Origin of the sequence: Micromonospora sp. CPCC 205546, from assembly GCF_036902715.1 — a bacterium.
Classification (GTDB): domain Bacteria; phylum Actinomycetota; class Actinomycetes; order Mycobacteriales; family Micromonosporaceae; genus Micromonospora.
Genome location: NZ_JBAKHL010000048.1, coordinates 1 through 49055, shown reverse-complemented (window position 1 = coordinate 49055; position 49055 = coordinate 1). Strand labels below are relative to the sequence as shown.

Below are 49055 nucleotides of genomic sequence, written 5' to 3'. Positions count from 1 at the left end.
GGGAGCGGCGGTCGCCGCGGCCGCCGGCGCCGGGCTGGAGGCGCTGGCCGCCGGCCGGCGCGCCGCCGGCCGGCCGGCCACCGTCGTCGCCTGGGTGCCCTGGGCGGACGAGGTGACCGACCCGGCGCAGCTGCGCCGCCGGGGGGTCCGTCCGATCCCGGCCGAACTGGCCGTGGCCGCGCTGCAGCAGGCCGTGGGGCGCGGCGACGACCAGCTCGCGGTCGCCGACCTCGACTGGTCCGCGTTCGTGCCGGCCTTCACCGCCGTACGGCCCAGCCCGCTGCTGCGCGGCGTGCCCGAGGCGGCGCTCGCCGACCGGGACACCGGCTCCGGCGGCGAGGCGAGCGACCCGGCCCGGGCGCTGCGGGACCGGCTGGCCGGCGCGCCGGCCGGCGACCGGCACCGGATCCTGCTGGATCTGGTCCGGGCGCGCGTGGCCACGGTGCTCGGGCACGCCTCTCCCGGCGCGGTCGAGGCCGACCGGGACTTCCTGGAACTCGGCTTCGACTCGCTGACCGCGCTCGAGCTGCGGGACGCGCTGTGCCAGGAGACCGGGGCGGAGCTGTCGGCGACGCTGCTCTTCGACCACCCCACCCCGGCGGCGCTGGCCCGGCACCTGCTCGGTCAGCTCGTCGGCGCGGACGAAGCCGCGAGCGCGGCGGACGCCGCCGGGGACCCCGCCCCGCAGAGCGCCGGCGGTGGACTGCTCGGCGGGCTGTTCAACCAGCCGAAGGCGCGCGAGGATCCCGCCGGATACGCCGAACTCCTGGTCAAGCTCGCCCAGTTCCGGCCCAGCTTCAGCGAACCGGCGCAGCTCACCCGCCCGGCCGGCATCCTGCGGCTGGCCCAGGGCAGCGCCGGGGCCCAGCTCGTGTGCTGCTGCACCATGTCCCTGCTCTCCGGGGCCCACGAGTACGCGCGGCTCGCCTCCGGATTCCGGGGCGTACGCAACGTGTGGGCCCTGCCCAACCCCGGGTTCGGCGTGGGCGAGGAGCTTCCCGCCGACCTCGACGCGCTGCTGCGGGTGCACGCCGACACGGTGCTGCGCGCCGTCGGCGCCGGCCCGTTCGTGCTGGCCGGGCACTCGGGCGGCGCGATGGTGGCCAACCTGCTCGCCGGCGAGCTGGAGCGCCAGGGGCGCACGCCGGACGCGGTGGTGCTGATGGACACCTACCCGGCGAACAGCGAGGTGCTCGGCGGATGGGTGCCGCAGCTGCTCGACGGGATGATCGACCGGGACAGCGCCTACACGCCGATGGACGACTGGCGCACGACCGCGTGGGCCGGCTACCTGCCGCTGTTCCTGGACTGGCAGCCGGTCGAGATGGCGGCGCCGACCCTGCTGGTGCGCGCCAGCGAACCGCTGGGGGAGTGGGACGGCGAACCGGACGGCTGGCGGTCCCGCTGGCCGTACCCGCACGAGGCGGTGGACGCGGCCGGCGACCACTTCAGCATGGTCGCCGACCGGGGGCCGGAACTCGCCGGCACGGTGCAGCGGTGGCTGACCGCGCGGGGCCTGTGACCGTCGCCGCCCCTGGCGTGCCCCTAGCGCCCCCTATCGGCACACGTACATCTATCGGACCGACGTTCCAGGACGGAGCATGACGACGTGGACGAGGCAGTGGTGGTCACGGAGCTGGTCAAGCGGTACCAGCCCAACATGCCACCGGCGGTGGACGGACTGAGTTTCTCCGTCGGCGCCGGTGAGGTCTTCGGCCTGCTGGGGCCGAACGGCGCCGGCAAGACGACGACGATCGGGGTGCTGACCACACGGGTGCGGGCCACCTCGGGGCGGGCCCGGGTGTGCGGCGCCGACGTGATCGGCGCGCCCGCCGTCGCCCGGCAGCTGCTGGCGGTCGTGCCGCAGCGGGTGAACCTGGACCGGGCGCTGACCGTCCGGCAGAACCTGCTGTTCCACGCGGCGTACCACCGCGTGCCCCGGGCGGAGCGCATCCGTCGGGCGGACGAGCTGCTCGATCAGATGGGGCTCAAGGACTTCGCGAACCACCGTACCGACTTCCTGTCCGGCGGCCTCGCCCAGCGCACGATGATCGCCCGCGCGTTGATGCACTCGCCCCGGGTGCTCTTCCTCGACGAGCCGTCCGCGGGCCTCGATCCGCAGTCCCGGCTCTTCGTGCACGACCGCATCGCCGAGCTGAAGCGGGCCGGGGTGACCGTGGTGGTCACCACGCACGACATGGACGAGGCGGAGAAGCTCTGCGACCGCGTCGGCATCGTCGACCACGGCAAGCTGCTCACCCTGGACACTCCGGCCGCGCTGACCCGTACGCTGCCGGGCAGCAGCACCCTGACCCTGGTGGTGACCCCCGGCGCTCCCGCCGAGGAGGTGCGGGCCGCGCTCGACGCGATCCCGGAGGTGGAGCAGGTGGAGCACTTCAAGGTGGCCGCCCCGGCGCCCGTCGCCGCGCCGGCGTTCCCCGGCATGCCGGCGATGCCGATGCCCGCGCCGGCCGCCGACGCGCCCGTCGACCCGGACGCCCCGCTCTCCTTCCGGGTCTACACCAGTGGCCAGCCGGCCAACGCCATCCCGATGGCGATGAAGATCCTCGCCGACCTGGGCTGCGAGGTCCGTGACCTGAACATCGGCCAGCCCAGCCTGGAAGATGTCTTCATCCACCTGACCGGAAGGGAACTTCGGTGAGCGTCGCCGCCCCCGCCCCCCCGTCCGCGCCGCCGTCGGCCTCGCCGCCGCCGGTGCGCGCGCTGGACCAGTTCGCCACGTTCCGGGCGGTGCTCTCGCGGGACCTGTTCGTCACCGGCCGGGAGCTGGTCGGCTTCCTGCTCCAGGTCTTCATCCAGCCGCTGTTCATGTTGCTGATCTTCGGCAAGGTGCTCAGCGACCTGGGCTACGCCAGCGACGACTTCAGCAACGTGCTGCTCCCCGGCGTCATCGCGCTGAACGCCTTCCTGATCGGCCTGGAGAACACCGCGCTGCCGATGATGATGGACTTCTCCTTCACCCGGGAGATCGAGGACCGCCTCCTGTCGCCCATGGCGATCCCGCTGGTGGCCCTGGAGAAGATCGTCTTCGGCGGCATCCGCGGCCTGATCGCCGGCGTGGTGCTGATCCCGGTCGGCATGCTCATGCTCGGTGTCACCTGGCCCTGGGCGGTGGTGCTCAAGGTGATCGGGGTGCTGGCCATCGGCGCGCTGGTCGGCGCGGCGGTCGGCCTCGCCTTCGGCACGCTGGTGCCGACGCAGCACATCCAGATCATGTTCACCGTGGTGATGACCCCGATCATGTTCACCGGCGCGACCCAGTTCCCGCTGCTCGGCCTGGACTCGCTGCGCTGGTACCAGGTGATCTGCTCGCTGAACCCGCTCACCTACATCAGCGAGGCGACCCGGTCGCTCGTCGGCCCGCCGGGGGTCGAGTCGCTGCCGCTCTGGCTGTGCATGTGCGTGCTCACCGGGGTCTTCGTGGTGTTCTCGATGATCGGCATGCGTGGCTTCATGCGCCGTGCCATGGACTGACCGAACCGGATCCTCTCCGCCGATGGCCCGAGCCGCTCCCGCGGCCCGGGCCATCGGCGTCGGTGCAGGCGTCGCTGGATTCCACCATTCACCAGCGCAAATGCAGATCGGTTCACTCCATCCGGGGGACGATCGAGAAAACAATTCACCTCACCGGTGGGCGTTGTCATGCCGGCCGTGGCAGGCTGTACGGACGGCGGTGGCTCACCCTTCCGGCTGCCTCGGAGTGGCAACCGTCCCATCGGGGCTCCGCCGAACGTCGCCGTACCGACGAACGTCGGTGCCGGCCCGGCCGCAGACCGAACAGCTCCACGACAGCCCGTCGGTGCGGCCTACTCCAGGGCCGGACGGCGCGGGTCGCCGCACAGGCGGAGAGGAGTGGCGCATGGTGGACATGGCCGGGAACGACCGGGAACCGGCGGTGCTGGTCTGCACCTACAACAGCGCGGGGATGTTCAACCCCTTGCTCAGCATCGTGGGCGAGCTGAAGGCCCGGGGTGTCGGGAACGTGTGGTTCGCCTCCACGGAGGACCGCCGGGCGGACGTCGAGGGGCTGCGCGGGCCGGGCCAGGTCACCTTCGTCTCGCTCGGCCCGGCCCGGCCGCAGTCGTCACCACAGAACTGGGACGACGCCACCTACCGCGCCCTGACCACCGGCGACCGGGCGACCAGCTTCGCCCGGTACCTCGACGCCAGCACCGACCACGACCACGTGCGGCAGCTCTACCGGCGCTGCCTGCGGGCCATCGACGACATCGGGCCGGCGGTGGCCGTGGTGGACAGTCTCGCCAGCTGGGCGATGGACGCGGCACAGACCCGGGACCTGCCCTTCGTGGTCAGCATCTCGCTGCCGCCCTCCAACTTCCTGCAGGAACAGTTGCCGTCGCGCTATCCCGCCCCGTTCTCCGGGCTACCGGAGCGGATGACGCCCCGGCAGCAGGCGGCCAACGTCGGCTTCCGCAACCGGCTCGTACGGGCCCTGATGGAGCCGGAGCGGTTGCGCCGGAGCCTCGCCGCCGTCGCCAGTCGCAGGGCCGCCGGGATCCGCAACCCGGAGATGCGCCCGGCGGGCTATGTCGAGGCCGCCGAGGCGCTCATGGCGTACACGGTCTTCGGCTTCGAGTACCCGTTCGCGACCGCCCCGGAGAAGCTGCGGATGCTCGGTTCCGTGGTGCCCCGGGAGCTGCCGCCGGTCGACGGGGAGGAGGACCTGACCCGGTGGCTCGACGAGCACCCCCGCGTGGTCTACGTCGGGTTCGGCACCATCATGCGGCTGTCGCGGGGGCAGGTGGACGCGATCGTGAAGGTCGCCGAGCGGCTCGGCCCCGAGCACGCCGTGCTGTGGAAGGTTCCCGCCGGTCAGCAGCACCTCCTGCCGCCGGCGCGACGCCTGCCGGGAAACCTCCGGGTCGAGTCGTGGCTGCCGTCGCAGCACCGGGTGCTGGCCCACCCGCACGTGAAGGTCTTCTTCAACCACGGCGCCGCCAACGCCATCCACGAGGCCGTCCACTTCGCCGTACCGCAGCTGGTGATGCCGTTCTGGCTGGACTGCCCCGACGGCGCGGTGCGCGCGGTCGACAGCGGGGTGGCGCTGTCCGTCGAGCGTGCCGACACCCTGGACGTCGAGGACGTCCTCGCCAAGCTCCGGCGCCTGCTGGACGAGGAGACGTTCCGCGCCCGGGCACGACTGTGGAGCCGGCGGATGCGGCAGGCCGGCGGGGTCGCCGCCGCCGCCGACCTCGTGCTGCGGCATCGCGACGAGGCCTCGGCCCGCCGTGGCGTCGGGCTGGCCGTCGGCTGAGGCACCGTCCGTCGTACGCGCCGAAGGGGCGCGGGGCCCGCGCCACCGCGCCCCTTCGGCCGCCGGTCAGGACGCGGCGCCCTGCGTCTCGTCGGCCAGTGCCTCCGCGTAGGCGACGAGCCGGGACGGCAGGTCGGTGCGGCGCTTGACGTCGAGTTTGCGGTAGACCCGGGTCAGGTGCTGTTCGACGGTGCTCACGGTGATGAAGAGCTTGCTGGAGATCTGTCGGTTGGTGTGCCCCTGGGCGGCCAGCGCGGCGACCCGGCGTTCGGCGTCGCTCAGCCCGTCGTCCGGCTCCTGCAACTCGGTGGTGGCCGGGTACGCGGGCAGCCCGCTGCCCGGTTCGCGACGGATCAGCCGCTGGGCCAGCACCGACGCCCCGCAGTCCTGGGCGAGCTGGTAGGCGCGGCGGACGAGCAGCCGGGCGCGGGCGGAGTCCCCGGCACGTTGCAGCGTCTGGCCGGTGTCGCCGAGGGCCCGGACGAGCTCCAGCCGGTCGCCGCTGGACTGCAGCAGGTTGACCGCCTCGGAGAGCAGCTTGCGCCGGTGGTCCTGGGCGGCGGTGGTGGCGAGCAGTCGCAGCGTCCGACCCCGGGTCCGGTCGTCGACCCCGTGCGGGACCCGCAGCTGCTCCTGGAGGAGCTGCGTGGCCTGCGTCTTGTTGCCGACGCTGAGCTGCACCCGGGCCAGCTCCAGCCGCCAGGGCACCAGCCCGGCCGCGTCGATGCCCCACGTGCGCATCAGCTCGCCGCACCGCCGCAGGTCGCTGGTGGCGGCGTGGGGCCGGCGCACGGCCAGGTGGTGCCGGGCGCGGGCGGCCAGGTAGTGCAGGCCCAGCGGGGTGCGGAACATGCCGGGCGGGACGGGGTGGGCGAGCCACCGGTCGGCCTCGGAGAACCGTCCCGACTCGGTCGCGGCGGCGACCAGGGTGGCCAGCGGGCCGGCGATCGCCACCCCCCAGGCGGGGGCGGGCATGTCGTCCAGGGCCGCCCGGGCGTGGTGCTCGGCGCCGGGCAGGTCGCCGACGCGCAACGCCGCCTCCGCACGGATCGCCCGGATGACGGCCCGCCATCCCGGGGCGTGCTGGGCCACCGGCCGGCCGAGCAGGACGTCGCCCCAGACCGCGGCCCGGTCGGACCGACCCGCCCAGAGCAGGGCCAGCAGGGGTGCGGTCAGCAGGCCCAGCGCGCCGTCGTCGGTGTGGTGGCGCTGCAGGAGCTGCTCGGCGCTCGCCACGGTGTCGTTGTCGGCGGTCGGCGTCAGCGCGGTGCCGAGCACCGTCACCGCCTGCAGCAGCGGGCTGATGGTGGTCGGCGCGTTGGCCGCGCGGCTCCACGTGGTCGGGGTCTGCCGCACGGTGGCCAGGTGGTCCGGATGGGAGAGCGAGACCAGCAACTGCATCAGACGCAGGCGACCGGTCACGCCGGCGGAGCCCTGCTCCTCGTCCGGGGAGATCGCGCCCACCGCCTCGGTGGCCTCGTCCACGCGACCCTGCCAGAGCAGGTAGGGCACGGCGGACAGTCCCGCGTCGGTGGACCACCCCGCGGCGCGTGCCGTCCGGACCAACTCGGTGAGCTGCCCGTTCACGGTCAACGGGTTGATCTGCCAGCGGGCGTTCACCAGCATCTCGGTGGTGGCGGCCCGCTGCTGCTCGTCCGCCGGCGCGCGGGAGACCAGCCGCAGACACGCCGCCGCCACGTCGGGCCGGCCCGACGCCAGCGCGTGTGCGGCGGCGTCCTGGAGCACCGGCACCATCCAGGACGCGCTCGCCGCGCCGGCGGCAACCAGGTGCTCGGCGACCACGCTCGGCTCGGCGCCGCGGTCGTGCAGCACCTCGGCGGCCCGCTGGTGCAGGTTCCGCCGCTCGTCGGCCGACATGTCACCGAGGATCGAGCGCAGGATGCGCGGGTGGCGCAGCTCGTCGGACTTCATCAGGCCCGAGGTGCGCAGCACCCGTACCGCCGGGACCGTGGACTCGGGCACCACGTCGAGGAGATGACCGAGCAGTTCGGTGGTCGCGGGTCGGTTGAGCACCGCCAGTGCCTGGGCGACGCGGCGCACCCCCGGCTCGTGCCGGTAGAGGCAACCGAGCACGGCCTGGTCGAAGGCGTCACCGACGGCGGGACCGTAGTCGTCGCCCGCTTCGCCGTGGGCCCGTTCCTCGAGCAGCGCCCGGGTCAGCAGCGGATTGCCACCGGTCATCCGCATGCAACGTTCCGCGATCTGGCGGGCGTCGTCGGCCTCGCCGCCGACCAGCCGGGCGACGGCGTCGACGCTCAGCGGCGGCAGGCCGATGCGGGAGAAGTGCGGCTGGCTGAGCAGCTCGGCCCGGAACAGCGGGTGCGGCGGCCGCAGCGTCGACGCCTCGGCGAGCACGACCATGATGCGGGCGTGGCGCAGCCGCCGGGTCACGTAGAGCAGGCAGTGCAGCGAGGCCGGGTCGGCGTGGTGCACGTCGTCGACGACGAGGACCAGGGGCCCGGTGCCGGTCAGGTCGAGCAGGGTGGCGAAGAGGCCGTGCAGCAGGGGTGCCCAGGCCCGGTCACCGTCGGCCGCCTCGCCGCCGGGCTCGGGCAGCGGCACGGCGAAGGCGGCGTCCCGCATCAGCTTCTCGACCCGGGCCGCCGCCTCGGGGGCCAGCCGTGCACTGTGGAACAGTTGCCCGACGACTCCCAGGTGCAGTCCGCGCTCCGCCCGTGAACCGGCGGCGCTCATCACCTGCCCGCCGGCGCCCGCCGCCCACTCGCCGAACGACTCCAGCAGGCTCGTCTTACCGCTCCCCACGGCACCGGTGACGAGCGCGACGTGCCCGCGCTGTTGGTCCTCACACGCGCGGAACGCGCGCCGCAGGCGGGTCGTCTGTTCCTCTTGCTGCACCAACACCAGCGGGTCAGCCCTTCTCGTACGCGGTGCGGGACCGGGAACCCCGGTGTGGCCGCCACCGCCACCCCTGCCGGACAGCCGCCCCTCCACCCGCGCGTACCGGGTAGGGGTGGAGCGCACCGGGCCGCCGTGCCGGGTGGACCTGGAAATCTTGCGTCGGACCGGCGTTTTCGCCGTACGGTCCGTGTGTCCAGGCGAGTCTGGCACCGGCAGGGGTGTGCGACAACGGGCGTGGGACCCCATCGTTTCGCGCGCAAACCTGCGGCCCTGAACCGGATATAGGGGTTGCGCAAGCCGCGATGAGGGGTTCCGGGTCGGCCCGGTCGGGGGAGATGACACCCAGGTGGGCGGCCGGTGTCGGGTAGACAGCCTGATGGTGTCACATCGAGCGGCCCGGCGCACCCCCGTCGGTACGGACAGTGGTGGGCAGCGGACTCCTGGCGATGGTCACCAGGGGCGACGCTCCGGTGACGACGGATCCGGCGTGGGGTCGGCGGAGCGGCCGGTGGGAGACGACCGGGCGCCGAGGGGGAGACCGGCGGCGGTGGGCGGCCGGCGGCCCCGGCCGACGCCGGACGCGCGGCAGCGACGCTCAGCGCGGCCGGGGCCCGGCAGGCCGGCGGCCCGGGTCGTCCGAGCCCCGCGACGGCGGGTCCAGCACCGTCGCTCCGGGCCGGTCCAACCGCAGCCGGGCGGCCAGCTCACTGCGCGAGTTGACGTGCAGCTTCCGGTAGATCCGGGTCAGCCGTTGCTCGATCGCACTGACCGTCAGGAAGAGCGTCTCGGCGATCTCCCGGTTGGTGTGGCCCTGGGCGGCCAGCGTGGCCACCCTGGATTCCGCGTCGGTCAGCCCGACCACGATCGCCGCACCGGAACGGACGTCGGCGGTGCCGTTGCCGGCGGTGGGGACGCTGGGCCGCAGCATCGGGATGCCGCACTCCTCGGCGAGCTCCCGGGCCGACCGCACCGCGACGCGGGCCTGGCTGCGGTCACCGGCCTGCTGGTAGGCGTGACCGAGGTCGGCGAGGTTGTGTGCGAGCTCCATCCGGTCACCGCACTGCCGCAGCAGCCGCACGGCGCTGCGCAGGTGTGGGATCCGGTCCTGCCCGTCCTCCGTGGCGGCCAGGACCCGCAGGGCCGCGGCGCGGTACCGGACGTGCACGGGGCGCAGCCGGGCCAGTTCCTCGCGGACCAGCCTGCCGGCCTGCTGGCGGCGGCCCATCCGCAGCAACGCCCGGGCCGACTCGGTCCGCCAGGGAACGAGACCGGAGAAGTCCATCTGCCAGCGGTTCATCAGCTGTCCGCAGAGCTGGAAGTCGGCCAGTGCGGCCTCGGCGCTTCCGCTGGCGAGGGCGTGCGTCCCGCGGGCCTGCAGGTAGTGCAGCCCGATCGGGGTCTCGAACATCGCCGACGGCACGGGGACCTGGAGGCAGGTCGCCGCCGCGTCGAGCTGGTCCATGAAGGTGAGGGCCCGGATCCGGGCGGCGAGCGGTATCCCGATCACCACTCCCCAGCCCTTCGGCGAGAGCTGACCCAGCGCCTCGTCGGCCAGCTTGTCGGCGCGGGGAAGGTCACCGAGCCGTCCGGCGACGGCCGCCCGGAGGGCGGTGAGCGTCGCCGAGGGGGTGGGGTAGCGCGGGGTGACGGGGTTGCGGCCCAACCGGTCGCACCAGTCGTCGGCCAGGTCCAGCCGGTCGGCGTAGATCATGGCGATGAGCGCGCAGACGGCGGTCCACACGCGCGACTCGTCGTCCAGCCCGGTGGTCGCCAGGGTCCGGCCGGCCTGCTCGACCGCGCCGGCGTCACCCCGGTCGAGGACGGCCGACAGCAGGGTGATCCCCTCGATCCCGCGCTTGACCTGGGCCAGCGTGAGCGGGTCGCGCGCGGCCACGGCGGGCGCGGGGCGATCCACCATCACCCCGGGGTAGAGCGTCGACATCCAGCTCGTGATGACGAGCAGATCGGCCATGGACCTCGGATCGGCGCCGTCCGCCCGTTCGCTGAGATGGTTGACCAGCTCGACGGCCTTGTCGACCTCCCCGTGCCAGAGCAGGTACCGGATGGGGCCGGCGGCCTGCTGGCTTCCGAGGTGCCCGGCGCGGATGGCGGTGACGACACCGACCAGGTGGGGGATCGCGGCCTGCGGATCGAGCCGCCACTCGGCGCGCACCAGCGCGGAGCGGATCCGCGCCCGCAGGCACTCGCCGGCGCAGCCCCGGTGTGCCCGGCGCAGGTACCGCAGGGCGGTCTCCACCTCCCCGTCGAGCAGCGCCTGCTCGCCGGCGTCCAGCAGGGTCTGCGCCATCCAGGGTTCGGCCAGCTCGTCGATCCCCACCAGGTGCGGCGCGATCCGCACCGGCGACGCCCCGTCGTCGTGCAGCAGGCAGGCCGCCCCCAGGTGCAGCCGTGCGCGTTCCTCGGCGGTCATCCCGTCGATCACGGCCTGGGCCACGGCCGGATGGCGCAGCCCCTGCGCCGTGATCAGCCCCGCGCTGGTCGAGTCGTCGATCGCCTCCAACGCGGTGCGTGACCCGGCCTCGACGAGGTGGGGCAGCAGGGTGCCGTGCAGCGACCCGCCGGTCACGGCGAGCACCCGGGCGGCGTTGAGCACGAGGTGGTCGCAGCGGTACAGGCAGCTCAGCACGGCCTCCCGGAACGACTCCCCGACCACCGGGTGGTCGGCGGAGCGGGGTGCGGCGGCCTGGTCCTCGGCGAGCGCCTGCACCAGCAGCGGGTTGCCGCCGCTGATCCGGTGGCTCTCCTCGCCGATGGCGCGGGCGACCGGGACGCCGAGTCGCCGGGCGAGCAGTTGGAACGTGCCTTCGGCGGTGAGCAGCGGCAGCCGGATGCGGTGCAGCCGCGCGGGTTGCAGCAGTTCGGCGTGCACGTCCGGCCGCCAGGGCCTGGTACGCGGTGCGTCGGTCAGGACGAGCAGTACGGGCAGGCCGGAGATCCGTCGGGCCACATAGTCGAGGCAGCGCAGCGACGGCACGTCGGCGTGGTGGATGTCGTCGACCGCGATGACCAGCGGGCCCCGCGAGGTCATCTCGAGCAGGGCCCCTCCGATCGCGGCGGTGGCCAGGGCCGTGTCCTCGTTGTCCGTGTCGTCGGCGTCGGCCCAGGTGAGGGCACCCGCGTCCAGCAGCCGTCCGAGGCGGGCCAGGGCGTCCGGGCTGTCGGCGCCACTCAACGGCGCGGCCCGCACCAACTGTCGGACGACCTCCAGCGGGACGGTGCGTTCGGCGCGGGAGGCACTCGCGCCGAGGACGCGCGCGCCGGCGGCGCAGGCCCGCCTCGCGAAGGCCTGCAACAGCGTGGTCTTGCCGGAGCCGACCGGACCGGTCAGCACGGTCACCGTCCGGTCGGTCGGTGTGGCGTCACCCCGCAACAGCTCCGCGAGCCGGCGTTCCAGCAGGCTGAGCTGGCACGATCGCTCGGTCAGCTCCATCGACGTCGCCTCCGAGGGAGCGTGCGGGCCGCGATCACCGGAAGGGCCGCCCGCCCTGCGCGGCCCCGGAGCTCGACGAAATCGGAGACCGGCAATTCTTGACCCATTCCATTATTAGCAAATATCGACGGCCATCGAACATGACGGCGAACCGTCACCGAGTCGACCGGCTGGTCGCTCCGAGTTGCGTCCCGCCGGCGTCGGCGATAATTCTCCAGCCCCTCCGGGTCGGGGTCCCCCTATCGACCGCTGTGATGGTGGGAGTATGGCAGTTCGGCAATTGGGCGGCAAGCCGTGGTTTGTAAAGGATGGGCAAACATCCGTTCCGTGCCACAGCCGGCCGACCGGGCCTTCGGCCGCGGGCTGACAACGGAAAGTCGCCGGGCCGCGCCGTAACGTGACAGAGCGCTCTCGTGGGCCATTGGTCCCGCCATTTCGGCTCACTCGTCGATTGGCGGGTGCGGCTTTACGTGCTAGGCATCCGGTTCGCGCTCCCGGGCGATGTCGCGCCCGGGCCGGCATTGTCGACCGGCCGGGTCGGAAATCGCCTTCGCGGTGGCTCCCGGCGGTCGCGCCCGGCTGGGTCTCGTACATCCGAATCTCGTCGCTTCGCCGCTGCTCACGTCGGTGGGCGGCGTCGTGGGCGTCGGCCGCCGGGCAGGCGCTCCCCGGGCGTACGTCCGGGGCCGTGGCGCCGGGGTGCCGCGGCGATCGTCGACACCCGCCGGTGCGGGCGCGCGGGGCTGCGCCGATGTCGGACGGGCGGCCCGACAATTGCCGGAGCTGCCGATTGTTGCGGCGCGAGGCATCGCATGCGAAGTGCGATCGCGGGTGCCCCGGGGGTGACCCTGGCGGGTGGCACGCCGCGGGGCTCGGGTGCGCCCCCGATTCGGACCTTTGGGGGATTAAGCAATTATGTTGTTAAAAAGAATTATGCATCAGGTGCCGTCGTCGGTCGGGCGGCGATGCCTCCGGGCGGTGTGAACGTCGGAGAATAATACGCTGGACGTCAATGTCGTGTATTGCCTTTCGGTGTCCGACGCAATTCCGTGGCCGACCTCCAATTCGGCGTCCGACGGCGGGCGGGAACCGGGCCGGTTTCCATTGTGTACGGCCCCGGAATGCGCGCCCGAGCCGGTCGCCGCCCGAGCCGGAAGGACATCCCGTCCTAGCTGGCCGGTCGGCCCGGACAGGGGATCCGGGCGCGGCGGCTAGGGGTTGTGCCGAGCCATAGCCCGGCCTAATTTCGGGGCACGCGTTTTCACCGTCGGGATAGCCGGATTAGGGGCCGTGTGGGCCCATGACCTGAAGGGTTCTGTGGCCGTCGTGATGTCCGACCCGCTGCCGCGACTCGCTGACGACCTCCGCAGGGGATAGCGGAGATGACACTGCTGCCGGCGCTGCGCGGATTTGGCGCGGATCGGGCCGACGCGGTCGTGGTGGCCGGCGACACCCTCTCCAGCGAGGCCCTGCTCGGCTGTGTCACCGCGGTCGCCGACCGGATCAAGGGCGCGGTCGCGGTCGCGGTCGAGGCCACGCCGAGCCTCGAGACGGTGGTGGGGATGCTCGGCGCCCTGCACGCGGGCGTCCCACTCGTACCGCTGCCTCCCGGCGCCGACGAGTGCGAACGGGGCCGCATCCTGCGGCAGTCCCGGGCCACGGTGCTCCTCGGTCGGGGCCGCTGCGACGACCACCCGCTGCCCACGGTCCCGGTCGACCTGCGTCAACGCTCCTCGACGCACCACCCCGAGCCCGCGCCGGGCACCGACGCCGTCATCCTGTACACCGGAGGCGCCGGCGGCCCACCACGCGGCGTGCGCATCTCCCGCCGCGCCATCGCCGCGAACCTCGACCTGCTGGCCGACGCGTGGCGGTGGAGCCCGGAGGACGTCGTGGTCCAGCAGGCGCCGCTGTTCCGGGCGTACGGCCTGGTCATCGGTCTGCTCGGTGCACTGCGGGCCGGCAGCCGCTTCGTGCACCTCGACCGCGCCGCCGCCAGGCCGCTCGGCACCATGTACCTCGCGCTGCCCGAACAGTGGGCCCGGGTCGCGCTGGACGTCCGCCGGGCCCGGTCGCTGTCCGCGGCGCGGATCCTGATCTCCGCGGACGCCCCGCTGGCCTCCGCCGTGGCCGAACGCCTCCGGTTGCTCACCTCGCACACCCCGGTGCAGGCGTACGGCACCACCGAGACCCTCGTCGCCCTGACCGGCCGCGCCGACGGCCGTACGGTCGCGGGCGCCGTCGGCACCCCGCTGCCCGGGGTGCAGACCCGGGTGCTGGACCGCGAGGCCCGGCCGGTGCCGGCCGACGGCGAGTCGGTCGGCGAGTTGAGCGTGTGCGGGCCGACGCTGTTCAGCGGCTACGTCGGCGCCGGTCAGGGCATCGGCGCGGGCCACTGGCACGCCACCGGTGACCTGGTCAGCGTGGCCGCCGACGGCTCGTACCGGGTCATCGGGCGGTGCGGGCTCGACGTGGTGCACAGCCGGGGCCGGCGGGTGCACGCCGGGCAGATCGAGGAGGCGCTGCTGAGCCACCCCGGGGTGCGGGACGCCGCCGTCGTCGGCACGCCGCACGACGGGCTCGGCGAGCAGGTCACCGCGTACGTCGTCGCCGAGGGGCTGACCGCGCAGATGCTCATCGACCACGTCGGCCGGTACCTCTCGGCGGGTCAACGTCCCCGGCGGGTGCACTTCGTCGACGAGCTGCCGCGCAGCGCGCTCGGCCGGATCAGGAAGTCCCTGCTGATCGCCGCCGGCTGAGCCGACCGCACAGGGACCGGCCGTGCGGCGACACCTCCGCGGCGGGACTCGAGGCCGCCGACGCGAGGCGGAGCCGTCAGCCCTCGACCCAGCCGTGCCGTCGGGCCAGGTCCAGCATCCGGGCGCGTACCGCCACGATCTGCGCCCCGGTCAGGTCCGACACGGAGGTCACCAGCGCCTCGGTGGTCTCCGTGCAGAAGGCCCGCTCGGAGAGCACGTCGCACAGGCCCTCGTCGTCCTCGGCCCCACCCGTGGCGTGTCCGCTGTCCCTGCCGCGCCCGCCGGTGACGGCCACCCCGGCCCGGGCGGGCGCTGCCGCGCCGGTCGTCCCGTTCCGCTCCGCCCCCACGGCTGCGCCGACCACCCGCACCAGCACGGCCTTCGGGCCGCGGTCGGTCCCCACCGCCTCGTACTCCACCGGGACACCGGGCGTCAGCGCCCACTTGTCGCCGTCGAGCATGTTCGCGTGCACGAACACGTCGTCGCTGCCGTCGTCCGGGGCGATGAACCCGTAGCCCCGCACCTCGTCGAACCGCACCACCCTGCCAGTGAGCATCTGTTTCCCGCATCCATCCGACCAAGTCCGCGTGCCCCGCCCGTGGGATCGGGGCCCGACCCAGAGTGGCAGTCACCTGCGTGACCCGGCACCCGTACCCGACCCCTATGGTGCACCGTACCGCCGGTGACGGGGCGGCGAGGGTTGCCACAGCGCCTAGCATCGGCGGACGTGATCGAACAGATCCTGCCTCCCGCCGTGGCGGTGGCCGAGGCCTTCACGGACCCCGCCGGCCTGAGCCTGTTCCCCGAGGAAGAGGCGCTGGTGGCCCGGTCGGTGGAGAAGCGACGCCGGGAGTTCACCACCGTGCGGCACTGCGCCCGCACGGCCCTGGGCGAGCTGGGCCTCCCGCCGGCGCCGATCGTCTCCGGCGCCCGCGGTGCCCCGGTCTGGCCGGCCGGGGTGGTCGGCAGCATGACGCACTGCGAGGGCTACCGGGCGGCCGTCCTCGGCCGTACGACGGCGTTCGCCACCCTCGGCGTGGACGCCGAGCCGCACGCGCCGCTGCCCGAGGGGGTGCTCGACGCGATCGCGCTGCCGGCGGAGCTGGCGCGCACCGCCACGTTGGGCGCGGCCCGCCCCGCGGTCTGCTGGGACCGCCTGCTGTTCAGCGCGAAGGAGGCGGTGTACAAGGCGTGGTTCCCCCTCACCGGCCGCTGGCTGGACTTCTCCGAGGCGGACATCGTGTTCGACCCGGCCGGCACGTTCGAGGCGCGGTTGCTGGTGCCCGGCCCGGTGCTCGGCGGGACGCCGGTGACGGCCTTCACCGGCAGGTTCCTGGTCGGCCGGGGACTGGTGGCCACCGCGATCAGCATCCCGGCCGTCTCGCCCTAGTCCGCCGTCAGCCTGTTCTTCTGCACCTTGCCCAGGGCGTTGCGGGGCAGCGCGTCGACCAGGCGTACCTCGCGGGGCCGCTTGTGCGCCGACAGGTGCCGGGCCACGAAGTCGATCAGCTCGGTCCCGTCCACCCCGTCGCCCACCACGTACGCGGTCACCTGCTGGCCGAGGTCGGGGTGCGGGGTGCCCACCACGGCGGCCTCGCGGACCCCCGGGTGCGCCAGCAGGGCGTCCTCCACCTCGCCCGCGCCGATCCGGTAACCACCGCTCTTGATCAGGTCGGTGGACGCCCGGCCGACGATCCGGTGCCAGCCGTCCGGGTCGACGGTGGCCACGTCGCCGGTGCGGAACCAGCCGTCGGGGGTGCGGCTCGCCGCGTCGGCGTCCGGACGGTTGAGGTACCCGTCGAACAGGGTGGGGCCGTCGACCTGGAGCTCGCCCATCGCCGCCCCGTCGGCGGGGAGCACGGTGCCGTTCTCGTCGACCAGCCGCGTACGCACCCCGGGCAGCGGTGACCCGACGGTGCCCGGCCGGCGCGGGCCGTCAGCCCGGGCGCTCACGGTGATCAGGGTCTCGGTCATCCCGTAGCGCTCGACGGGCCGGTGGCCGGTGAGGGTGGCGAGGTCGGCGAAGACCGCCGCCGGCAACGCCGCGCTGCCCGAGACGAGCAGCCGCGCCGGACGCAGCGCCCGCGCCGCGTCCGGATCGGCGGCGATCCGCGACCACACGGTCGGGACCCCGAAGTACATCGACCCGCCGGCGGCGGCGTACCGCTCGGGGCGCGGCCGGCCCACGTGGTGCAGCCCGCTGCCCACGCGCAGGGGGCCCAGCACGCCGAGCACCAGCCCGTGCACGTGGAACAGCGGCAGGCCGTGCACCAGCAGGTCGTCCGGCGTCCACGCCCAGGCGTCGGCGAGCCCGTCCAGGCAGGCGGCGACCGCCCGGCGGGAGATCACGGCGCCCTTCGGGGCGCCGGTGGTGCCGCTGGTGTAGAGGATCAGCGCGGTGCGGGCCGCGTCCGGCTCGGGGTGGACGGTGTCCGAGCGCCGCGTCAGGTCGACGGGCACGACGGCCCGGCCCGCGCCCTCGGCGGTGCGCGCCGCGCCGGCCGGGACCAGCAGCGCCGTCGATCCCGAGTCGCGCAGGATGTGGTCGCGCTCCATCGGCCCGGCGTCGGGCGGGACCGGTACGACCGCCGCCCCGGCGCCCAGCGCGCCGACCACGCCGACCACCGTCTCCAGGGTCGCGGTCGCCTCGATCGCCACCCGGTCGACGCCGTGCAACTCGTCGGTCACCGCCGCGGCCAGACGGCGCAGCTCCACCCAGGACACCGCCCGGTCGCCCACCCGCACCGCGTCCGGGCGCTCGTCGGTGCCCGTGGTCAGCCAGCTCAGCAGCGACATGGTGCGATCCCTCTCCAGCGGCTCGGACCCGGGCCGCCCGGTGGGACACGCCGGCACCGCCGACGGGCATCCGGGACGCCGGTAGGGTCGGTGACGCCGGCGGATCCGGGTGGCGCGTGCGCCGCGACCGCGGGCCCGGACGACGGTCCTGACCGTAGTCGGGGGCCCGGCGGCCTGCCACCCCTACCGGCCGGCGCGGGCCGGGTCGGACGGACGGGAGGTGGCGTCGGTGGTCGCGGACGCGACGGCGTGGACGGCGGTGCCCGGTGGCGTCCGGGCCGTGGTGCTCGATCTCGACGGGGTGCTGGTCGACAGCCTCGCCGTGGCCCGGGAGGCGTTCGCCCTCGCGTACGCCGAGGTCGTCGGCGGCGGCGTCGCCCCGGTCGAGGAGTACTGCCGCCACCCGGGCCGGTACCTGCCGGAGGTGCTGGAGCTGATGGGCCTGCCGGCGACGCTGGCCGGGCCGTTCGTGCGGGAGAGCAACCGCCTCGCGCACCGGGTCACCCCCGTCGACGGGGTGCCGGAGTTGCTCGCCACCCTCCGCCGTCGGGGGATCGGGCTGGCCGTGGCCACCGGCCGCAGCGGCGTACGCGCCCGGGACCTGCTCGGCCGCCTCGACCTGCTCCCGCTCGTCGACCACGTGGTGGGCTCGGACGAGGTGCCCCGGCCGAAGCCCGCTCCGGACATCGTGCGGCGGGCGCTGCGCCTGCTCGGGGCCCGGCCGGACGAGGCGCTGATGCTCGGCGACGCACCCAGCGACCTGGCGAGCGCACGGGCGGCCGGGGTGCTGGCGGTGGCCGCGCTGTGGGGCGAGTCCGACGAGCAGACCCTGCGCGCCGCCGGCCCGGACGTCGTCCTGAGCCGGCTCGACGAGCTGCTGGCGTTCTGCCCGGCCCGTCGGTGACCGGCACGCGCGGACGGACACCTCCGGTGAGCGGCCGACACCCCTGCCCCCGGGGTGCGTTCGTGCCCGGTACCCCTGTCCCGGGTCGCATCCGCCGACCGGCACCCCCGATTCGTCAGCTGAACAGTTGATCGACGCATCGGTTGGCCGGATGATGTCGGGCGTCGGTCGACCTGGCTCCGGCCGGCACCGGCCCGTTCCCGCAAGCGACGCCGCGATCAGCCGAGGGGTCCTGCCCTTTGCGACGGCAACCCGCACGTGAAGGAGGACCACGCCCCATGCCGGTCATCGAAGTCGATCATCTGCAGAAACGGTACGGCGAGAAGATCGCGGTCGACGACGTCTCCTTCACGGTCGAGCAGGGCGAGATCTTCGGTGTGCTCGGGCCGAACGGGGCCGGCAAGACCACCACGGTCGAGTGCGTGCAGGGACTGCGTCGTCCCGACGGCGGCACCATCCGGGTGCTCGGGCTCGACCCGGTCCGCGACCGCACCGAGGTGCGTCAGCGCGTCGGTGCCCAGCTCCAGGAGAGCCAGCTGCCGGACAAGGTGAAGGTGTGGGAGGCGCTGGACCTGTACCGCTCCTTCTACCGCAACCGGGCCGACATCGACGAGCTGCTGACCGACCTCGGCCTGGCCGAACAGCGCAACACCTACTTCCAGAAGCTCTCCGGCGGGCAGAAGCAGCGGTTGTCGGTGGCCCTGGCCCTGGTCGGCCGGCCGGAGGTCGCCATCCTCGACGAGCTGACCACCGGCCTCGACCCGCAGGGCCGCCGGGACACCTGGGACCTGGTCGAGCGGATCCGCGACCGGGGCGTCACCGTCGTGCTGGTCACCCACTTCATGGAGGAGGCGCAACGCCTCTGCGACCGGCTCGCGATCATCGACAAGGGGCGGGTGGTGGCCATCGACAGCCCCGCCGGCCTGCTCACCCGCGTGGGCACCGAGCACCGGGTGTACTTCCGTCCCGCCGAGCCGGTCGAGGACGCCCTGCTGCTCGCCTCGCCCGACGTGACCGGGGTGACCCGCTACGGCGAGGAGGTGACGGTGACCGGCACGAAGGACGTGCTCCAGTCGGTCATGTCCGTGCTCAACGGGCGCGGCGTCCACTACACGGATCTCCGGGTCGAGCAGCCCAGCCTCGACGACGCGTTCGTCGCCCTCACCGGCCGTGGGAGCCGGACCGCCGCGCAGTCCCCGACCGACGGGAGGTCGTCGTGAGCGCCCTGTCCAAGCTGATCGCCGTCGAGGCGAAGCTGTTCCTGCGGGAACCGGTGTCGTTGTTCTTCGTCTTCGCCCTGCCGATCGGCCTGATGCTCGTCTTCGGGTTGCCGCAGCGCGCCGGTACGGCCGCCGACACCGGGCAGCACGCCGAGCAGACCTTCCTGCCGTCGCTCGCGTTGGCTCTCACCATCGGCATGCTCGCGCTGTTCACCCTGCCGATGGCGCTGGGCATCTACCGGGAACGCCGGGTCCTGCGCCGCCTGGCGACGACCCCGGTGCAGCCCGGCCTCCTGCTCGTCGCCCAGGTGGTGGTCAACCTCGTGATGGGCGTGCTCGGCGCGGTGGTCACCGCGACCGCCGTACGGTTCCTGCTGGACCAGCCGGCGCCGGCCAACTTCGCCGGGTTCGTGCTGGCCTTCCTCCTGGGGGTGGCATGCCTCTTCGCCGTCGGCCTGCTGATCGCGGCGCTGGCGCCGTCGGCCAGGGCGGCGCAGTCGATCGGGCCCGCGCTGTTCTTCCCGCTGCTCTTCCTGGCCGGCGCATGGCTGCCCCGCGACCGGATGCCGGCCGCCCTGGCCGCCGTCGCCGACTACTCGCCGCTCGGCGCCACGGTGGACACGCTCGGTGCGGCGTGGGCGGGCGCCAACCCCGAGCTGCCGCAGCTGATCGCCCTGGCCGTGACGGCCGTGGTCGCCTCCGCGGCGGCCACCCGGTTCTTCCGCTGGGAGTGATCCCCCGCACCGACGTGGTCGGTGCGGGGGACATCCTCGCTGCCCAGGGCCGTTCCTAGGGGTGCCCTAAGGGTGTCGGCGGAATGTGATCTGGATTACGTTCGGAGCAGAACGGGCGGCCGGTCACCGGACAAGGACGTTCGACCGCGAAGCGTCCGTTCACCCGGCAACGGGTGTCGTCAGGCCTGTGTGGACGCGTCCGCCGCCCCGCGGCGGCCCGTCCGAGGTGTGCGGAATGCGACGGAGGTCGTGCCATGAAGGACGTTTCGCAAGCTGATCCGGTCACCCGGGACGCCGTCGGCGTCATCGACGCCGTCCTGGAGGGCGGCCCGGCCGATCTGCCGCCCGACCTGCGCAGTCGCCGGGTGGCCGGGGCGGAGGAGAAGATCAAGGTCCTGCACTACGGCGGGTACGAACACTTCGAGCGGGGCTCCGCCCCGGCGACGGTCGAACTGCCGGTGGTCTTCCGCTGGACCGGTCGGACCCGGATCGCCGAGTAGGGAGAGGGGCGCAGCAGTCTCATGAGGGCACAGAACCACCCGCCGGGCCCCCACCTGACGGTCGACGACACGAACGAGGCGATCGCCTTCTACACGGGCGTCTTCGACGCCGTCGCGATCGAACGGGAGTGTCTGCTGGACGGGCACGTCCTGCACGCGGAACTGGCCGTCGGCGGGCACCGCCTGACCGTGAGCGAGTGGCACGAGGCTGGTGCCCCGTCGGCGGCCGAGGACCGCGACGACGTGTTGACTATCGAGCGGACCGACCCCGAGGCGGTGCTGCGCCGGGCGGTGGCCGCCGGTGCCCGTGTCGAGACGCCGGCGGACCCGTCGCGCCAGGTGACGCTGCGCGACCCCGCCGGCCTGTGCTGGAGCGTCGTCGGCCCACCGCGGGCGGCGTAGCCGGACGCCCGCCCGCCCACCGCTCTCTCGGGCCGGCCGTCAACGCGCTGCCCGGGAGCGGTGGGCGTCGCGGGTGCGTACGGCGAAGAAGAGCGCGGCGGCCCGGCGGACGTCTCCCGGCCGCCGTGGATCCGCGGCGATCTCGTGCAGCAGGTCCCGGTCGGCCCGGTCCGCCGCCAGCGTCGTCAGCAGCGAGTAGCACTCCCGCGCGGCGTCCCGGCCGGCGGGGACCTCCTGCCCGGCGGACCAGTGGGTGAGCAGCGCCGCCAGCACGTCCGCCCGGAACGACGGCGCGCCGGCTCCGGCCGTGCTGCGCCCGGCGAGCAGGTGGCCGGCGGCGATGGCCCCCCGCGGCTGCGCCAGCCGGGCGCGCAGGAAGGCCGGCGCGACGGCGGCCCGGCTGATCGCCTGCAACGCGACGAACCGCGTCGAACCCGTGTTCATCAGCGTCACCCACTCGTCGGGCCGCCAGTCGCGGGCGAGCGGCCCGGCCGCCAGGTACTCCACCAGGCTGGGCCAGACCGAGCACAGCCCGCGCCGGTCGGCCCGGAACAGATCGGTGGCGAGCAGGATCTGCCGTACGCGCCCGGGCCAGTCCGGCAGCACCCGCGCCGGGGGAGCAGGGGCGTGGGCCGCCGACCACTCGACGACCGCCGCCACCGGGTCGGCGCCGGCGCCGGCGGCGGTCGCGGCCACCTCGACCAGCTCGGCGTGCCGGGTGGCCAGCCAGTCGGCGACCGCCTCGCCCGCCGGCGGACGGCGCCGTAACGCCGCACAGGTCGCGTCGAGGCTGTCCCGCCCGCCGTGCAGCAGGGCGCGGACGAACTCGTCGAGCAGGGCCGCCGGCCCGGGTTGCGGGGCCGCACCCGCCTGTCCGCCCCCCCAGACCAGCACCGCGATGGTGGCGGTGAGCGGATTGTGCATCGGCCCGGTGATGCCCTGGGTGTGGGTCCACTCCAGGAACCCGCGGGCGCTGGCGGCGTCCGGGAACCAGTGGGCCGCCAGCAGCGCCACGTCGGCGTCGGTGAAGGGCGCCAGATGGTACGCGGAGTAACCGTCGCCGAGCACGGCCAGCTCGTCCTCCGCCAGGTGCCGCGTGGTCACCAGCAGCCGCCAGGGCCGCGCCGCGCCGGACGGATCCGGGGCGCGGGCCAGCTCCGCCAGGCGGTTGAGGACCACGGCCCGCTCGTCCGGGTCGGTGACGGCGTCGAGCGCGTCGACGCAGACCAGCCACCGCCGCCCGGGGCCGGGGGCCCGCTCGACGTCGAGCGGCGCGCCGTCGCAGGGGTACGCCTCGGCGAGCGCGGCGGGCAGCGACTGGTGGGCCAGGGCGGCGGCCGGCAGACTCACCAGCACCGGCTCGGACGGGCAGGGCCGGCGCCGGGCGCCCCCGGCGAGCCACCGTCGCGCCGAGCAGGCGCTCCCGTAGCGCACGAGTGCCGTCTTCCCGCTGCCCGGCTCCCCGATCAGCAGCACGTTGCCGGTGCCGCTGAACAGGTCCGCCACGTCGACGCCGTCGCCGGACGGGGCGAGCCGCGGCACCGCGCGGCGCGGCACGTACACCTCGGACAGTGGCTTGACGTAGCCGCCGAAGCGGTACGGGTGGACGATGTCGGCATCCTCCTCGCCGCGCCACACCGGGCCCAGCGATCTCCACCAGTCGCCGCGGGCCCGGATCTGGTGGCGGACGGCGATGGCCACGGTGACGATCCCGGTGAGGAGCGTCACCGTGCCGCCGACGACACTGGCGAGCTGGTCCGAGACGTCGAGGCCCATCAGCGGTCAGGACCGGCCCGCGTCCGGCTGGCCCGCCGACAGGTGGTGGGCGCCGCATCCCTCGCAGTACACGCCGCCCTGATCCTCGCCGCAGTGCCGCCACGGTGCGGGCGGTCCGGCCGGCGCGGCCCGCTGCGCCGGCGGATCCTGCGGTCCCCACCGGGACGTCTGGTGGGCCACGACCAGCGAGGACTGCGTGAGCCGGGCGTCGACGTCGGGCTTGAGGCGGACCCGGCCGCCGGCGACGTCCAGGACGTCCACGACGCGGGCGAGCAGGGCGACGTCGTCGTCGCGGCCCGTGGCGTGGGCGAGCGCCACCGCGTGCCCGAGGTGCTCCTCCGCCTCCGCGACCCGCCCGGCCCGGGCGGCCGCCAGTCCCCGCTGGACCGCCGCCGCGTAGTCCTGCTGGCGGGTGTAGTACGCCACGCTCTCGTTGATCTCCGAGTAGCGCAGGGCGTCCTCGGTCCACTCCACCGTGAGCGGCGCCTCGACCGGCGTGGCGTCCGCACCGGCGTGGACGCTCAGCCAGCCGATGCGCCGCCGCGCCCCGGGCGCCATCGCGTCGACCTCCAGGGCGACGTGGTAGTCCCGCTGGTCGTGCGGGCTCCACGCGCCGACCGGGTAGTCGGTGGCCAGTTCGCCGGCCGGCTCGCCGCGCCCGCTGAGATCGGCGAGGGCCGGGTGCACCTGCTTGACGAAGCGGACCCGGGCCAGCCCGGTGGTGCGTACGCGCAGCCGGACGTCGGGGACCCGCCGGGACATCGCCCGGTTCAGCACCGCCCGGAACTCGTCGGCGAGCCCGGCGAGGTCCTCGACCGGCACGACCGGGTTGGCCCCCAACGCCTCCGCGATGCCCAGCAGCTCCGCCGCGTCCCAGTCGTGCACGCCGTCGGCGGAGCCGATGGCGCGGCAGTCGACGGTGAAGCGGCCCACGCACTCGTCCACCGCCGCCCGCAGGTCGGCGGGCCGCTGGGACTCGTTGCGCCCGTCGGTGAGCAGGATGACGTGCCCGATGGCGTCCGGGCGCGTCGCCAGCAGTTGGCGGGCCAGCAGCAGCCAGGTGCCGATGGCCGTGCCGCCGTGCGGCGCCACGTGCCGCAGCGCGTTGCGGGCGGCGGCGCGGGTGGACTCGTCGGCGACCGCCAGGCGCCGGTCGCCCGGGTAGACCATCGTGGCGTGGGCGGTGCCGGACACGACCGCGAACGCGACCCCGTCGGGCAGGGCGTCGATGGCCGCGGCGGTGGCCTGCCGGGCGGCGCGCATCTTGGCCTGGGGCGCCCCCATGGAGCCCGACGAGTCGAGCAGGATCACCTCCGCGAGGCCGTCGTGCCGCACCTCCCCGTGGGCCGGCTCCTCACCCCGTACGGTGGCGACGACGTCGAGCACCGCCCCGTCGGCGGAGACGCACTCGGTGTGGTGCACGCGCAGCCGCAGCGGCAGCTCGTTGACGGGGGACACGGATGACCTCTTTCCGTCGGGGCCGGTGCTGGGGATCACCACCACGTCACCGGCCGGTACGCGTTGGCCAGCTCGACGAGGGCGATGCGTTCCCGCGGGTCGGCGGTGCGCCGGGCGCGCGAGCGGCACCGGCGTTCGAAGGCGCGGCGCAGGGCGTCCTCGTCGAGCCGGTGACCGAACAGCCGCCGGCCGGCGTGGCGCCCCCCGGTGAGGTCGCAGTCGAGCGCGATCCGCAGGATGTGCGCCTCCACCTCCTCGCGTTCGCCGAACGCGGGCAGCTTGTCGACGATCGCGGCGGCGTCGAGCGCGGTCTCGAGCCGGTGCCCGTCGTCCGGCGCGTCGAGCAGGATGCGCACCGCGCAGGACACCGCCACCGTCGAGGCGCGGGAGGATTCCGGCACCCGCAGCAGGGCGTCCGCCGCGCTGCGGGCGTCGGCCGTCCGCAGCAGGCAGCGAGCCAGCCCGAAAGCCGCCCCCACCATCGTCGGGTCGGCGTCCCACACCCCCCGGTAGTGGTCGGCGGCGGTCCTCGGGTCGCCGTCGAGTTCACAGGCCACCGCGTACGCCAGCCGGGTGGACACCTCGCCGGGCAGCCAGCCGTAGACCTGTTCGAAGCGGCGCCGGACGGCGGCGGTGTCGCGCCCCACCAGGGCCACCAGGCCCCGGTGCCACCACAGCGACCAGTCGCGCAGCTCCTCGGGGAAGTCGGCGAGCAGCGGCCCCGCCTCGTCCACCCGGCCGGCGGCGAGGTGGGCCCGCACGGCGCGGTAGGTCACCTGCGCGGTGCGCTGCGGGGCGGTCCGCAACAGCTCGATGAGTTCGGCCGGATCGACCGGGCCGAGCGAGGCGAGGAACCCTGCGGCCGGGTCGGCGCCGTCGACCAGGGGCACGGGCAGGCCGAGCATGATCTCCACGACGTCGAGGGCGTCGCGGTCGGTGTGCAGCGCGAAGGCGCACGTGGACGGACTGAACAGGGTGGAGCGGATCGGCCGGGGCACGCCGTCGCCCGCCGAGCCGACCTGCCGTCGTACGCCCCTGACCTGCTCGCGCATCTCGGCCGCGGAGGCGAACCGGTCCTCCGGCTCGACGGCGGTGGCGCGGGCGAGCAGCCGAAGGTACGGGTCGAGCCGCGCGGGCACGGGCAGCCGCAGCACGTCCTGACCCGACGGGATCCGGATCACCTCGGTGGAGCGGGGCACCAGGGTCAGCGCGGCGAGCGTCCGGCCGACGGTGTAGAGATCCGACCGCACGCTCGGGCCGGCGGGTCCGAGCCGCTCCACCTCCGGCGCCGTGAAGCCCGCGGTGCCCCACGCCGGGCTCACCGTGTTGTCGATCCGGCGGGCCGCGCCGAAGTCGACGAGCTTGATCGGGTCGTTGGCGCCCTGCCCGCCGACCCGCATCACGTTCTCCGGCTTGAGGTCGCAGTACAGCCAGCCCTGGTCGTGCAGGTACTCGAAGGCGTCGAGGATCTGCACGGCGTATCCCAGCGCCTGCGCGACGTCGACGGCGCACGACCCGCCGCCCGGGCCGGCCGCGCTGCGCGCCTCCTCCAGGGTGCCGCCGTTGACGTACTCCATCACCAGGTAGCCGGCGTCCCGGTCGGACTCGGGCCGCAGCGCGTGGGTGATGGTGACGATCCTCGGGTGGTTCAGCGCGATCAGCGCCTGGCGTTCGGCGACGAACGCCGCGATGGCCTCCCGGTCCTCCGGGTTGCGTTGCCCCTTCAGCACCCGCCACGCGCCGTCCATGTCCTCGTCGCGGGCGAGGAACACCCAGCCGACCCCGCCGTTGCCCAGGCAGCCCTCGATCCGGTAGCGCCCGGCGCGCAGGTCGCCGTCGGCCAGCGGCGGGGTGAAGGAGTACCGGGTGCCGCAGTCGGGGCAGAACCCGGTGACCCGGGGCAGCCGAGGACCGCGGTGGCGGTGGCACCTCGTGTTGCCGCAGTAGCGGGAGTGCTCCGGCACGACCGGCTGCGACACCACCGCCGTCAGGGGATCGTGGGGCCGCGCGGTCGGCAGCACGGCCGCGCGCTCCCACGGACGCGACGGCGTACGCGGCGGCCGTGGCTCGAATTCCGGCACCCGGACCGCCGCGCCGACCGCCCCGGGCTCGGCGCCCGCGCCGACGCCGGAGCACTCGTGGCCCCACAGCCGGCAGAACCCGTCCTGGTCGACGGTGCCCGGGCAGTTGCGTTCCGCGCAGCCGCTCGCCGTCATCGCGTGCCCCCGTTCACGATCCGCTGGTAGTTGCGCACCGCCCGGCTCGCGTCGGTCACCGCGAACGCGCCGGGGCGCAGCGCGGCCAGCGCCTCGCGGTAGGCCCGCTCGACCTCCGGCTGCTCGGCCCGGCCCTCGTCGGCGGCCTTCTGCCGGTAGGCCTCCAACCGCCCGGTCAGCTCCACGTGGCAGTCGCGGCGCAGCCGGCGTCGCGCGGTGTCGGTCCGCTCCACCGCCCGGTCGACGGCGGCCCCCAGGGACCCGTCGTCGCGTTCCGGCTGCACGTCGCCGCGCCACCACTGGCCCCCGCCCGTCGCCTCGGCGGCGGCGAGCCGGTCCAGCAGCCCCTCGACCGCGAGCGGCGCCAGCGGATCCGTCCCGTCGCCCAGCCCCTCGCCGGCGGCGTCCGTCGCGAGTCGCCGCAGCCGCTCGACCGAGGAGCGCAGCCGCCGCGCCCGGACCGCCAGGCGCTCCCGGCCGTACGCGTCGACGATCCGGCGGATCCGGGCCACGTGTTCGCGGGCCGCGACCAGGATCTCCTGGACGCTCATGGCCTCCACGGCCACCGGTTCGCCGGTGGCCGCGGTGAACCGGACCTGGCACGGCTCGGTCAGCAACCGGGCCAGCGCCTCCTCACCCGCCGGCGTCGACTCCTCGACGCCGTCGAGGTCGTCCACCAGCCGGTCGAGGGCCAGCGACAGGCAGCCGAGCCGGTGCAGCAGGTCCCGGGCCTCCTGCGCGGGCGCGGCGGCCGGGCCGTCGGGCTGCCGGAAGGCGTCCGTCACCAGCTGCTGCACGTCGAGCAGGTGCTCGCAGATCCAGGCGTGCGCGGTGAGGGTGGCGTCGAGGCGTTCCCGCACGGCCATTCACCCACCGCCCATCAGTCGGCCGGCCGGGGGGTGGCCGGCGCGGGGTCCGGTGGCGGCCACGCGGTGGTCGCCGGCCCGGGCGAGGGCATGCCCCGGTCCCGGTGGCCGGCGAGCCAGCGGTCGTGGGCCTCCTGCCACACCTTCGCGGTACGCGGCTGCGCCAGCACGTGGTTGACGAACGCGACCAGGTCCCGACCGTCGGTCAGGTGGAACGCGAAGGCGTGCGGCTCGTCGGTGAACCAGGTGCAGTTCTCGTCGCGATGGTGGACGCAGGACCGCCGCTCCGGGCGGGGCGCCTCGGTCACCAGCGTCGTGTCCGGAGCCATCTGGGTGAAGCCCAGCAGGATGTTGTCGTCGGTGCTGACCCCGTCGACCTGACCCTGACGCAGCAGGACCAGGCAGTCGACCGGGTGGGGGGCGTGTACCGGGACCGGCCGCAGGCCTCCCGCGGTGCGGTAGCCGGCGATCATCGCCAGCGAGGTGGTGTTCGCGGCGGCGCAGACCCGCCGACCGCCGAGCTGCTCCATGCCCGCGAACTCGGGCGTGCCGTCGGGGTGCCGGCGGACCAGCACCGTCTGTCCGGAGTCGAGGTAGTCGTTGGAGAACAGCACCCGGCGGGCCCGCTCGCAGGACGCGGTCAGCGACGTGGCGACCACGTCGATCTCGCCCCTGTCGAGCATGGTGAAGGCACCCTGGCCGGGCGGCACCGCCTTGAAGGTGAGCCGGCGGCGCGGGTCGTCGGAGGGCCAGAGGGCGCGGGCCACCGCCAGCATCAGCTCGATGTTGAAGCCCTCGAACCGCTGGGTGCTGGCGTCCCAGTGGCTCATCGTGGCGTCCGACGGGTCCACGCCCGCGACCAGTTCGCCCCTGTCGAGGATCCGGCGTGGCGGTGTCGGGTCCGGAGGGAGGCTGCGGCGTACCGGGCAGACACCGCCGGTCGCGTCGGTGGTCGGCGCCGTCGCCACCCCCGGTGGCCGCGCCGGGGGCGCGGGGGTGGGTGTCGCGGGCGCGGCGCAGCCGGTCAGCGCCGCCAGGAGCGCGAGCGACGCGGCCCGGCGTCGGGCGCGCCTCGCCGGGGTGCGTCGGGGGGTGGTCACTGGTATTCCCGGTAGCGCCGGCGCAGCCCGGCGACCACGGCGGCGGCGGCGAGCAGGGTGACCCAGGCGGCGGCGCCGCCCAGGTGACGGCGCGCCTCGGGCAGGCCCGCGACCATCCGGGAGACCTCCTCGTTGCGGGTGGTCAGTTCGGTCAGCAGGTGCGTCTCCGCGGCGACGAAGGCCCGGCCCGCCGATCCCCCGCCGAGCACGGTGTCGACCGCGCCTCGGAAGGCGTCGGGCGCCTTGCTCTGCCGGGCCGGCCAGACCGTCTCCTCCAGGGCGGTGCAGTCGATGCGGTCCCCGGGCGGCGCCGGCCCGGCGGCCGGGGGCCGGCAGAGGTCCCGGCTGTCGAAGGCCGCCTTGTGCCCGGCCGGGTCGACGCTCGCGCCCAGCCCGAGGTAGACGTCGGCCCGGCCGGCCAGCAGGGCACCGAGCCGTTGCTGGGTGGCGCTCTGCGCGTCGATCGCCCGCTCCAGCTCCGGGAACCCCCGGTCGGCGTCCGGCCAGTGCCACCAGGAGGAGGCCAGCATGGCCAGCACGGCCGTGGTGCCGAGCGAGGCCAGCAGCAGCCCTGCGTTCAGTCGACGCCGGGTCCGCCGGCGCAGCCACACCTGCACCACCACCAGGGCGGCGAGGGTGGCCAGCGGCGCCAGAACCGAGGCGGCCAGCCACGGGCGGGCGTCGGCGCGGGCGTCGAGCAGCAGCCTGGTGTCGTAGTTCCACAGGGCCTGGGCCGCGGTGAGCAGCTCGGTGGACATGTAGTGCGAGGCCTCCCGGGCGTACGCCGAGGCGAGGACCGCGCGGGCCGCCGGGCTGCCCGCGCCGGTCTGCTCCGCCGACCCCGCGCTCGGGCAGGGGCGCCGGTTCCCCGTGCCCGCCGCGGGCAGCGGACCGGCCACCCGCAGGGCGGCGCAGACCACGTCCCGGTAGACCTTCAGCCGGGCGGCGATCGTCGCCAGCCGGGTGAGGCGGTCGGGGTCGCCGACGGCGTTGCCCATCGAGTCGGTCAGCGTGCGCTCGACCTCGTGCACGGACGCGTCGTAGGCGGTCACCAGCGAGGCCCGCCGGTCCTCGGCCGGTGGGAGCAGGAAGACGGCGCTGGCGGCGACGTCGGCGTCGGCGAGGCCCCGGTAGATCTCCCGCGCGGTGGTGCTGGTGCCCACCGCGGTGGCCGCCGACCGCTCGCCCAGCGTGGTGGCCGACGCGCGGGACTGCACGGCGACGGTGGCGGTGGCGGCCAACGCGGCGACCAGCACGGCGCCGCTGAGCACGATCAGTGCCGGGGTCGTGCGCAGCGCGTCGCGCAGCCGGGGCGCGTCGCGCACGCGTGCGGGTCCGGCGGCCGGAGCCGGACGGTCGGCCCCGGAATCGTCCCCCGTGTGCGACGCCATGCTCGCCCTCCGCTCGCCGCGGACCCGCCCGGCGGCCTCCTGACGGAAGGCGTCGCGGTCCCGTCCGCCCGCCGGCCGGTCCACCGGCGGGCCTGCGGCGCGCGGGCCGGTGGCCGGTCGGGTGATCAGGGGCGGGGGAGGCTCAGGGTGACACCTCCCGGGCCCGGGAGGCACGCGTATGTCCGGTATCTGACCACAGCGTCACTGCTCGGCCACCCAGGGAGACGGTCAGGCCGGTGGGGCGTCGGCTCCGCTGCGGGGCGGGAAGGCCAGGGCGAGGGTGAGCTCGAGGACGGTCGCCGGATCGGTCAGGCGCTCGCCGTACAGCTCGCGCAGCTTGCCCATCCGGTAGCGGACGGTCTGCGCGTGCACGAAGAGGTCGGCGGCGACGTCGTCGCGCCGCCCCTGGTGCAGCAGCCAGGAGCGCAGCGTCTCGGCCAGCCGGTCGGCGGTGCCGGGCGCCAGTGACGCCAGCGGCGCCAGGGCCCGGGCGCGCAGGTCGGCGAGCCCTTCCGGGTCGGTGCTCAGCACCAGCTCGGCGAGGTGTTCCTCGGTGTCCAGTGCCGGCCCGTCGTCGCCCGGGCGCAGGCCGAGCGACAGGGCCCGGACCGCCCGCTGGTAGGAGGAGGCGACCCGCGTCCAGGGCCGGGGCGGGCCGAGCACCGCGCGGCGCCCGTGCAGCACCCGGGCGAGCTGGCGCCGCCGCTCGCCGTGAGTGTCGGGCACCAGCAGCACCGCCAGGTCCTCGCCCGCGCCGCCGGCCGGCGGGTCGTCGCCGCTCTCCAGCGTGTGGGGGTGCAGGCGCGTGAGCGCGGCCCGCAGGTTGGCCCGGGGCAGCAGGACGACGGTGAGGGTCTGCGGCGGCGGCCAGTCGGCCCGCTCGGCGCTGCGCAGCAGCGCCTCCTCGGGCTCCCCGGCGAGCAGCCGCTGGGTGAGCCGTTCCAGGTTGCGTCGCCGGGCCTGACCGGCGCTGGCCAGCTCGTCGGCGTGTCCGGCCACGCTCGCGGCGGAGAGCTCGTCGATGTACGCGAACATCAGCTCGGCGAACTCGGCGACGGTGGCGGCGGACGATCCGCCCTGCACCGTGGTGGTCGACATCTCCCGCCAGGAGACCCGGGCGCCGACGCGGTACGCGGCGAGCAGGGCGTCCATGCTCCTGCCGGAGCGCGCCTCGCCGCTGCCGAGGGCGTACGCGGCCTCGAGCGCGCCGACCAGCGGGGTGCTCGGGTCGCCGCCCTGGGAACGCCCGATGAGCTGGAGGAACGTGCCGAGCGCGAGCTGCACCGCCGTCTCGATCTTCTCGCGCATCTGGCCGGTCAGGGCGCCGGAGTAGCTCGGTATCTCGGCGGTGATGGCGGTGACGGTGCGCTCGGCGAGCAGGGGCAGCCGGTCGTGCAGCTCGCCGGCCACCGCGGCGTCCAACTCGAGGCGCGCCGCGCGCCGCGTGGCCTCGGAGCGTTCAGACACGTTTGTTCCCTCCGCACAAAAAGTCTCGTCCGGTTCACCTTCGTAGGTCAAGATTTTATGCCATTCTGCGGGCGACCATCGAATCATGACCACCACCGTCCCGAACCCCTCCGGGAAGGCGGCCCTGCGGGGCCGGATCCTCCGGCTGGCCGCGTCGGTCACCACCCCGCTGCTGCCCGACGACTACCTCGACCTGGTCGCCCCGCTGCGCTCGGGCGCCGACCTGCGCGGCCGGATCCTCGCCGTACGCCCCGAGACCCCCGACGCGGCGACGCTGCTGATCCGGCCCGGCCGCGACTGGCGCGGGCACACCCCCGGGCAGTACGTCCGCCTCGGCGTCGACGTCGACGGCGTACGCCAGTGGCGGGCCTACTCGGTCACCTCCGCCCCGACGCGCCGGGGCGGGCCGATCACGGTCACTGTGAAGGCGATCCCCGACGGGGTCGTCAGCAACCACCTCGTGCGCCGGACCCGACCCGGGACGCTGGTCCAGCTCGACCAGGCGCAGGGCGACTTCGTGCTGCCGGGCCGCCCGCCGGCCCGGGTGCTCTTCGTGACCGCGGGCAGCGGCGTCACCCCCGTGATGGGGATGCTGCGCGCCGGCGCGCTGGGCGGTGCCGACGTCGTCGTGGTGCACTCGGCGCCCACCCCCGCCGACGTCATCTTCGGCGCCGAGCTTCGGGACCTGGCCGCCGGCGGCGCGATCCGGCTGGTGGAACGGCACACCGACACCGACGGACTGCTCACCGTGGCCGACCTCGACCGTCTCGTGCCCGACCATCTGGACCGGGAGACCTGGGCGTGCGGCCCGGTCGGCCTGCTCGACGCGCTGGAGGAGCACTGGACGGCCGGGGGGTGCGGCGACCGGCTGCACACCGAGCGGTTCCGGCCGACCGTGATCTCGCCGGGAGAGGGCGGCACCGTCACCTTCGCCCGATCGGGCGTCACCGTCTCCGCCGACGGCGCCACCCCGCTGCTCGACGCCGGCGAGAACGCCGGGGTGCTGATGCCCTCGGGCTGCCGGATGGGCATCTGCTTCGGCTGCGTGCTGCCGCTGCGCCAGGGCGCGGTACGGGACCTGCGCAACGGGGAACTGACCACGGCGGTGCCCGGCGACGGCGTCCGCATCCAGACCTGCGTGTCGGCGGCGGCCGGCCCCTGCGACATCGACCACTGACCGGGAGTAGCTGACGTGACCGTGATCCAGAACAAGCCCGTCAACCCGATCGCCCACCTCACCGCCGAGGACATCGAGATCATCGGCAAGGAACTCGACGCGATCCGCGCCCGGGTGGTCGCCGAGCGGGGCGAGCGCGACGCCGCGTACATCCGCCGGGTCATCTCCACCCAGCGCAAGCTGGAGGTGGGCAGCCGGGTCGTGCTGCTGTTCTCCCTCTTCCCGCCCGCCTGGATCGTGGGCACGGCCGGCCTGACCGTGGCCAAGATCCTGGAGAACATGGAGGTCGGCCACAACGTCCTGCACGGCCAGTGGGACTGGATGCGCGACCCGAAGATCCACTCCACCACCTGGGAGTGGGACCACGTCTCGCCCGCCGACCAGTGGAAGCACTCGCACAACGAGCTGCACCACACGTACACGAACGTCCTCGGCAAGGACAACGACCTCGGCTACGGCATCATGCGCGTCGACGAGGACCAGCGGTGGCACCCGTTCCACCTGGGCCAGCCGCTGTGGAACTTCATCAACGCCTGCTTCTTCGAGTACGGCATCGCCGCGTACGACCTGGAGCTGGGGCGCAACCTGCGCAAGGGCCGGCACAAGAAGCCGGAGTTCCGGGCCCGGGCGCGCGCCGTGGGCCGCAAGATCCGCCGGCAGGTGCTCAAGGACTACGTCGTGCACCCGCTGCTGTCCGGGCCCTCGTTCCTGCACACGCTGGCCGCCACCTTCACCGCCAACCTCCTGCGCAACCTGTGGAGCCACTCGGTGATCATGTGCGGGCACTTCCCGGAGGGCGTGGAGACCTTCTCCAGGCGCTCGATCGAGGGCGAGACCCGCGGCGAGTGGTACCTGCGGCAGATGCTCGGCTCGGCCAACATCAGCGGCAGCCGGCTGATGCACATCATGACCGGCAACCTGTCGTACCAGATCGAGCACCACCTCTTCCCGGACCTGCCCAGCAACCGCTACCAGGAGATCGCTCCCGAGGTGCGGGCCCTGTTCGACCGGTACGGGCTGAAGTACACCACCGGCTCGCTGCCCCGGCAGGTCTTCTCGGCGTGGAAGAAGGTCGTCCGGCTCTCGCTGCCCAACCGGAAGGCGCCCCGCCGCGTCGACGAGCGCCCCGCCCCGGCCCTCGCCACCTCCGGCGTCTGATCCTCCTGCGCCGCCGCCCGCCGCGAAACGCGCTGGGCGGCGGCGCGGCGTCCGCGTACAGTCGGGGCATGGAGATCAGGCGCTTCTTCGCCGCCGCGGCCGCGCGAGCTTCGCGCTCGTCGGTCGCCGCCGCCTGACCTCACCATCTCCCGCCGGCGACCGGAAACGGTCCGCCGGCTTTCTCGTCTCCGTCGGCCCGCCGGTCCCCGGTGGTCGGACCCTTTCCGGTCGTCCGAACCCGGAAAGGCCACCGCCATGACGTACGACCCGATCAGCCGCATCTTCCTCGACTTCTTCCGCGAGCGCGGCCACGAACTCGTGCCCGACGGCTCCCTGATCCCGCCGCCGGGCGACCCGGTGCTCTTCACCACCTCCGGGATGCACCCCTTGACCCCCTACCTGCAGGGGCGGCCCCACCCGCTGGGCCGGCGGCTGGTGAACGTGCAGCGCTGCCTGCGCACGACCGACCTGGACGAGGTGGGCGACCCGACCCACCTGACCCTGTTCCGGATGCTGGGCTCCTGGTCGCTCGGCGACTACGACCTGCCCCGCAGCCTGCGCTGGGGCTACGAGCTGCTGCGCGACGGCTTCGGCGTGGCGCACGACCGGATGCACGTGACGGTCTTCGGCGGCGACGACCGGGTCGGCCCGGACGAGCCGTCGCTGCGCACCTGGGGTGAGCTGGGCCTGCCCGTGGAGCTGACCGGGGAGGAGAACTGGTGGTCCAACGGCCCGACCGGGCCGTGCGGACCGGACACGGAGATCTTCGTCTGGACCGGCGACGGCCCGCCCCACGGCACCCCCGGCACCGACGAGCGGTGGATGGAGGTCTGGAACCACGTGGGGATGCGCTACCACCGGCATCCCGACGGTCGGCTGTCGTCGCTGCGGCAGCCCAACGTGGACACCGGCATGGGCCTCGAACGGCTGGAGATGGTGCTGCGCGGGCACCGCTCGGTCCACGAGGGCGAGGGTCTCGTGCCCTGGGTGCGCGGCGTCTCCGACGTGTGGGGCCTGCCCGACGGGGCGCGGCGCGTGGTCGCCGACCACCTGCGCGCGGGCGTGGTGGTGGTCGCCGACGGCGTACGACCCTCGAACACCGGCCGCGGCTACGTGCTGCGCCGGCTGTTGCGCCGGGCGCTCACCACGCTGTGGCGCGACGAGGCGTCCAGGACCCTGTCGGACCTGCCGACCGCGCCGGTGCGGCACACCCTCGACGGGTTCCGGCTTCCCGTCGCCGTCGACGAGGTACGCGACGTGTTCTCCGGCGAGGAGCGGCGGTTCCGGGAGCTGCTGCGGCGCGGGCGACCGGTGGTCTCCCGTCGCCGGTTGCGGGGCCCGCTGACCGACGAGGACTACCGGGACCTGCACGACACGCACGGCCTGCCGCGCGACCTCGTCGACGGCCTGCTCGCCGAGCTGGGCTGAGCGTCGCCGCCGACCCCGGACGGCAGGCGGGGCCGAGGGGGCGGGGGCCGTCGTGTCCGACGGCCCCCGCCCCGTTGCGGACGGCGGTGGCGCGGGGGCCGGGTGGGTCGCCGCCGCCGCCGGACCGGGACCGGGCAACGCCGGCCCCGGTCCGCGTCGCTATCCCGCGTAGGTCTCGAACTCGGCGACCTTCGGGCTGCCGCCCGAACTGGTGATCCTGAAGGTGATCTTGGTCAGTGACGTGGCGGGGAAGGTGATCGCGCCCGCCCCGCTGCCGGAGGCCAGGACGGCGCCGCTGCCGTGGTTGACGAGCTGCCAGGACCCGATGCCGCCCTGGGTGCCCGAAGGCTCACGGACGACCACCCTGGACACCGTGGTGGCGGAACCCCACTTGATGGAGATGTCCCCGGTCGCGCCGGCCGGCGACCAGTACGTGCTCAGGCTGCCGTCGCGCACGTTGCCGTAGCTCGTGCCGCTGGCCTTGCTGGAACCGTCGGAACCGGCCCCGATGCTGAGGTTGGGCCCGTCGGGCTGGCTGGTCGGCGTCGGCGTCGGGCTGGTCGGCCCCGGGGTCGGGCTGGTCGGCCCCGGGGTCGGGCTGGTCGGCCCCGGCGTGGGGGTGGTCGGCGTCGGTGCCGGCGTCTGCGGCGAGCAGCTGCCGTTCGACTCCCGCAGGCCCGTGTTGGCGCCCGCCGTCTGGCGGACGACGTCCGGCACGCAGCCGGCCGCGTCGAGGCTGTAGGCGTACGGGATGCTGACGGTGGTGTTGGACTGCGGGTCGGGGCCGGCCGGGTTGTTGTCGCTGCCGGGGCTGGACCAGGTCACGTTGTCGAAGACGTTGCCGGCGACCTGCCAGTAGCCGGCCTCGCTGGTGTAGAAGGTGCCCAGGACGTCCTTGGAGTTGCGGAAGTAGTTGTTCTCCACCTTGGCCCTGGCTCCGGCGCGGGAGTTGATGCCGGACTCGTGCAGGCTCACGTAGTGGTTGTTGTAGACGTGCGCGATGCCGCCGCGCAGCAGGGGCGTACGGGAGTCGATGTTCTCGTAGAGGTTGTGGTGGAACGTGACGTAGCCGTTCGAGCGGTCGCTCTCACTGGAGCCGATGAGGCCGCCCCGGCCGGAGTTGCGCAGGATGCTGTACGACAGGGTCACGTACTGGGTGTTGTCCTTCATGTCGAACAGGCCGTCGAAGCCCTCCGACTCCCCGCCCGAGGCCTCCAGGGTGGCGTGGTCGACCCAGACGTTGCGGACGCCGCTCTCCATGCCGATGGCGTCGCCACCGTTTGAGGTGGGCGAGCCGGACTTCTTGACGTTCCGGACGGTCACGTTCCGGATGATGATGTTGCTGGACTCGCGGATGTGGATGCCCAGCTGGTCGAAGACCGCTCCGGTGCCGACTCCGATGATCGTGACGTTGCTGATCTGCTTGAGCTCGATCACGCCGGCGGCGGTGCTGCAGCTGTCGCCCGACACCTTGGTGGTGTTGCCGTGGTTGATGGTCCCCTGGACCTCGATGACGATCGGGGTGCTGCTGCTGGCCCGGGTGCACAGGGCCGTGTGGATCCCGGTTCCCGTGCTGACCCGTACGGTCTGTCCGCCGGCGCCGCCGGTGGTCCCGCCGTTCTGGGTCGCGTAGCCGGTGGCGGAGCCCGCGGCCGCCGATGCCTCGTGCATCGGCAGGACCGCGACACCGATCGCGGCCCCGACGGCTGTCGTGGCCAGCGCCACCTGGAGTCGCAGTGCGACTGGTCGTCTCATCTTCGCCTCGTCTCTCGTTTCGCATCGCCGGGTGTCGCTGCCACCTGCCGTGGTCGGGTCGGCCGGCCGTCGAGGCCGTCGACCCGTCGCCGTCGGGGCTGGCTGGGCGGACCCGGTCGGGGGTGCTCTCTTCGAGGTGGACATCGGGCCGGTGGTCTCGCTCCGGCGCCGACCGCCCGGGGTCGTCGGCCGGCCGCACGGTGTCGTGACCGTGCACCCGACCCATTCGCCCGTCGTGCTGCCGCGCCTGCCCGGAAAGCGCTTTCCAGGGAGGATAGGTAGGTGCCCGTCGATATGGCAAGGCCCTGCCCGGATTGCGGCGCGATGCCCCGACCTGTCCGGTGCGACGGCCGCCCCGGACGGCGCCCCCGCGGCGGCGGGTGGTGCGCCCGCCGGCCGGATCAGTCAGGATGACCTGCGCGAGGGCGTCGCCGGGCCGCGCCGCGGCCGAGGTCGCCCGTCGACGGAAGGAGACCCGTGTCGTCCACCCTGCTCTCCCGTCGCGACCTGCGCTTCCTGCTGCACGACTGGCTGGAGGTGACCCGGCTGACCGAGCGGCACCGCTACGCCGAGCACTCGCGGGAGACGTTCGACGCCGTGCTGGAGCTCGCCGAGCGGGTGGCGACCGAGCGGTTCGCCCCGCACAACCGGGCCGCCGACCTCGCCGAGCCCACCTTCGACGGCCGCCGGGTGCACACCATCGCGCAGGTCAGGCAGGCCCTCGACGTCTTCGCCGAGACCGGGCTGCTGGGCGCGGGCATGGACGCGTCGGTCGGCGGGATGCAGCTGCCGCACGTCGTGCAGGCCGCCTGCTTCGCCTGGCTCCAGGCCGCCAACGTCGGCACCTCGGCGTACCCGCTGCTGACGCTCGGCAACGCCAACCTGCTGCTGGCCCACGGCAGCCCCGAGCAGATCGACACCTGGGTCCGGCCGATGGTGCAGGGCCGCTTCTTCGGCACCATGTGCCTGTCCGAGCCGCACGCCGGCAGCTCGCTGGCCGACATCACCACCCGCGCCGAGCCGCAGGACGACGGGACGTACCGGCTGTACGGCACCAAGATGTGGATCTCCGGCGGCGACCACGAGCTGTCGGAGAACATCGTCCACCTGGTGCTCGCCCGGATCCCCGGCGGCCCGCCCGGGGTGAAGGGCATCTCGCTGTTCATCGTCCCGAAGGTGCTGCTGGGCGACGACGGCGCGCTCGGCGCCCGCAACGACGTCGTGCTGGTCGGCCTCAACCACAAGATGGGCTACCGCGGCACCACCAACACGCTGCTCAACTTCGGCGAGGGCGTGCACCGGCCCGGCGGGCGCCCCGGCGCGGTCGGCCACCTGGTCGGCGAGCCGCACCAGGGCCTGGCGCAGATGTTCCACATGATGAACGAGGCGCGCGTCGGGGTGGGCGCCGGCGCCACCGCCCTGGGCTACACCGGCTACCTGAAGTCCCTGGCGTACGCGCGCCAACGGCCGCAGGGCCGCCCGCTGGCCGACAAGGACCCCGCCACGCCGCAGGTGCCCATCGTCGCCCACCCGGACGTGCGACGGATGCTGCTGGCGCAGAAGAGCTACGTGGAGGGCGCCCTGGCGCTGGTCCTCTACTGCGGTCGGCTGCTCGACGAGGAGAAGACCGCGCCGGAGGCGGCGGACCGGGAGCGGGCGCGGCTGCTGCTGGACGTGCTCACCCCGATCGCGAAGAGCTGGCCGTCGCAGTGGTGCCTGGTCGCCAACGACCTGGCCATCCAGGTGCACGGCGGCGCCGGCTACACGCGCGACTACGACGTCGAGCAGCACTGGCGCGACAACCGGCTCAACCCGATCCACGAGGGCACGCACGGCATCCAGGCGCTGGACCTGCTCGGGCGCAAGGTCACCATGCGCGGCGGGGCCGGGCTGGCGCTGCTGGTGGAGACGGTTCGGGCCACGACCACCCGCGCGTGGAAGGCCGGCGGCGAGGCCGCCGAGCTGGCCGCCGAGCTCGGCGCCGCCCTCGACCGGATCGCCCTGGTCACCCGGCGGCTGTGGGGCACCGGCGACCCGGAGGTGGCGCTGGCCAACGCGAGCGTCTACCTGGAGGCGGTGGGCCACGTCGTGGTCGCCTGGATGTGGCTGGAACAGCTCCTCGTGGTCGAGGCGGCCGGCGGCCCCGGCGACGGCCCGGACGCCGACCTGCACGCCGGCAAGCGGCAGGCCGCCCGGTACTTCTTCCGCCACGAGCTGCCCCGCACCGGCCCGCAGTTCGACCTGCTGGACAGCCTCGACCGGACCACCCTGGAGATGCGCGACGACTGGTTCTGACGGCGTGTCTCGGCAGCGATCCGGCGGACCCGCCCCGAGCCGCGCTGGCTCGACCGCCGCCGGGCCCGGCGCATCCTGCGGGGGCGGCCCGCCCGTCGCCTGAGGGGCGGGCCGGCGCGCGTCCGGGCGAGGTCGGCGACCCGTGCGCGTCGAGCTGGCCCCCCGCCGGTGCGTCGGCCCCGCCGCGCGAGCGGGGCGGTCTCAGCCGTCGGCGAGCAGCCGGTCGCGGACCTCGCGGCGCAGGACCTTGCCGATCTGGGAACGGGGCAGGTCCTCGACGACGACCACGCGGCGGGGCACCTTGTACCCGGCCAGGTGCCGCCGGCACGCCGCCCGGACGTCGGCCTCGTCGGGGACGGCGCCCTCGTCCGGTACGACCGCCGCCACCACCTCCTCGCCGCCGTGGGCACCGGGCAGGCCGACCACGGCGGCGTCGCGGATGCCGGGCACGTGGCGCAGCGCGTCCTCCACCTCCGACGGGTAGACGTTGAACCCGCCGGTGATGATCAGCTCCTTGATCCGGTCGACCACGCTGACGAAGCCGTCGGCGTCGGCGACCACGACGTCCCCGGTGCGCAGCCAGCCGCCGGGCAGCAGCGCCGCCGCCGTCTCGGCCGGCCGGTTCCAGTAGCCGGTGAACACCTGCGGCCCCCGGATCAGCAGCTCGCCCGCCTCGCCCGGGGCGCGTTCGCGCGCCGGGTCCTCCGGGTCGACGATCCGGATGTCGGTGGACGGGAACGGCACGCCGACCGTGCCCGGCCGCCGGGCGGGGGAGACCGGGTTGCCGAGCGCGACGGGCGAGGTCTCGGTCATGCCGTAGCCCTCGACGAGCAGCCCGCCGGTGACCGACTCCCACAGCTCGACCGTCGCCGGGGGCAGCGCCATGGCGCCGGAGATGGCGTACCGGGCCGAGGAGAGGTCGATCCCGCGTTCCCGGGCGGCCGTGGCCAGCTTCTCGTAGATCGGCGGGACGGCGGGCAGGAAGGTCGGGGGACGGCGGCGCACCGCCTCCAGCGTCTGGTCCAGGTCGAAGCGGGGGAAGAGCACCAGCGTGGCGCCGATGCCCACCGAGAAGGTCAGGCAGAGCGTCAGGCCGTACGCGTGGAACAGCGGCAGCACCGCGTACACCGTCTCCTCGCCGTCGCGCAGGCCCGGCACCCAGGCGCGGCCCTGTGCCGCGTTGGTCCGCAGGTTGCGGTGGGTCAGGATGGCGCCCTTCGGGGTGCCGGTGGTGCCGCCCGTGTACTGCAACAGCGCCGTGTCGTCCGGGCCGGGGGCGGGGTGCGCGGCGTCCAGCGGGCCGACCGCGGCCACCGTTCGCTCCCAGGACAGCGCCCCGGGGGCGGGTGCGGTCATCGCCGCGCGGGTGGCCCGTGCGCGGGCCAGCGGCAGCCGCAGCGCCCAGCGCTTGCGCCGGGGCAGCGCACGGGTCAGGTCCACCGCCAGCACCGTCTCGACGGCCGTCGCGCCGACGGCGCCCTGGACGAGGGGGGCGACCTTGTCCCAGACCACCGCGACCCGGGCGCCGTGGTCGGCGAGCTGCTGGGTGAGCTCCTGCGGAGTGTAGAGCGGGTTGTGTTCCACCACGACGGCGCCGAGTCGTAGCACGGCGTAGAAGGCGACCACGTGCTGCGGGCAGTTCGGCAGCACCAGCGCCACCCGGTCGCCCCGGGCCACGCCGAGCCGGCGCAGCGCCTCGGCCGCCCGGCCGACCTGGTCCGCCAGACCGGCGTACGTGGTGGTGGCGCCGAAGAAGTCCAGGGCGACCCGGGGGCCGAACCGGCGGGCGGCGTCCCGCAGCAGGTCGACGAGCGACTCGTCGGAGGGCGTGACGGTCGCCGGCACGCCGGAGGCGTAGCTGCGCAGCCAGGGCCGTTCCGCGCTCAGGTCCATGTCTCTCCTCCGCCCGTACGTACGATCGCCTACCCCACGGTAACCTACGGTCGCGTAGGTAATTCGGGAATCCCCCGCCCGACCGGATCCCGTTTGACCGGCCCCGGCCGTAGACTCCGACGGTGCGGGATCGACGGGTCGTGGCGCTCTGGTCGGTGTTCGTCCTGCTCGCCGCCGGGTCGTCGGCGCTCGTCACCCTCCGCCCCGACCGCCTCTCCGACCTGCACATCTATCGTGGCGCGCTGCTGCACCTGCAGGCCGGTCGACCGCTGTACGAGTTCGTGGCCGAGAATGGCGGCCCCTTCACCTACCCACCGTTCGCCGCGCTCGTGCTCTGGCCGGTCGCGGCCGTTGCGGAGGGGGTCGTGCAGGGGGGCTGGCTGGCGTTGACCTGCCTCGCGGTGGTCGCCATCGCGGTGCCGGTCGGTCGCGTGCTGGCCGACGGGCACCGGCGGCACCTGGTCGTGCCGGCCGTCGCCTGCGCCCTGATGCTCTCCGCGCCGGTGCAGAGCAACCTGCGCTTCGGTCAGGTCAGCGTCTTCATCGTGCTGCTCGCGCTGCTGGACGGCATGGGCGTTCCTCCGGCCCGGCTGCGCGGCGTGCTCGTCGGGGTGGCCGCCGCTGTCAAACTGACCCCGCTGTTGTTCGTGGTCTACTTCCTCGCCACGGGCCGCTACCGGGACGCCGGGCGGGCCGCCGCCACCTTCCTGGCCTGCGCCGCGCTCGGCGCGGTGGTCCTCCCGGCGGAGAGTTGGAGGTACTGGACCGAGGCGGTGCGCAACACGTCCCGGATCGGCAACCTCGCCTCGCTGGGCAACCAGTCGGTGCACGGCATGCTGCTGCGCGTCGGCCTCGATGAGGCCTCGTTCCCGCTGCTCTGGGCGGCCCTGGTGGCCGTCGTCTGCGCGGTGGCCCTGCTGCGGGCCCGGCACCTGGCGGCGCACGGGCGGCCCGGCCACGCCGCTGTGCTCGTCGGCTGCGCGACCGTCGCCGCGTCCCCGGTGTCCTGGACGCACCACCAGATCTGGCCGGTGCTGGCGGCGATGCTGCTGATCGGGGCCGACGGGGTCGCCCGGCGGGTCGCCGGCGGCGCTCTGCTGGTGACCATGGTGGTCTCGCTGGGGGTGGCGCTCAGGCCGGTCTCGACCACGTCCGGGGTGCAGTTCCTCCTCGAGAACGCCCGGGCCCTCGCCGTCGGCGTGCTCTGCCTCGCCGGCTTCGGCGGGGCGGCGCTGGCCGCGGCCAACGCGGGCCGACGGACCTCGGCGCCCCGGGGTTGGTTGCGGGTGGGCACGACCGCCGCGCTGGCCGTGGCGTTCTTCGCCGTGCAGCCGCTGCCGGCCGGCGCCGATCCGACCTTCAAGGCGTACGCGCTCTCCGACGTGGCCAACCCGCGCTACTTCTTCGTCTGCCGAGGCCCGGCGGAGTGCGCCGCGTACGCCACGCACGCGCCGGTCACCTTCGGCACCCGCAGGGAGAAGACCAAGGTCCGCGTCAACGGGGTGGTGTCGCCCGCCGTCGCCCGGCTGGAATACCACTCGGCCCCCGGTGGCGCGCCCCGGGCCATCCCGCTGCTGGCGCCCTACCCGGGGCCCCGGACGTTCTCGTTCCGGTCGGCGACCATGACCCACGGCCGGCTGGTCGCCTACGGGGCCGACGGGCGCCCGATCGCGACCTACGACGAGGAACTGGCCGCCGCCCTCGACGTCAGCGGTGTCCGGCGGAATGGCGCATCGCCTGCCGTCCCTTGACCACCGCCAGGACGACGACCACGGCCAACGCCACCGCGCCGATGATCACCAGCCAGCGGACCGCCTCCAGCAGCAGCCCGAGCAGGACGAGCGCGCCGGCGACGACGCCGACGATCCAGAGCATGCTCCGCATGTCCACCTCCCGTGACTCCGGCCGCGGTGGCGCGGCCCCCGGGCCCGCCTTCCCGGTCCGTCCCGGGTCATACCGCCGCGACCCCGAGGCCCGGGGTCCACGGGCCGCAGGGCCGCGTCAGCGCTGGGCGACGTAGACCGTGTTGGCCGACCGCCCGCCGGTCAACGGGTTGGCGAACGCGACCACGTGCGCCCGCGCGGTGCGGAACACCTCGCTCAGCGCCGCCTCGAAGTCGGCATCGGGCGGGTCGTCCGACCAGAGGGCGAACACCCCGTCCGGGTGCAGATGGGCGGCGAGCCGGCGCAGGCCGTCGGGGGTGTAGAAGGCGGCGTGTGCGGGGTGCAGCACGTTGCGCGGCGAGTGGTCCACGTCGAGCAGCACGGCGTGGAACCGCCGCCCCGGCTCCCGCGGGTCGAACCCGCTGCCGTCGGCGACCGCGGCGAAGAAGTCGGCCCGCACGAACCGGGTACGCGGATCGGCGGCCAGCCCGGCGGCGAAGGGCAGCAGTTCCCGGCGGTGCCAGTCGATGACGTCCTCGATCGCCTCCACCACCAGCAGCGAGCCGACCCGCTCGTCGCAGAGCGCGGTGCGGGCGGTGTAGCCGAGACCGAGGCCGCCGACGACCACGTCGAGGCCCTGCCCGGACAGGGCGGCCAGGCCCAACCGGGCCAGCTCGATCTCCGCCACGGGGAAGAGGCTCGACATCAGGTACTCGTCGTCGAGCTTGACCTCGTACACCTCGACGTCGAGCTGCGGGTCGCGGCGCCGACGCAGGCTGATGAGGCCGATCGGGGTCTCCCGCCAGGCCAGTTCCTCGAATCGCACGCCCACGGGCCCGGATGCTACCCGCCGGCACCCCGGGCCCCGGCGGTCGGCACGCACATTCCTGCCGCCCGGGTGGGTATGCGTGCCCGTCGAGGGCCGTCGACGGGGGGCCGGACAGGGAGGGCGCGGTGGCGGAGATGCTGGCCGGACAGGCCTGCGTCATCCCCGACGCGGTCTCCACCCCCTGGGCGGGCGGTGACGGACACCGCGCGCACCCGCCCCGGCGAGGCGGGCGGGGGCTGGACGTGGCGTTCGACTTCGCCGGCGTCACCGCCGTGCGCGAGCAGGCACTGAAATTCGCACCCCGGCCACGACGCCACCACAGCTCTTACATCGACTCCTGTCGTCGACCTGTCGTGTTGGCGTCGGACGGCCCCGGGGGCGGTGGGACCTGCCGGCGTCTCCGTCGCACCCCGGCGACCACCACCGCCACCGTCGTCGTGAGGACGGTCCACAGCAGCGGGTTTGTCCGCAGATGCTCGGGCAACTGCTGGGCCAGCACGAAGACGCCCATCGCCGCCACGAACCAGCCGAACGCCCCGCGCAGCACGGCCTCCGGGACCTGCCCGGCGAGTCGGCCGCCGGCGAGGCTGCCGAGCACGGCGGCGCCGGTGACGGCGGCGGCCAGGCCCCAGTCGATGTCGACGGTGGAGAGATAGCCGGCCAGCCCCGCGAACGACTTCATCGCGATGACCACGAGCGAGGTGCCGACCGCGACCGGCATCGGCAGGCCGCCCAGCAGCGCGAGGGCCGGCACCACCAGGAACCCGCCGCCCGCGCCGACCAGCCCGGTGACCAGACCGACGACGGCGCCGTCGAGGAGCACCCGCAGCACCGGTAGCTCGGGTCGCGCCGACCCGTCCGCGTCGTTGCGCCGGCCGCGGATCATGGCGGTCGCGGTGGCGAGCATCATCAGGGCGAAGCCGGTGAGCAGGACCGCCGCCGGGACGTACGCGGCGAGACGCCCGCCGCCGTACGCGCCGGCCATGCCCGCGGCCCCGAAGAGCAGGCCGGTGCGCCACCGGACCCGGCCGGCCCGCGCGTGCGGCAGCGCGCCGACGGCGCTGGTCACCCCGACGACGAGCAGCGAGGTGGCGATCGCCTCCCGGGCCGGCAGGTCGGCCACGTAGACCAGCAGCGGTACGGCGAGGATGGAGCCGCCGCCGCCGAGCAGGCCGAGGCTCACCCCGATGAGGACGGCCAGAGCGACGGTCAGCGCGAGGCCGGTCACGGCAGGGGCCGGGGCGTCGGGTGGTCTCCGAGCCGACCGACGACGGTCTCCACGTCGCAGCTCGCGCCCCGGTTGTAGGGGAGCCTGCCGAGCAGCATGCCCAGCGCGCAGGTGTCGGTCACGGCGGCGAAGGTGAGGCCGGCGCCGATCAGGCCGGCGACCCACTTCAGGCCGGGTACGAACACCGAGCCGAGGATGCTGAGCAGGACGATCGAGCCGGCGACGAGGCGGACCTGCCGCTCCAGCTCCCAGCGGGGCGTGCCCCGTCGGACCGGTCCCTGGGCGGCCTGCCACGCGGTCATCCCGCCGTCGAGGATCCTGAGGTTGGGCAGCCCGACTCCGGCGAGGGCCTGCCCGGCCCGAGCGGCGCGGGCACCGGAGCGGCAGATCAGCACCACGGTCTCGTCGAGGTGCCGCCGCAGCTCCTCGCGGTGCTCCCTGAGCACGTCGAGCGGCACGTTGTAGGCGCCGGGCACGTGGGCCGTCTCGAACTCCGCGGGGGTGCGCACGTCCAGCATGCGGGGAGCGCGGCCGGAGTCGACCAGCTCGCGCAGCGTGGCGGCGTCGAGGGTGGCGGGCAGGGCGTTCGGTGACGTGGTCATTTCTCCTCGTCCAGGGATGGCTCGCCGTGGGCGGGCAGGGTGAGCCGGACCGCCGTCGATCGGTGCCGTTCGGCGGCGGGCGCGCGTCGCCGTGCGGACGACCGGTGGCGGCCCGGCGCGTACGGAAAGGGGAGCCGGCGGTGCGGGGTCGGTCAGGCGTCGCCGGGGCTCATGGCGACCCCGGCGGCCTCGGCCCGGCCGAACTTGTCGTCGATCACGACGACCTCGCGACCCGCGTTGGCCAGCAGCGAGGCGGCGGCCGTGGCCCGGTACCCGGAGCCGCAGTGCACCCAGACGCTGCCGGCGGGCACCTCGGCGAGGCGCCGGGGCAGGTCGGGCAGGGGGATGTGCACGGCGCCCTCGACGTGGCCGGCGGTCCACTCGTTGGTCATCCGGACGTCGAGCACCACGTCCGGGGCGGGCAGCCCCGCCGGGGTGTCGCCGGCCCGGGCGGCGGCCAGCGCGGGAAAGTCGGCCATGCGCAGCTCGCGGAGCTGTCCGGGCGCGGTGGACCACCGGTCGGGGTCGCCGGTGGCCTGGGCGGCCGGGCGGTCGATGCCGATGCGGACCAGTTCACGCTGGGCGTCGGCGACCTGCTCCTCGGTCTCGGCCAGCAGGGTGAGCGGTGCGCCCCAGTCGATGAGCCAGCCGAGCCAGGTCGACATCGGGCCGTCGAGTCCGAGGGCGACCGTGCCCGCCAGGTGCGAGGTGGCGTACGCCTTGCGGTGGCGCAGGTCGACGACCCACTGGCCGGCGGCGATCCGCTCCCGCAGCTCGGCGGCGTCGGCCCGGGCGACCGGGGTGAGGTCCACCGGCGCCGGGCCGGCGAGGTTCGCCACGCCCATGTGGGCGTAGTACGCCGGGTAGGCGTCGAGCCCGGCGAGGGTCCCGGTGACGAACTCGTCGGCGGCCAGCCGCAGCACGGGGTTCGCCCGCTTCTCCCGCCCGATGGTCGACTCGGGCGCGTCGGACTGGCTGGCGGAGCAGAAGCTGCCGAAGCCGTGGGTCGGCCACACCTCGGCGCCGTCGGGCAGCAGGTCGGCCAGGCGCCGGGCCGAGGCGTGCTGGTGGTGGGCGAGTTCGTGGGCGTGCCGCCCGCCGAGCAGGTCGGTGCGCCCGGTGGTGCCGAACAGGAGAGAGCCGCCGGTGAAGACGCCGACCGCGCGCCAGCCGGAGCCGTCGGCCTCGTCGAGCACGTACGACAGGTGGTGGAACGTGTGCCCCGGGGTGGCGAGCACCCGCAGCCGCAGCGCGCCGGAGACGGGCACGGCGTCGCCGTCGGCGACCGGCGTCCGGTCGAAGTCGACCTCGTCGTGCGCGGCGACGAGGTAGCGGGCGCCGGTCAGCCGGGCCAGCTCCAGACCGCCGGAGACATAGTCGTTGTGGATGTGGGTCTCCACCACGTGGGTGACGCGTACGCCCTTCTCGCCGGCGAGGTACAGGATCCGGTCGATGTCGCGCTGCGGGTCGACCACGATCGCCACCGTGCCGTCGGAGGCCAGGTAGCTGCGGTCGCCGAGCGAGGACGTCGCGATGACGGACACCTCAACTGCCATTGCCGTACTCCTTGTGGGATCATATACCCCGGGGGGTATGCGACGGACGCACGTCGGGTGGGTTGACGCGTGCACTCTGTCTACCCGCACACGCCACTGTCACGCAACGTGTGCGGTGCGTTTCTTCCGGTGGCGATCAGGCGAGGGCGAGGAAGAGCTTCTCCAGTTCCTCCTCGGTCATCTCCGGTGAGTCGCCCCGCTCGCGGGCGGCGGTGCAGTGCCGCATGCCGGAGGCGATGATCTTGAAGCCGGCCCGGTCGATCGCCTTGGACACCGCGGCGAGCTGGGTCAGCGCCTCGCGGCAGTCCTGGCCGGTCTCCATCATCTCGATGACCGCGTTGAGCTGACCCCGGGCCCGCTTCAGGCGGGTCAGGGCCTCGCTCGTCATCTCGGGTCGCAGCTTCACCGCGCGTCTCCTCGCTCTCTCCCGGCATACCCCGGGGGGTACCCGTGCGTGCCCATGCTATCCCCTCGGGCCGGAGGCGTCCGCGTCGGCGCGGTGATCCTGGTCGCACCACTGGGGCCCCGCACCGGGAATCCCGGGCGCCGTCGCGACACAGGGTCCTCGGGACATCGACGCAACGCTTATCCTGTGCCCCGACCGCCACCCGGAGGGGATCCGATGCCGTCGCGGCAGGACCAGCTGCACTCGTACCAGTTCACCGTCCAGCGGGCGGTCGCCGCCCTGGTGATGCGGGAGACCGACCCGGCGCAGTCACCGTTCCGGCGGTTGGCCGGCGCCGGCCTGGCCAGCGTGCTGGTCGCGGCCATCGGCCTCGGCGGTTTCGCCCTCTACGGCCTGTTCACCGGGGGTGGCAGCACCTGGCGCGACCCGGGCGCGGTGATCGTGGAGAAGGAGTCCGGCGCCCGGTTCGTCTACCGGGAGGAGAAGCTGCACCCGGTGCTCAACTACGCGTCGGCCCTGCTGATCATCGGCGCGGAGCAGCCGAAGACGGTGCTCGTCTCCCGCCGCGCCATCGACGGGGTGCCGCGCGGGCTGCCGCTGGGCATCGCCGACGCCCCGGACTCGCTGCCCGCCAAGGGTCGGCTCTCCACTGCCCCGTGGACGGTCTGCTCCGTGGCCACCGAGGCCGACCGGACGCTGCCCCGCTCGGCGCTGCTGATCGGCGTCACCGCCGGCGGGGGCCGGGGCCTGGGCGAGGACGCGCTGCTGCTGCGCGATCCCGACGGCGGGCTGCACCTCGTCTGGCACCAGCGCCGCTACCTGGTGCGCGACCCCAGCCGCGTGCTGGCCGCCCTGGCGGCGACCCGGGCCCGGGCGGTCCCGGTGGCCCCGGCCCTGCTCAACAGCCTGCCCGCCGGCGCCGACCTCGCCCCACTGGCCCTGCCCGACGAGGGGGAGCGCTCCGCGCGGGTGTCCGGGGCGCGGATCGGCGACGTCTACCTGGTGCGCAACTCCGGCGGGGGCCGCCAGTACGCCGTCGCGCTGCGGGACGGCCTGGCCGGCATCACCGAGTTGCAGGCGGGCCTGCTGCTCGCGCGTACGGGCCAGGGAGAGCCGGAGCCGATCACGCTCGGGCGGTTCGCGGCGCTGCCCAAGCTGCCCGACCTCGCCCCGACGGGGCCGACCGCGCCGCCGACCGCGCCGCCCCGGCTGGCCGCCGCCGACGGGGCGGGTCTCTGCGCCCGGGTGGGCGACGACGGCGGCGTCACCGAGGTCCGGCTCGGCGTACGGCTGCCGGACCTCGCCGCCGCGCCGCGTACCGCCCCGGCGGCGGGTGGTGGGGTGCGCGCCGATCACGTCGTGGTGGAGCCGGGTCGGGGCGCGGTGGTCGAGGCGGTCGCTTCACCCGGCGCGGCCGGCGGCGCGGTCTCCGTGGTCACCGACCTGGGCCGGCGCTACGTCCTCGCCGGGGGCGAGGTGCTCGGCGCGCTCGGCTACCGAGACGTGCGGCCGGTGCGGCTGCCGGCCAGCCTGGTCGCCCTGGTGCCGGCCGGCGCCACGCTCGACCCGGCCGCCGCGCGGGTCGTCGCGGCCGGTCCGGGTCCGGGTCAGTCGGCGGGGCGGAGTCGG

The 49055-nt window shown here is 74.6% G+C and carries 36 protein-coding genes; 17 read left to right on the top strand and 19 right to left on the bottom strand.

Annotated features, from left to right (window positions below):
- The 4 genes from V6U77_RS21390 to V6U77_RS21375 form a co-directional block, all read left to right on the top strand.
- Window positions 1-1522, top strand: a 1522-nt coding sequence (locus V6U77_RS21390; RefSeq protein WP_334608232.1) for an alpha/beta fold hydrolase, incomplete at its 5' end; no start/stop codon positions are given.
- A gap of 87 nt (window positions 1523-1609) precedes the next feature.
- Window positions 1610-2662, top strand: a complete 1053-nt coding sequence (locus V6U77_RS21385; RefSeq protein WP_334608230.1) for an ABC transporter ATP-binding protein — start codon at window positions 1610-1612, stop codon at window positions 2660-2662.
- On the top strand, window positions 2659-3495 hold the full coding sequence (locus V6U77_RS21380; RefSeq protein WP_334608229.1) for an ABC transporter permease: 837 nt from the start codon (window positions 2659-2661) through the stop codon (window positions 3493-3495). Before V6U77_RS21385 ends, V6U77_RS21380 begins: the two co-directional genes overlap by 4 nt.
- 385 nt (window positions 3496-3880) lie before the next feature.
- Complete coding sequence (locus V6U77_RS21375) at window positions 3881-5296, top strand: glycosyltransferase (protein WP_334608228.1); 1416 nt, start codon at window positions 3881-3883, stop codon at window positions 5294-5296.
- Between the two features lie 66 nt (window positions 5297-5362).
- On the opposite strand, the gene V6U77_RS21370 is transcribed toward V6U77_RS21375, so the two are convergent.
- Together V6U77_RS21370 and V6U77_RS21365 are read right to left on the bottom strand one after the other, a co-directional pair.
- A complete protein-coding gene (locus V6U77_RS21370; protein WP_334608226.1) occupies window positions 5363-8173 on the bottom strand; it encodes a helix-turn-helix transcriptional regulator in 2811 nt (936 codons plus the stop codon).
- A 598-nt stretch (window positions 8174-8771) separates the two neighbouring features.
- Complete coding sequence (locus tag V6U77_RS21365) at window positions 8772-11627, bottom strand: AAA family ATPase (protein WP_334608223.1); 2856 nt, start codon at window positions 11625-11627, stop codon at window positions 8772-8774.
- A 1382-nt stretch (window positions 11628-13009) separates the two neighbouring features.
- Here V6U77_RS21365 and V6U77_RS21360 point away from each other — a divergent pair.
- Entirely contained in the window at window positions 13010-14386 is a 1377-nt protein-coding gene (locus V6U77_RS21360; protein WP_334608222.1) for an AMP-binding protein, read from the top strand.
- A gap of 76 nt (window positions 14387-14462) precedes the next feature.
- On the opposite strand, the gene V6U77_RS21355 is transcribed toward V6U77_RS21360, so the two are convergent.
- A complete protein-coding gene (locus V6U77_RS21355) occupies window positions 14463-14942 on the bottom strand; it encodes a cold-shock protein (RefSeq protein ID WP_334608221.1) in 480 nt (159 codons plus the stop codon).
- A gap of 171 nt (window positions 14943-15113) precedes the next feature.
- On the opposite strand from V6U77_RS21355, the gene V6U77_RS21350 reads away from it, so the two are divergent.
- Window positions 15114-15776 (top strand): 4'-phosphopantetheinyl transferase family protein, encoded by a 663-nt coding sequence (locus tag V6U77_RS21350; protein ID WP_334608220.1) that lies wholly within the window; start codon window positions 15114-15116, stop codon window positions 15774-15776.
- Here V6U77_RS21350 and V6U77_RS21345 read toward each other — a convergent pair.
- The gene (locus V6U77_RS21345) at window positions 15773-17182 is read right to left on the bottom strand and encodes an acyl-CoA synthetase (protein WP_334608218.1); all 1410 of its coding nucleotides are present in this window, start codon (window positions 17180-17182) and stop codon (window positions 15773-15775) included. The two genes, V6U77_RS21350 and V6U77_RS21345, sit on opposite strands and share 4 nt — an antisense overlap.
- Before the next feature lie 229 nt (window positions 17183-17411).
- Between V6U77_RS21345 and V6U77_RS21340 the strand changes: the two genes are divergently transcribed.
- The 5 genes from V6U77_RS21340 (at window position 17412) to V6U77_RS21320 (ending at window position 20942) form a co-directional block, all read left to right on the top strand.
- The gene (locus V6U77_RS21340; protein ID WP_334608217.1) at window positions 17412-18086 is read left to right on the top strand and encodes an HAD-IA family hydrolase; all 675 of its coding nucleotides are present in this window, start codon (window positions 17412-17414) and stop codon (window positions 18084-18086) included.
- 278 nt (window positions 18087-18364) lie between these two features.
- The gene (locus tag V6U77_RS21335; protein ID WP_334608216.1) at window positions 18365-19306 is read left to right on the top strand and encodes an ABC transporter ATP-binding protein; all 942 of its coding nucleotides are present in this window, start codon (window positions 18365-18367) and stop codon (window positions 19304-19306) included.
- Window positions 19303-20040, top strand: a complete 738-nt coding sequence (locus V6U77_RS21330) for an ABC transporter permease (RefSeq protein WP_334608215.1) — start codon at window positions 19303-19305, stop codon at window positions 20038-20040. Before V6U77_RS21335 ends, V6U77_RS21330 begins: the two co-directional genes overlap by 4 nt.
- A 254-nt stretch (window positions 20041-20294) precedes the next feature.
- Entirely contained in the window at window positions 20295-20540 is a 246-nt protein-coding gene (locus tag V6U77_RS21325; protein WP_334608214.1) for a DUF5988 family protein, read from the top strand.
- 21 nt (window positions 20541-20561) lie between these two features.
- The gene (locus V6U77_RS21320; protein ID WP_334608211.1) at window positions 20562-20942 is read left to right on the top strand and encodes a VOC family protein; all 381 of its coding nucleotides are present in this window, start codon (window positions 20562-20564) and stop codon (window positions 20940-20942) included.
- A gap of 39 nt (window positions 20943-20981) precedes the next feature.
- On the opposite strand, the gene V6U77_RS21315 is transcribed toward V6U77_RS21320, so the two are convergent.
- The 7 genes from V6U77_RS21315 to V6U77_RS21285 all read right to left on the bottom strand — a co-directional run bounded on the left by V6U77_RS21315 (window position 20982) and on the right by V6U77_RS21285 (window position 31216).
- Window positions 20982-22718: a hypothetical protein gene (locus tag V6U77_RS21315; protein ID WP_334608210.1), complete on the bottom strand. Its 1737-nt coding sequence runs from the start codon at window positions 22716-22718 to the stop codon at window positions 20982-20984.
- A 6-nt stretch (window positions 22719-22724) separates the two neighbouring features.
- A complete protein-coding gene (locus tag V6U77_RS21310; protein WP_334608208.1) occupies window positions 22725-24176 on the bottom strand; it encodes a VWA domain-containing protein in 1452 nt (483 codons plus the stop codon).
- Between the two features lie 35 nt (window positions 24177-24211).
- Window positions 24212-26392 (bottom strand): serine/threonine-protein kinase, encoded by a 2181-nt coding sequence (locus V6U77_RS21305; RefSeq protein ID WP_334608207.1) that lies wholly within the window; start codon window positions 26390-26392, stop codon window positions 24212-24214.
- Window positions 26389-27258, bottom strand: coding sequence for a hypothetical protein (locus V6U77_RS21300; protein ID WP_334608206.1), 870 nt, complete (start codon window positions 27256-27258; stop codon window positions 26389-26391). The genes V6U77_RS21305 and V6U77_RS21300 overlap by 4 nt, the downstream gene beginning before the upstream one ends.
- A gap of 14 nt (window positions 27259-27272) precedes the next feature.
- Window positions 27273-28358 (bottom strand): transporter substrate-binding domain-containing protein, encoded by a 1086-nt coding sequence (locus tag V6U77_RS21295; RefSeq protein WP_334608204.1) that lies wholly within the window; start codon window positions 28356-28358, stop codon window positions 27273-27275.
- Window positions 28355-29683 carry a hypothetical protein gene (locus V6U77_RS21290; RefSeq protein WP_334608203.1) on the bottom strand — a complete coding sequence of 443 codons (1329 nt, stop codon included), beginning with the start codon at window positions 29681-29683 and terminating at the stop codon, window positions 28355-28357. Before V6U77_RS21290 ends, V6U77_RS21295 begins: the two co-directional genes overlap by 4 nt.
- Before the next feature lie 294 nt (window positions 29684-29977).
- Window positions 29978-31216 (bottom strand): PucR family transcriptional regulator, encoded by a 1239-nt coding sequence (locus tag V6U77_RS21285; protein ID WP_334608201.1) that lies wholly within the window; start codon window positions 31214-31216, stop codon window positions 29978-29980.
- Window positions 31217-31301: 85 nt separating this feature from the next.
- Here V6U77_RS21285 and V6U77_RS21280 point away from each other — a divergent pair, with 85 nt between their 5' ends.
- From V6U77_RS21280 to V6U77_RS21270, 3 genes are all read left to right on the top strand, one after another.
- Window positions 31302-32393, top strand: a complete 1092-nt coding sequence (locus V6U77_RS21280; protein WP_334608200.1) for a ferredoxin reductase — start codon at window positions 31302-31304, stop codon at window positions 32391-32393.
- 15 nt (window positions 32394-32408) lie between these two features.
- The gene (locus V6U77_RS21275) at window positions 32409-33551 is read left to right on the top strand and encodes a fatty acid desaturase family protein (RefSeq protein ID WP_334608199.1); all 1143 of its coding nucleotides are present in this window, start codon (window positions 32409-32411) and stop codon (window positions 33549-33551) included.
- A gap of 255 nt (window positions 33552-33806) precedes the next feature.
- A complete protein-coding gene (locus V6U77_RS21270) occupies window positions 33807-34979 on the top strand; it encodes an alanine--tRNA ligase-related protein (protein ID WP_334608198.1) in 1173 nt (390 codons plus the stop codon).
- Between the two features lie 159 nt (window positions 34980-35138).
- On the opposite strand, the gene V6U77_RS21265 is transcribed toward V6U77_RS21270, so the two are convergent.
- Entirely contained in the window at window positions 35139-36734 is a 1596-nt protein-coding gene (locus tag V6U77_RS21265; RefSeq protein WP_334608197.1) for a pectate lyase family protein, read from the bottom strand.
- A gap of 477 nt (window positions 36735-37211) precedes the next feature.
- On the opposite strand from V6U77_RS21265, the gene V6U77_RS21260 reads away from it, so the two are divergent.
- Entirely contained in the window at window positions 37212-39029 is a 1818-nt protein-coding gene (locus V6U77_RS21260) for an acyl-CoA dehydrogenase (protein ID WP_334608195.1), read from the top strand.
- A 201-nt stretch (window positions 39030-39230) separates the two neighbouring features.
- On the opposite strand, the gene V6U77_RS21255 is transcribed toward V6U77_RS21260, so the two are convergent.
- A complete protein-coding gene (locus V6U77_RS21255; RefSeq protein WP_334608194.1) occupies window positions 39231-40922 on the bottom strand; it encodes a long-chain-fatty-acid--CoA ligase in 1692 nt (563 codons plus the stop codon).
- Window positions 40923-41044: 122 nt separating this feature from the next.
- Between V6U77_RS21255 and V6U77_RS21250 the strand changes: the two genes are divergently transcribed.
- Window positions 41045-42673 carry a glycosyltransferase 87 family protein gene (locus V6U77_RS21250; RefSeq protein WP_334608193.1) on the top strand — a complete coding sequence of 543 codons (1629 nt, stop codon included), beginning with the start codon at window positions 41045-41047 and terminating at the stop codon, window positions 42671-42673.
- Here V6U77_RS21250 and V6U77_RS21245 read toward each other — a convergent pair.
- From V6U77_RS21245 to V6U77_RS21220, 6 genes are all read right to left on the bottom strand, one after another.
- Complete coding sequence (locus tag V6U77_RS21245; RefSeq protein WP_334608192.1) at window positions 42630-42806, bottom strand: hypothetical protein; 177 nt, start codon at window positions 42804-42806, stop codon at window positions 42630-42632. The two genes, V6U77_RS21250 and V6U77_RS21245, sit on opposite strands and share 44 nt — an antisense overlap.
- Before the next feature lie 117 nt (window positions 42807-42923).
- Window positions 42924-43637 (bottom strand): spermidine synthase, encoded by a 714-nt coding sequence (locus V6U77_RS21240; RefSeq protein ID WP_334608189.1) that lies wholly within the window; start codon window positions 43635-43637, stop codon window positions 42924-42926.
- Between the two features lie 322 nt (window positions 43638-43959).
- Entirely contained in the window at window positions 43960-44862 is a 903-nt protein-coding gene (locus tag V6U77_RS21235) for a sulfite exporter TauE/SafE family protein (protein WP_334608188.1), read from the bottom strand.
- Window positions 44859-45464, bottom strand: coding sequence for a rhodanese-like domain-containing protein (locus V6U77_RS21230; protein ID WP_334608187.1), 606 nt, complete (start codon window positions 45462-45464; stop codon window positions 44859-44861). The genes V6U77_RS21235 and V6U77_RS21230 overlap by 4 nt, the downstream gene beginning before the upstream one ends.
- A 152-nt stretch (window positions 45465-45616) precedes the next feature.
- Entirely contained in the window at window positions 45617-47020 is a 1404-nt protein-coding gene (locus tag V6U77_RS21225; protein WP_334608186.1) for an MBL fold metallo-hydrolase, read from the bottom strand.
- A gap of 136 nt (window positions 47021-47156) precedes the next feature.
- Window positions 47157-47426, bottom strand: a complete 270-nt coding sequence (locus V6U77_RS21220; RefSeq protein WP_089000744.1) for a metal-sensitive transcriptional regulator — start codon at window positions 47424-47426, stop codon at window positions 47157-47159.
- A 216-nt stretch (window positions 47427-47642) separates the two neighbouring features.
- Between V6U77_RS21220 and eccB the strand changes: the two genes are divergently transcribed.
- Window positions 47643-49055, top strand: a 1413-nt coding sequence (eccB, locus tag V6U77_RS21215; protein WP_334608185.1) for a type VII secretion protein EccB, incomplete at its 3' end; no start/stop codon positions are given.

Excerpts from the sequence above, each read along its gene's own strand:
- V6U77_RS21375 (WP_334608228.1), top strand. The coding sequence starts at position 3,881 with ATGGTGGACATGGCCGGGAACGACCGGGAACCGGCGGTGCTGGTCTGC.
- V6U77_RS21365 (WP_334608223.1), bottom strand. The coding sequence starts at position 11,627 with ATGGAGCTGACCGAGCGATCGTGCCAGCTCAGCCTGCTGGAACGCCGG.
- V6U77_RS21360 (WP_334608222.1), top strand. The coding sequence starts at position 13,010 with ATGACACTGCTGCCGGCGCTGCGCGGATTTGGCGCGGATCGGGCCGAC.
- V6U77_RS21355 (WP_334608221.1), bottom strand. The coding sequence starts at position 14,942 with ATGCTCACTGGCAGGGTGGTGCGGTTCGACGAGGTGCGGGGCTACGGG.
- V6U77_RS21345 (WP_334608218.1), bottom strand. The coding sequence starts at position 17,182 with ATGTCGCTGCTGAGCTGGCTGACCACGGGCACCGACGAGCGCCCGGAC.
- V6U77_RS21335 (WP_334608216.1), top strand. The coding sequence starts at position 18,365 with ATGCCGGTCATCGAAGTCGATCATCTGCAGAAACGGTACGGCGAGAAG.
- V6U77_RS21325 (WP_334608214.1), top strand. The coding sequence starts at position 20,295 with ATGAAGGACGTTTCGCAAGCTGATCCGGTCACCCGGGACGCCGTCGGC.
- V6U77_RS21320 (WP_334608211.1), top strand. The coding sequence starts at position 20,562 with ATGAGGGCACAGAACCACCCGCCGGGCCCCCACCTGACGGTCGACGAC.
- V6U77_RS21315 (WP_334608210.1), bottom strand. The coding sequence starts at position 22,718 with ATGGGCCTCGACGTCTCGGACCAGCTCGCCAGTGTCGTCGGCGGCACG.
- V6U77_RS21305 (WP_334608207.1), bottom strand. The coding sequence starts at position 26,392 with ATGACGGCGAGCGGCTGCGCGGAACGCAACTGCCCGGGCACCGTCGAC.
- V6U77_RS21300 (WP_334608206.1), bottom strand. The coding sequence starts at position 27,258 with ATGGCCGTGCGGGAACGCCTCGACGCCACCCTCACCGCGCACGCCTGG.
- V6U77_RS21280 (WP_334608200.1), top strand. The coding sequence starts at position 31,302 with ATGACCACCACCGTCCCGAACCCCTCCGGGAAGGCGGCCCTGCGGGGC.
- V6U77_RS21270 (WP_334608198.1), top strand. The coding sequence starts at position 33,807 with ATGACGTACGACCCGATCAGCCGCATCTTCCTCGACTTCTTCCGCGAG.
- V6U77_RS21265 (WP_334608197.1), bottom strand. The coding sequence starts at position 36,734 with ATGAGACGACCAGTCGCACTGCGACTCCAGGTGGCGCTGGCCACGACA.
- V6U77_RS21255 (WP_334608194.1), bottom strand. The coding sequence starts at position 40,922 with ATGGACCTGAGCGCGGAACGGCCCTGGCTGCGCAGCTACGCCTCCGGC.
- V6U77_RS21245 (WP_334608192.1), bottom strand. The coding sequence starts at position 42,806 with ATGCGGAGCATGCTCTGGATCGTCGGCGTCGTCGCCGGCGCGCTCGTC.
- V6U77_RS21230 (WP_334608187.1), bottom strand. The coding sequence starts at position 45,464 with ATGACCACGTCACCGAACGCCCTGCCCGCCACCCTCGACGCCGCCACG.
- V6U77_RS21225 (WP_334608186.1), bottom strand. The coding sequence starts at position 47,020 with ATGGCAGTTGAGGTGTCCGTCATCGCGACGTCCTCGCTCGGCGACCGC.